Consider the following 57671-nt stretch of genomic DNA (forward strand, 5'->3'; position numbering starts at 1 on the left):
AGCACTTCCACGCGTGAGGTGGCGGCGTTAAAGCTGCGCGGCAACACGGTTTTCAGACCGTTGGTCATCACTGAGCCGTCACGGTTTGCGCCGAAGCCACGGCGGACAAACGCATCCTGTGTGCCACCTAATGTGTTGGTTTGCACAACGTTACTGACGTTATACAGCGCTTCATCCAGCGTCGTGACATGCTGATCTTCCAGAACTTTATCGCTGACAGTGTTCACCACTTGTGGAATATCCAACAATGGCATGGATGTTAGCGTCGCGGTGGACGAGCTCAGCGGTTGGTAACCCGATGTTACGGCCTGATCGGCAGACGACGCATCTGCCCGAACGGTGATGGTATCTTCCCCTTTAGGCGGAGTCGTCTCTTTCTCCGCTGCGAATACCGTAGGTGTTGTTGTCATGCCCAGAAAGAGAGCAGAGCACAATGCCCGCCCTTTCATCCCCGAAAAGTAAGTCGTTAACTCAGCCATTATTTTATTTATTCCGCAAAAGACCCTGCCAAAAATGGGCAGGGAAACAGGTTGATTCAATTCATTGCCCGGCTTGCCAGCCCTGCATTTATCCATCTGTAAGCCGGCGTTACTGGCGTCAGATGTGTAATTGAGAATCATTCAATCATGAGCGTTTGTAGTAGTAAACGTAAAAATGAAAAAGAAACTACAGGCGATTCACCGCAATTTAACCGTCATTTTTTTAAGGGTATTTAATTTTTAATATATTGAGAAATAATGATTTTTATTGATTTTTCAGCGTTTTTTATTTGTGCTTTAGTTGTTGGCGACAGGTGGTGTAACTACAGGGTGTAATTGCTTGACTACTACAGTGCAAGCCAGCAAGATCACAAAGAGAATGAGTTTTATTTTTATTTAGAGAGTTACGCATGCAGGCTTTGCCATGCGGCGGCGCAGGAGTGAACATGCCACAGCATGTGGAAAATACCGCCCACAGAACGGGCATTGAACTACAACAGCTTTCTGCGGGTTATCGCCATAACACAATCGTCCATGATATCTGTCTCACTATCCCGCAAGGCAAAATGACGGTGCTGGTGGGGGCGAACGGCTCGGGTAAATCAACGTTGTTAAGCACGATCGCCCGTATGTTGAAACTGCACGGTGGCAGCGTATTGCTGGATGGCAAAGCCATTCACCAACAGCCCACCAAAGCGGTTTCACGCCAACTCGGCATCCTGCCGCAATCCCCATTGGTGCCCGAAGGTCTCACCGTTTTCGAACTGGTATCGCGCGGGCGTTTTCCCTGGCAGAACATGCTTTCACAATGGACGGACGATGACGAACGCGCCGTGGAGCAGGCACTCCAGTTGACCGGAACTGCTGATTTTGCGCATTTACCGGTAGAGAGCCTTTCCGGTGGGCAACGTCAGCGCTGCTGGATTGCGATGGCGCTGGCACAGCAAACGCCGGTCATCTTGTTGGATGAGCCGACTACATTTCTCGATCTACGCTATCAGGTGGAGATCCTCGAACTGCTGCATTCACTGACTCGCCATCATGGCCGTACAGTGGTTGTGGTCCTGCATGACCTGAATTTTGCCGTGAATTACGGGGACATGCTGGTGTTCCTTAAACAGGGGACGCTGCAGGGCGTCGTGCATGATGGCGAAAACTGCACGCCCGAGTTGATTAAGCACGTATTTGACGTCGACGTGCAGATGTCGGTGAATCCTCTCACCGGCAAACCGTTCTTTATGCCGTTCCGCGCGCCGGGCGGGCAAGCGCAATGACGGTCATGGCAAGCACACTGGCTCGTCGCCGTGGCCGGTTTATGCTGGCGCTCCCCGTGTTAACGCTGCTGTTGTGTGTTCTGGCGGTGGTGCATCTGGGGGTTGGCGCACGCACTATCAGCCCGCAGACCGTCGTGCAGGCGCTGTTCCACTTTGACGCGAAAAATTTCGACCACCGGATTATTGTCTCCTTACGTCTGCTGCGCATGACGGCGGCGATGCTGGTCGGCGCGGCGTTAGGTGTTGCGGGCGTGCTGTTGCAGGCGTTGATTCGTAATCCGCTGGGAGAGCCGCATATTCTGGGGCTGAATGCCGGTGCGGCGTTTGTCGTTGTGTTGTGCGCCGCGCTTGGCGTGACGGGGGTAAGCCAGCCATTGCTGGCGGCAGGCGGTGCTGCGGCACTCTTTTCGTTGGTGATGGCGATTTCATCTGCCGGGCGTGGTGGCTTAACGCCGCTGAAGGTCACGTTGTGCGGCGTGGCGCTGTCGGCCATGGTGTCATCGCTGACTGCGGCGATCCTGATTCTGGATGAACAAACCCTGTTGGCAATGCGCACCTGGCTGGTGGGTGATCTCGCGGGTCTGCATTGGGAAAGTCTCAAAAGCGCCGTTCCCCCGTCGCTTGCCGGTATGGTACTGGCGCTCGCTATCGCGCCGGGCCTGAATATTCTGGCCCTCGGCGACCGTATGGCCTGTGGATTAGGGGTGAACATTCTGCGCATACGCGTGCTGGCGATGATCGCCATTGCGCTGCTGTGCGGTGCGGCAGTCTCCGTCGTGGGGCCGCTGGGGTTTATCGGCCTGTTAGTGCCTAACGTTATCCGCCGTCTGGTAACAGACGATATTCGTCAGATGCTTCCGATGTCGGCATTGCTGGGTGCGGCGCTGCTGCTGCTGGCCGATATTGCCGCCCGCACGGTGCTGGCTCCGCAGGAGCTGGCTACAGGGATCATGACCGCCCTGGTGGGCGCACCGGCGTTTATTTTCATTGCGTCGAGGTTTTTGAAATGAACGATCTGCTGCAGCGTGCGGGGCTTCGTGCATGGCGGGTGGGGAGATTTTCTCGTGTCATTCGTCCCAAAACCGTGCTGTACAGCCTCGGCCTGACGGTGCTGGCAATCGCATTACTGCTGTTCGGTGTGATGCAGGGGTCGCTCCCGGTTCCGGCTTCCGCTATCGGACGGGCGGTGTTTGACCCTCAGGCGTTGACGGCTCAGCAACAGTATGTCGTGTGGGATGTACGACTGCCGCGACTGCTGATGGCGCTTCTGTGCGGGGCGATGCTCGGATTGGCCGGGGCGGCAATGCAATCTATCACCCGCAACGGGTTGGCCGATCCCGGGCTTATCGGTGTTAAAGAAGGGAGTTGCGTGGTGGTGCTGGCCCTGGTGCTGCTTTTCCCGTCCGCAAGTCTGGTCTGGCGGCCCCTGGCGGGAATGGCCGGCGGCGCACTGGTCGCCACACTGGTGATGCTGCTGGCCCGTGATTTCTCCCGGCCTCGCTTCGTGTTGATAGGCATTGGTGTGTCATGGTTCTTTGCGGCGGGAATGGGCGTATTTATGACCACCGCCGATGTCCGTGACGTACAGACTGCGCTGGTCTGGCTGGCGGGCAGCCTTCATGCCGCCACCTGGCCACTGCTGCTGGTGGCGCTGGTCTGGACCTTGCCTGCGGCCATCATCTTATTTGCCACGGCGCGAGCTTCGGATGTGGCGCTGCTTGGCAATGCGGCGGCAACGGGGCTGGGGGTACGTTTACCCCGACTGGCGTTGTTGCGTTTTCTCGCGCCGGTTGTACTCACCGCCGCCAGTGTTGCCTGCGTGGGTAGCCTTGGTTTTGTCGGGTTGATGGCGCCACACATGGCACGATTCTGGCTGCGTGGCGGACAAACAGCCCTGCTGTGGGGAAGTGCGTTGATCGGTGCGTTGCTGGTGCTGGTTACCGATACCGTGGGTCGTCTGGCGTTTGCACCACTGCAAATTCCGGCCGGGATCGTCATTGCCCTGGTCGGTGGACCGTTCTTTTTACTGTTGCTCTGGCGTCGCCGGGATCGTTTGTAATTGCTAAGAGGGTATATGCGTTTAATCTTTTCATTGCTGCTGCTGGTCGGCTGCACAGTCCAGGCGGCGGTGCCTGTTCAGTCATTTACTGACGATCTCGGGCGGGTGGTGAACGTGCCGCTACATCCGCAGCGCATTGTGTCATTGCACGATCTCGACATCACTATTCCGCTGATCGAACTGGGCGTGCCTCCGGTGGCCAGCCACGGCCGAACGCGCCCGGATGGCAGCCATTTTTTACGCTCCGGCGTGCTGCTGACCGGCGTGGATTTTGATAATTCGACCATGACGTATATCGGTACGGCAGACATTGATATTGAAGCCATTGTCGCTGCGAAACCGGATTTAATTATCACCGAACCCAGCCGTAACACGCCGATTGAGCAACTGGAAAAAATAGCGCCGACGGTCAGTATCGATCATCTCGATGGCGGTGCGCCGGAGATCTACCGCAAGCTGGCGCAGCTGACAGGTACGCAGCACCGGCTGGCATTGCTGGAACGGCGCTACCGTGAAGAAATTGCCCAGCTCAAGCGGACGGTCGATACGCAGCACATCTCTGTGGCGGTAATACAGGCCAATCAGGGTAAAATCAATGCGTTGCACACTTATCATTCCCTGGGGCGAGTGTTACGCGATGCTGGCTTCACCTTTCCGAAGCTTATCGACAGCATTCCGCCGGGTGGGCGCATTGATGTCAGTGCGGAACGTCTGCCTGAACTGGATGCCGATTTTGTCTTCGCGACCTGGCGTGGCGATACCGGCGGTAAACCGCAGGATGAAATCGCGGCGATGGATGCGGTGATGCCGGGCTGGTGTGAGTTCCTGACGGCCTGCCAGCGCGGACATTACGTTTTACTCTCCCGTGAAGAGGCGATATCCAATTCCTATGCCTCGCTCAGCCTGATGGTGGCGCAGGTGCAAACGCATATCGCCGGTCGCTGGCTACCGGAGGCGAAATAACCATGCTGACGGCGAAAAAAGCCAAAAATCGTATTGATGTCTATGGTGACCGTTTTCGCGCCAGGGCGCATTTACTCTCGCCACGTATGCAGGCCGTGGCGCGTTATATCAACGAAAACCGCGAAGTGGTGCTGGAGTTTACGGCGATCGAAATCGCTGCCGCCACTCAAACCTCTGACGCGACGGTGGTCAGGGCAATTCAGGCGCTGGGGTTTGCCGGGTTGCGCGATTTAAAGCAGACCATTGAACACTGGTTTGGCCCTGGCGTGACCTCAGAAGAGAAGATGACCACCACGGTGAATACGCTCTCTTGCGATGTGAACTCCAGCATTGATTTTGTCTTGCAGGGGCATCAGCGCACCTGTGAAGCCCTTTCCACTCCGCAAAACCGCTATGCAATCGCGCAGGCGGTGGCGCTATTGGTAGAAGCCCGTCAGGTGGGGATTTTTGGCATTGGCGCATCCGGCGTATTGGCGGATTATACCGCGCGTCTGCTTAGCCGTATTGGCCTGCCTGCGGTAGCGTTTAATCGCACCGGGATTAACCTCGCGGAGCAACTGATCGCATTGCAGCGGGGAGATGTGCTGATCATGATGGCGCAGAAATCACCGCACCGGGAAGGGCTGACGACCATTCGCGAGGCCAGGCGGTTGGGGGTCCCGGTTATTTTACTGACGAACGCGCTGGACTCCCGTTTTAGTAAAGAAGCGGATGTGGTGATTAACGTGCCACGCGGCGGCGAGAATGGGAAAATGCCGCTCCACGGTACGGTACTGGTGTGCCTGGAAATGATTGTGCTGTCTGTCGCGTCTACCGCGCCGCAGCGATCCATTAAATCCGTGAAGCGGATTAACGAACTGTACCGGGGCATTGGTAAATCCGGGGCGAAGAAATAAACCGGTGATACCCGACATGCACGCCGGGTAGGGTGTCGTCACTACTCGGCATAAAGGCAGACAGATCAAACCATTAATGGCCGATCATTCTGGCCTTCGGGATCAACTGGAAATACATATGATCCGGCACCGGCGTCTGCCAGACGTTGGCATACACCGCATAGCCTACGGCGGCAAACAGAATACCGAGCAGCAGTAGCGTCATTGTCCACCCTGATAACCTACCTTGTCGCCACCATGATTTCGGCGCTGTGCTGTGCCCTGATTGTGCGCCAGGCGGTGTCTTCAGTGACAGGGTTAGCGTTGAGGCTACCGGACAGGATTCCACACAGGTCATACATCCCGTGCACTCAACGGTGCGTACCTGAATTAAGCGATCGACCGGAATATTCGACGGGCAGTTCTTTGCGCATTTGCCGCAATCGATACAGCTGTCGGCATTGCGGCGGATCTTAAACGGCGAAAGCAAAGAGAACAGACCAAGCAGTGCGCCATAAGGGCACAGATAACGGCACCACGCATTGCGAATAAACAGGCTCATGATGCTGATAACCGCCACCACGATGAGCGTCGTCGTGCCGATATTACGAAAGAAATCGAGCATCTTAACGTCGATAATCATGCCGTAGGCTGACATCAGAAAATACTGAATCCCCTGTGCTGGCATCGACAGGGCGATATACAGAAAGAAGCTCAGCAGCAAATATTTCAGGCTCAGCAAGGGGAGATCCAGCCAGCGCGGCAGGGTAAAGTTGCGACCCACTATTTTTTTGCCCAGATTACCTATCAGCTCAGACAGCGTACCCACCGGGCACAACCACGAGCAGAACGCTTTTTTTAACAGCAGACTCATCAGGATAAAGGCAACCAGCAGCAGCATGGAAGCGGCGTGAATGGGGGGAAGAAAGCCGGTTTCCAGTGTGTATCTGATATTCATCAGACCGGCAATGGGAAGCCATCCCTCAATACCGCCGGGCCTTGGGATATAAACGCTGGTACCGGCTGTTTCGAAATAGCGAACCCAATACCAGAACGTCACGCCAATATAGATATTGATGGCCAACAGGAGAAACTGGGTGGCTTTTCTCCAGCTACTGGCATTGCGCCAGTCATTCCACGGCAGTTTCCCTCCGACGGTACCAGGGCGGCGCTGCCAGCGCGTTTTTTTCTTCCCATTCATGATCTTTTATTATCCCTCATATTTCCCCCTGCATTCAGGAAGACTCATCACCGGGATATGCTACCGCTATAAAGATATAGTGTATTTGATTTGCATCTTATTAATCGGCTGCCATTTTTATCACGCTAATGGGCATGTATAAAAATAACAGCACGATATTTATCACAGGTCAGATAAATACCCTGAACGGGGTATTTATTTATCTGTGGGGGGCGACAGTCATTCCCGGTACGTTTCTACGCGGTTACGGCCATGGCTTTTCGCCAGATAGAGCGCGCGATCGGCTTTATCAACCAGTTGTTTGTAGTCGGGGTGATAGTCATATTCGGCAACGCCGATACTGACGGTAATAGAGAAGGATTCAGTCACGGACGCGGCGATACGCAGCTCGGCAATTTTCTTGCGCAGTGTTTCCAGAATAATCGAGGCCTGCGATTCGTCTGATTCGACCAGCAGGATCATAAACTCTTCACCACCATAGCGGAATACGTAATCGCTGCTGCGGATGTGCTCATAAATAACGGCTGCGACGTTTTTCAGTGTCATATCGCCAGTATTATGTCCGTAGCGGTCATTGATCTGCTTAAAATAATCAATGTCCAGCATTGCCAGGGTAAAGGGTTTTCGTGAATGTAACGCCAGCGAGATTTCACGGCGCATAATCGTTGGAATAAAGCGGCGATTAAGCAGCTGGGTCAGCGAATCTTTGCCATTTTCCTGTTTGACCAGCGCTTCAAACATTGAGGCGAGGAGAAAATGGATTTTGGCCGAGAGCTGTCGGACATCCTGCAATAAGCTCATCCGTTCGGCTTCGCCAGGCTGATGCTGATTCGAGAGCGTCTGTGTCAGACGGTTATCGATTTCAGCGATCACGGATTCCATTTCTGCCAGCAGATTACCGCTGCCAAGAATGTGTTTTCCCTTATGGGAGAACCACATACCAAAATCAGAGTCTGCCAGGAACACCAGATCACCGGACGGTAATCCGGTCGCGATGTTGTAGATAAACTGATTTTCCCAATCGGTAAACGAACGGATTTGCCGTTCGCGCTCGACGTTGACGTCGTCGTAAATGGTCTGCAGCCGATACTGCTCCTGCGTGTGCAGCGAGTTTTGATAGCTCGGAGAGTAGGAAACAGTCATGGCCTCCAGCGCGGTATCCATCGCCAGACTGCTGAAACAGATAGCATCGCTCAACAGGCTGACAGAGTAGTCAGCCTTACTTTTCAGCAACTGATACAGCTCTTCTTTTAGCTTACGCGCCCCGCGGTTAACCAGATCAATAGGCAGGCCGATACGGGCGTGTACCACACCAATTTCACGCTGTTTTGCCAGCAAGAGCGGGAGGTCTTCATATGCGCTGCCGAGCACGCTGCGTAGCCAGTCAAACATACTGCCGCTCAGGCGCGTACTGACCTGCTCGGTATTCAGAAACAACGCGCTCTCCGCGTGAGAGAGCATGTAGTCATAAAAAACGGTCACTAAATGGCGGATCTCATCGTCGCTTAACCCTGTGAGGATCGTATGAACGTCAGGGGATGTCTGGCGTATTAGCGCCCGCCATTCTGTAAGGAGTAATGTGTCGTTTACGGGATCAACCTGTTCCATCTCACAGCCACTCAAATGTGATTGAAAAATTCAGGCGGTATTACGGACAATTACGTCACGATGGTCAAGTGAAACTCTCTTTACGCATTAACGATGGCGAATACCTTCATAAATCAGCCTTAAGGCGAAGACGCCGATGATGGCGCCAATCACTCGGCTGGCAACGCGCTGAATGCGTCCATACGCACGACGCACCGCAGGAAGAGAAAACGCCTGGCTGAGAAAAATACGCCAGATAACAGAAGAAAGTACAATACCTGCCCATGCCATCAGCCTGGCCCAGGTCGGGGTTTCTGCGCTTAAGGTGACCGAGAAAATACTTATAAAAAACAGTACGGTTTGCGGATTGGATAAATCCGTTAACAGCCCGCGACGAAAGAATACGTACCAGGGGGCGGAGATCGGCTGCTGTAACGTGGGCATTTGCGGTGTGGCCTGATGGCGTATGCTGTTCCAGGCAAACCACAGTAAGTAGGCACCGCCGACGATTTTTATCAGTGAGAATATCTCTTCACATTGGGTGATAAGCGTCGCCATACCAAAAAGGCCAAGCCCGGAGTAGAACGCATCGCCTAAGGCAACGCCCAGACCGGTCATCACACCCGCGCGTCGTCCCGACGCCAGGCTGGTTTGCACCACCACGAACAGGTTTGCGCCGGGGTTGAAAAAGGTTAACACAAACAGGCTAACGGTGAGCACGACGGCGTGCAGAGGTTCCATAGACAACGATTCCATCAGTGAGAAAATGAATGTTTACCCGCAGGTCATTTACGAATCTGCACCTACTATAGTTTTAGCGCAATCAATATTCTGAGTATTCACTCACAGTGCGCCATCAAACGCAGTTAATTTCTCAATGTCAGCATTAACGCTATTTGTGGCACCGAATTCGTCGGATAACGCGGCAGCGCTGGATCGCCTGTTGTGGCGATAGCGCAAGATTTCTTTATATTTCCGTTGACTCTGGATCTTTTAATCAGGCTGAACTACTTATTAATCATCCTTGACTCGCACGATGGATGTTCAGGGGGCGATGATGGCATATATAACAAAACCTGGAGCTTTGATATGAAAACTGGATATAAAGTACTTATTGGTGCGTTAGCTTTAGTTTTTTCCAACGCCTATGCTGCGGAATTTATGACAAAACTTGAGTTTGAAAAGGTTGAGTCGCAGTACACAAAAATCGGTGATATTTCAACGAGTAATGAAGTTTCTGTTGCAGATGCTAAAGAAGAGCTGCTGAAGAAAGCTGAAGAGAAAGGCGCTGATGTGGTGGTATTAACCTCCGGCCAAACGGATAACAAAATCCATGGAACAGCTAATATTTACAAGAAAAAATAACGCGCTGCATTGAAAGATAAAATACCCGCCAGCCTCTGTACTGGCGGGTTATTCTTTTAATCTGCGCCAAAACGTGGTTCGGCTGATACCGAGATATCGTGCCGCTGCGGTTTTATCACCGTTGAATTGCGCCAGCACCTGTTGTGGCGTCAGAGATGATGATATCTGGGGTATTTCGGCGACAATCGCCAGCTCTGGCAATAATTGCTGCAAGAAATGGACGTTAAGTTCTGGTTGTGGCTCAACGCTTAAAAATAATGCCAGACGCTCCATCATATTGCGCAGCTCACGAATATTCCCCGGCCAGCCGTAATTCAGCAGCATATGTTGGCTGAGCCCCAGCCCTTTACGCACCGGCTCAGAAAACGGTACATCTAATTCCGCCAGTGACTGTTTTAAAAAGCCTTCCGCCAGCGGTAAAATATCGGGTAGCCGTTCGCGTAGCGGAGGGAGTTTGAGGCGCAGAATGCTCAGGCGATAAAACAGATCGGTACGAAACTCGCCTTGTTTCATCTCTTGTTCCAGGTTGCAGTGCGTGGCGCTAATCACCCGTACCTCTACCGGAATGGGTTGATGTCCGCCTACCCGGGTGACCTCTTTTTCTTCCAGTACGCGCAGCAGCCGGGTTTGTAGCGGCAACGGCATTTCACCTATCTCATCAAGAAACAGCGTTCCGCCGTGGGCGATTTCAAACAGACCCGCGCGTCCGCCCCGCCGTGAGCCGGTAAAAGCACCATCCTCATAGCCGAACAACTCCGCTTCCAGTAAGGATTCGGTGATTGCCCCGCAGTTGACGGCAACAAACGGTGGTGAGGGTTTACCGCGTCGATTCTCCTGACGGGTGAAATATTCACGATGAATGGCCTGCGCCGCCAGCTCTTTCCCCGTCCCCGTTTCGCCCTGAATCAACACCGGTGCGCGGGAACGGGCGTAGAGCATTATGGTGTGCCGCACCTGTTCCATCTGAGCAGAATGACCGCGCATATCTCCCAGTGCATAGCGGGTGCGCAGCGTATCGCCAGAAGCGTATTGACCGTTTCGCCGCAGCGTCAGGCGCGTCATATCCAGCGCATCGACAAAGGCCTGGCGCACGGTAGCCGCTGAATAGATAAAGATGCCGGTCATACCGGCTTCTTCCGCCAGATCGGTAATGAGTCCCGCCCCGACCACTGCCTGCGTGCCGTTGGCCTTCAGCTCGTTGATTTGTCCTCGGGCATCTTCTTCGGTGATATAGCTACGCTGTTCAAGCTGTAAATTGAAGGTCTTTTGAAAGGCGAGAAGCGCAGGAATGGTTTCCTGATAGGTAATGACGCCAATCGATGATGTGAGTTTTCCCGCTTTCGCTAATGCTTGTAGCACATCGAAGCCGCTGGGTTTAATCAGGATCACCGGAATTGATAAGCGGCTTTTCAGATAGGCACCGTTGGAGCCCGCCGCAATGATCGCATCACAACGCTCGCTCGCCAGCTTCTTGCGGATATAGGTGACCGCTTTTTCAAAACCGAGCTGGATAGGGGTGATGGTCGCCAGGTGGTCGAACTCGAGGCTGATGTCGCGGAACAGTTCAAACAGACGCGTAACGGAGACCGTCCAGATAACCGGTTTGTCGTCATTCACCCGCGGCGGAAGATGCGTATCAGCCATAAGCAACCCAAAAAGTAAGGAACCGAATATTGGGTTTAGTTGTGTTTCATAAATGTTGCAATGAAACGTTCATCTCGGTTTCATGAAACGATAGCTGACACGCTTTTGTACATAAAAAATGCAGGTGTTAAATGTAATTCTTTGTTTTAAAAATAAAAAATAGAATTTTAGCCAAAGTTCAGGTCTTTGGCATACCCCTTGCTTTAGGTTAATCAACGAACGATAACAAGTTGATAACAAGAGGATGGGATATGTCTCTACACTCCCCAGGGCAGGCGTTCCGCGCTGCGCTCACCAAAGAAAATCCATTACAAATCGTGGGCACCATTAACGCCAACCATGCGCTCCTGGCCCAACGCGCCGGATACCAGGCCATTTACCTGTCAGGCGGCGGCGTGGCGGCCGGCTCATTGGGATTGCCCGATCTCGGTATCTCTACGCTGGATGATGTGCTGACCGATATCCGCCGTATCACCGACGTTTGCCCGCTGCCGCTGCTGGTGGACGCCGATATCGGGTTTGGATCGTCGGCATTTAACGTGGCGCGAACCGTGAAGTCGATTGCCAAAGCCGGTGCTGCTGCGCTGCACATTGAAGATCAGATCGGCGCTAAGCGCTGCGGTCATCGTCCGAACAAGGCGATCGTCTCGAAAGAAGAGATGGTCGACAGGATCCGCGCCGCCGTGGATGCGCGCACCGATCCCAACTTTGTCATCATGGCGCGTACCGATGCGCTGGCGGTGGAAGGGTTAGAGGCGGCTATCGATCGGGCGCAGGCGTATGTCGAAGCGGGCGCTGACATGCTGTTCCCGGAAGCGATCACCGAGCTGTCTATGTACCGTCAGTTTGCTGACGCGGTGCAGGTGCCGATCCTCGCTAACATTACCGAATTTGGTGCGACACCGCTGTTCACCACCGATGAGCTGCGCAGTGCAAATGTGGCGATGGCGCTCTATCCGCTGTCTGCCTTCCGTGCCATGAACCGCGCCGCTGAACGGGTATACAACGTGCTGCGTCAGGAAGGTACGCAAAAGAGCGTGATCGACATTATGCAGACGCGCAACGAGCTGTACGAAAGCATCAACTACTACCAGTTCGAAGAGAAACTCGACGCGCTGTACACCACGAAGCCGTAGGCCTGATAAGGCGCAGCCGCCATCAGGCAATGCCGGATGGCACTACGTTTATCCGGCCTACAACGTACTACGCGATGCATACCCTCAATACCCTATATATAAAAAATAACGAGGACAACATGAGCGACACAACGATCCTGCAAAACAGTACCCATGTCATTAAGCCGAAAAAATCCGTCGCGCTGTCCGGCGTCCCCGCCGGAAATACGGCGTTGTGTACCGTAGGTAAAAGCGGTAACGATTTACACTATCGTGGCTACGATATTCTCGACCTGGCGCAGCAGTGTGAATTTGAAGAGGTTGCGCACCTGCTGATCCACGGAAAATTGCCTACCCGCGATGAGCTCAACGCCTACAAGAGCAAATTAAAAGCGCTGCGTGGCTTACCCGCTAACGTGCGTACCGTGCTGGAAGCGCTGCCGGCAGCATCACACCCGATGGACGTCATGCGCACCGGCGTCTCCGCGTTAGGTTGTACGTTACCGGAAAAAGAGGGGCATACCGTTTCCGGCGCGCGCGATATTGCCGACAAGCTGCTGGCGTCGCTCAGTTCAATCCTTTTGTATTGGTATCACTACAGCCACAACGGCGAGCGCATTCAGCCGGAAACTGACGATGATTCGATTGGCGGCCACTTCCTGCATCTGCTGCATGGCGAAAAGCCGTCGCAAAGTTGGGAAAAGGCGATGCATATTTCGCTGGTGCTGTACGCCGAGCACGAATTTAACGCCTCCACCTTTACCGGCAGAGTGATCGCCGGTACTGGCTCAGACATGTATTCCGCGATTATCGGGGCGATTGGCGCACTGCGCGGCCCGAAACACGGCGGAGCCAACGAGGTATCGCTGGAAATCCAGCAGCGCTATGAAACGCCGGATGAAGCCGAAGCGGATATCCGCAAACGTGTGGAAAACAAAGAAGTGGTGATTGGCTTTGGACATCCGGTGTACACCATTGCCGACCCGCGCCATCAGGTGATTAAGCGCGTGGCGAAACAGCTCTCTCAGGAAGGCGGTTCGCTGAAAATGTACAACATCGCCGACCGTCTGGAAGCCGTAATGTGGGATACCAAAAAGATGTTCCCGAATCTCGACTGGTTCTCGGCGGTCTCCTACAACATGATGGGCGTCCCCACCGAAATGTTCACCCCGTTGTTTGTCATCGCCCGCGTTACTGGCTGGGCGGCGCACATTATCGAACAGCGTCAGGACAACAAAATTATCCGTCCTTCCGCCAATTATGTTGGCCCGGAAGATCGCGAATTCGTTGCAATTGAAAAACGTTGCTAATGCCAAACCGCTAAAGATAAAAAAACAGGAAATGTACCCTATGTCTGCACATATTTCGAACGTCCGCCCTGAATTTGACCGTGAAATTGTTGATATCGTTGACTACGTTATGAATTACGAGATCACCTCAAAGGTGGCGTATGACACTGCACATTATTGCCTGCTTGATACCCTCGGCTGTGGCCTGGAAGCGCTGGAATATCCGGCCTGTAAAAAACTGCTGGGGCCGGTCGTACCGGGTACGGTGGTGCCGAACGGCGTTCGTGTGCCGGGCACCCAGTTCCAGCTCGATCCCGTTCAGGCGGCATTTAACATCGGCGCGATGATCCGTTGGCTGGACTTCAACGACACCTGGCTGGCCGCTGAATGGGGCCATCCTTCCGATAACCTCGGCGGTATTCTGGCGACGGCTGACTGGTTGTCACGCAATGCGGTGGCGGCGGGAAAAGCGCCGTTAACCATGAAAAAAGTGCTGACCGGCATGATTAAAGCCCACGAAATTCAGGGCTGTATCGCGCTGGAAAACTCCTTTAACCGCGTTGGACTCGACCACGTCCTGCTGGTGAAAGTCGCCTCGACCGCCGTTGTTGCCGAAATGCTCGGATTGACCCGCGATGAGATCCTTAATGCGGTATCGCTGGCGTGGGTCGACGGACAGTCGCTGCGCACCTATCGCCATGCCCCGAATACCGGCACACGTAAATCCTGGGCTGCTGGCGATGCCACTTCACGCGCAGTGCGTCTGGCTCTGATGGCGAAAACCGGCGAGATGGGCTACCCGTCTGCGCTGACGGCAAAAACCTGGGGCTTTTATGACGTCTCCTTCAAAGGGGAATCGTTCCGCTTCCAGCGCCCGTACGGCTCATACGTGATGGAAAACGTGTTGTTTAAAATCTCCTTCCCGGCCGAGTTCCACTCACAAACAGCGGTTGAAGCGGCGATGACGTTGTATGAACAACTGCAGGCGACGGGTAAAACGGCGGCGGATATCGAAAAAGTGACCATTCGTACACACGAAGCCTGTATTCGTATCATCGATAAAAAAGGTCCACTTAATAACCCGGCGGATCGTGACCACTGCATTCAGTACATGGTGGCTATCCCACTGCTGTTCGGACGCTTAACCGCAGCGGATTACGAAGACGGCGTGGCGCAGGATAAACGCATTGACGCCCTGCGTGAAAAGATTAGCTGCTTCGAAGATCCGGCCTTTACTGCCGATTACCACGACCCGGAAAAACGCGCCATCGCGAATGCCATCACGCTGGAATTCACCGACGGCTCACGCTTTGAAGAAGTGGTAGTGGAATACCCCATCGGCCATGCGCGTCGTCGTCATGACGGGATGCCGAAACTGGTCGAAAAATTCAAAATCAACCTGGCGCGTCAGTTCCCGACCCGTCAGCAGCAGCGCATTCTGGATGTCTCCCTGAACAGAGCAAGCCTGGAGCAGATGCCAGTCAACGAATACCTTGATTTGTTCGTTATCTAAACCTGCGTGCGGCAAGGCGTAAGTTCAACAGGAGAGCATTATGTCTTATAGCGATTTTTATCAACGTTCGATTACGCAGCCGGAGTCGTTCTGGGCCGAGCAGGCCCAGCGTATTGACTGGCAGCAGCCGTTTGCTCAGGTACTGGATCATCGTCATCCACCGTTTGCTCGCTGGTTTTGTGGCGGGACGACGAATCTGTGCCATAACGCCATCGACCGCTGGCTGGAGAAACAGCCTGACGCGCTGGCGCTGATCGCGGTTTCATCGGAAACCGAAGAAGAGCGCACATTTACCTTTCGTCAGTTGTATGACGAGGTAAACGTCGCGGCGGCGATGTTGTTGTCGCTGGGCGTACAGCGCGGCGACAGGGTGCTGGTCTATATGCCGATGATCGCCGAGGCGCACATTACGCTGCTGGCCTGTGCGCGGATTGGGGCGATCCATTCCGTGGTATTTGGCGGATTTGCCTCGCATAGCGTGGCGGCGCGCATTGACGATGCCCAGCCAAAGGTCATCGTATCGGCGGATGCCGGGGCGCGCGGCGGCAAGATCCTGCCGTATAAAAAGCTGCTCGATGATGCGATTGCGCAGGCTCAGCATCAACCGCGCCATGTGGTACTGGTTGATCGTGGCCTGGCGAAAATGGCGTGGGCTGAAGGACGCGACCTCGACTTTGCCGCGCTGCGCCAACAGCATCTCGGCGCACGCGTGCCGGTGGTCTGGCTGGAATCGAATGAAACCTCCTGCATTCTCTATACGTCCGGTACAACCGGTAAACCCAAGGGCGTGCAGCGTGATGTGGGCGGTTATGCGGTAGCGCTGGCCACCTCGATGGACACCATTTTTGGTGGCAAAGCGGGCGGAGTTTTCTTCTGCGCGTCGGATATCGGCTGGGTGGTGGGACACTCGTACATCGTCTATGCCCCGTTGCTGGCGGGGATGGCGACAGTGGTATACGAAGGGTTGCCAACCTGGCCGGACTGCGGCGTGTGGTGGAAAATCGTTGAAAAGTATCAGGTCAGCCGGATGTTCTCGGCACCGACCGCCATCCGTGTGCTGAAGAAATTTCCGACCGCGCAGATCCGTAATCACGATCTCTCCTCGCTGGAAGTGCTGTATCTGGCCGGCGAGCCGCTGGATGAACCGACGGCAAGCTGGGTAACCCAAACGCTGGGTGTTCCGGTTATCGACAACTACTGGCAGACCGAATCTGGCTGGCCGATTATGGCGATTGCCCGCGGGCTGGACGACCGACCGTCGCGCCTGGGCAGTCCTGGCGTGCCGATGTACGGCTACAACGTGCAACTGCTCAATGAAGTGACTGGCGAACCTTGTGCTGCAAATGAGAAGGGGATGCTGGTGATTGAAGGGCCGCTGCCGCCGGGTTGTATTCAGACCATCTGGGGCGATGACGAACGCTTTGTGAATACCTACTGGTCGCTGTTCTCCCGCCAGGTATACGCCACCTTTGACTGGGGCATTCGTGACGACGACGGGTACTACTTCATTCTGGGACGTACGGATGACGTGATCAACGTCGCCGGACACCGGCTGGGCACGCGTGAGATAGAAGAGAGTATCTCCAGCTATCCGAACGTTGCTGAGGTAGCGGTAGTGGGGGTGAAAGATGCGCTAAAAGGGCAGGTGGCCGTCGCGTTTGTCATTCCAAAGCAGAGTGACAGTCTGGAAGACCGCGACATTGCGCATTCTGAAGAGAAGGCGATCATGGCGCTGGTGGACAGCCAGATTGGTAACTTTGGCCGCCCGGCACATGTCTGGTTTGTGTCACAACTGCCGAAAACACGCTCCGGAAAAATGCTCAGGCGTACGATCCAGGCGATCTGCGAAGGCCGCGATCCTGGCGATCTGACCACCATTGACGATCCGACATCGTTACAGCAAATCCGCCAGGCGATCGAGGAGTAAGGCGTTGCCGGATGGCGGCTTCGCCTTATCCGGCCTACGAAACCGCGCACCGTAGGCCGGATAAGCACCGCGCCATCCGGCGCAGAGTTAGCGCCAACTCAGCTGATAATGATATCGCCCTGCGCTCAACTGAAATTCCGGCGACACTGAAGGGCTCCACGAATCATCCCCGCCGACGCCCATATGGAAACCGTCAATGTTGAGCCATGTTCCGGCTTCAGGTTGCAGCAGATGACGATGGCTGGTTTCCATCAGTTGCTTCTGGCTGTAACGGCTGATGTTGAACTGGAAATCACCACGCCACAGATGCTCCCCGTAGCGTAATTCGCGTGTCCCGCAGCGCAGGCCGTTTTCACTCGGGAAGACGTACGGCGTATACATCTCACCCAGCGTCAGATCCCAACGATCAAAACAGGCAGCGCTCAGGCGATCCGGGTAGTTCTCGTGCGGCCCAAGGCCTAACCAGTTCACCCGCTCAGCCACCTGTGCCAGCTGGCAGCTCAGGCCGATACGCGCCGGGTGCGGCGTACCGCTGGCTACATCGACATCCACGGTAATCTGCATCTCGCCGTGGCCGTCGAGATGATACGACTTACGGCTGACAAACAGCGTTTCGCCCTGATACTGCCAGGCATGCGCGGTGGTGATAAGGATGCTGTTCGACAGCGCTTCGGCCTCGCATTGCAATAGTTGTGGCTCAGCATGGTAATGGCCCGCGGCCTTCCAGCGTTCGACCCAGGCATTAGGATCGATACGCGTGACTTCGCTGATGCCGATGTCGTTATCCAGCGGTGCGCGGGTAAACTGATCGATTAACGGTGCTAACAGCTGTGCTTCTTCGGCCAGCCAGTATTGCGTCAGTAAACCTGTCCGGCGGCAGAATTCCCAGCGTTTATCGCTGACGATTACTGTAAACGTGTCATCGCGGGTCGTCAGCTGTGGCGCTGTGCTGGCGCGAGGTTTAAGCGCCAGACTGAGCTTTTCTTCCAGCTTCCACTGCTGCCAGGCGCTGATATGCCCGGCGTCTGACCACGCAGTCGCCTCGGGTTGTTCCACGCGAACCGTCAGCCACAGCTGGCCTGCGGTTTCCGGCATCGGGATGGCTGGCAGGGTGATCAGCTGGCGGCCCTGTGGGGCGATATTCAGAGCGATTTCTCCGGCGGCCAGTGGATTGCCGTCCTGGGCGATGGACCAGTGCAGGATTTCGTTATCGCTGCGGCGGAACAGGTATTCGCTGCGCACTTCAATCTGGCGTTGGGGGCCAGGCAATAGCGTAAACTGGAAAAACTGCTGCGCGTGTTTGGCCTCATACAGCGACGGATGCGGCGTGCGGTCGGCAAATACCAGCCCGTCCATGCAGAACTGGCGGTCGTTCGGTGTGTCACCAAAATCCCCGCCGTAGGCTGACCACGGATTACCGTTGTCGTCATATTTAATGAGCGACTGATCGACCCAGTCCCAGACGAATCCTCCTTGCAGACGCGGATACTGGCGGAATGCCTGCCAGTATTTGGCGTAGCCGCCGAGGCTGTTACCCATCGCGTGAGCATATTCGCAGAGGATCAGCGGGCGCTGCTCGCCGGGCATCGACAGCCATTTTTTGATTGACCATTTGGGTACCGCCGGGAAGGGCTGATCCTGGTCTACGCGGGCGTACATCGGGCAAATAATGTCGGTGGCTACGGTATCCGCGCCGCCGCCTTCGTACTGCACCGGGCGAGAGGGATCTTCCGATTTCAGCCAACGATACAGCGCGTCGTGGTTCGCGCCGTGACCGGACTCATTGCCCAATGACCAGATGATGATACTTGGATGATTGCGGTCACGCTGTACCATGCGCGTGACGCGCTGGCTCATGGCAGGAAGCCATGTTGGGTCGTCGCTCAGGCGATTCATGGGCACCATACCGTGGGTTTCGATATTGGCTTCATCCACCACATACAGGCCGTAGCGGTCGCACAGGGTGTACCATAGCGGGTGATTTGGGTAATGCGAGCAACGCACGGCGTTAAAGTTGTTCTGTTTCATCAGGATGATGTCCTGCACCATCGTCGCTTCGTCCATCACCTGACCGTTTTGCGGGTGATGTTCGTGGCGGTTAGCACCACGAATCAGCAGCGGTTGACCGTTAAGCAATAGCAGGCCGTTTTCGATGCGGACCTCGCGGAAGCCGACGTCACAGGCCTCGGCTTCAATCAGCGTACCGTCAGCAGTATGAAGCTGCACCACGGCGCGGTACAGATGAGGCGTTTCGGCACTCCACAACGCCGGGTGTTGAACGTTGAGACGCAGCGTAGTGCGATCGTGATAAGCGCCGCGTTCATCAACAATCTCGCTGCCGGGCGGTGAGGTGAGCTCGCCAACCAACGTTTCGCCGTTCCACAATTGCAGGGTCACGCGTACATCTTCACGCTCGTCGCCTGCTATCCGGACTTCTGCTTCCAGCACCGCACGGCTGAAATCATCATTAAAGCGGGTGTTGATGCGTAGGTCACGGATCTGCGTTGCGGGTTTATGCAGCAAAGAAACGTCGCGAAAGATGCCGCTCATGCGCCACATGTCCTGATCTTCCAGATAGCTGCCATCGCTCCAGCGCAGCACCATGACGGCCAGGCGGTTTTCGCCGCGCAGCAGATAATCGCGAAGATCAAATTCAGACGGCAGGCGGCTGTCCTGACCGTAGCCGACCCAGCGACCGTTGCACCACAGATGAAACGCAGAGTTCACGCCGTCAAAAATAATGCGCGTCTGACCCTCATCTAACCATGCGTCTTCGATATGAAATGTGAGCGAGTAACAACCAGTAGGGTTCTGCGTCGGAACAGAGGGTGGATTGACCGGGAATGGATAGGTGATATTGGAGTAGATTGGCGCATCATAACCGCTCATCTGCCAATTAGACGGCACGCAGAGGGTATCGGCCTGCGGTAAATCATGCTCAGGCCAGCTTTCTGGCACGGCCTCTGGTGCGGCAAACCAGGCGAACTGCCACTCGCCGTTTAACGAAATCCGTTGGGATGAAGGCCGGTTGTTACGGACATCATCCACGCAGCGCCAGCTACAAAACGGGGGATGTGCCTCCAGACGGTTTATCTGCGTGACGCCGGGATTTTCCCAGTCACGGCGCGCCAGTACGGCGGCGAGTGAGTCCGAGCTCAGAGTCATAGCGGTATCTCATGTTTGTTATTCGCTCACAATTTAATAAACATAAGGCGTGCGCTGAGACGCTGTAAAGCCGGGCGGGGTTAATGGGTGAACTGACTCACAGTAATTAGCGTTCGCCGGATGGCAGCAGAGAGACCTGACGCGCCAGTTGCATCAACGACTCCGCCAGCATCTGTGGCGTGGCGGTTTGTGTGTCAGGCGGCAGTACGGTTTTCCGTTCGACCAGCGTGACCGGCAGCAGCAGATTGCCGGGGGTGGACATGCCCTGCGTAAGCTGCAACAGCCTGTCGACGCTGGTCTGTCCGAGCGTGGGGAAATCCTGCCTGATGGTGGTCAGCGGCGGGATGTAGCAGGCGCTGTCTTCGGTGTCGTCGTAGCCGATCACGGAGATGTCCGCTGCAACTCGCAGGCCAGACTCGCTGATTGCCCGCATTGCGCCCAGCGCCATTTGATCGTTGGCGACCAGCATGGCAGTTGGAATGATACCGTCGTTAAGCATATGCATGGTTTGATGAAAGCCGGACAGGGCGCTCCAGTCACCTTCACGTTCCGCAATGGGACGTAGCTGATAGTGAGCCAGATATTTATGCCACCCGCGATGCCTTAACCTGGCGGAGACCGATGAGTGCGGCCCGGCCAGCAGGGCAATGCGCTGATGTCCGTGTTGAATCAGATGTTCAACGCCGAGTCGCGCGCCGTCATCATGGGAGAAAACGACGCTATTAATCGGCGCCTGCTCAGAGACATCAAGAAACAATACGGGCACCGTACCGCAGCTGGCGGCGACCATCATGGCGTCTTCTTCATCCAGCGGATAGTTGATGATAAGCCCGGTTACGCGTTGAGAAAGCAGGTTGTGTACCGCGGCTTTACACGCCTCAACGCCACTACGCTCGACCATGGCGATCACCACGCTGGCGCCGGACTGGTCGGCGCGGCTTTTTATGGCGGCCACAATTTGCGAGGGGGCATGCAGAGCAAGATTCGATGTGGCGACACCAATTAACGGCGTCTGTTTGCCTGCCAGCTGCTGCGCGACGCGGTTAGGAATGTAATTGAGCTCCGCCATCGCGGCCTCAACTTTTTGCCGGGTTTTTGTGGAAACGTGGCTGGCCTGATTTACGACGCGTGAGACGGTCTGGTAAGAGACGCCTGCATGGTCTGCGACATCGTATAGCGTTACCGGTTTCACATTGTTCACCCTGATCATGACGTTATCCACGCGCTATCATGCCACAGCGCAGACTATTTTTGGCTATTTGTGGTCGGGTTCTGCGAGTTGCATTCCAGGGACATGAATTGGGCGTTGGCAGGTCAACAGCCTTTATGCTTAACATAATGATAGAACAGCAGAAAAGTGAGTACATCGTGAGCGATGCTGCGGCAAACAACATTCTTTCTATCTATCGGCGTCATGCGGAGGCTTTTGCCCGCCAGCGTTCGTGCGCGCTGTTTGAAAAAAACTGGCTGGATAAGTTCATCGCAGTGATGGGCGGGCAGGGCCATATTGTGGATATTGGCTGCGGAAACGGCCAGCCGATTGCCGGTTATTTTATCCAGCAAGGTTTGCAGCTAACGGGGATTGACGGCTCGGCGGCGATGCTGGCGCGTGCCCGGCTCGCCTTTCCCGGGCAGCGCTGGCTGGAGCAGGATATGCGCGAGCTAACGCTTGATGAAACCTTTGACGGTCTGATCGCCTGGGACAGCTTTTTCCATTTAACCCAGTTGGACCAGCAAAAGATGTTCCCCATTTTTGACCGCCTCAGCCATCCCGGCAGCGCGCTGATGTTTACCAGCGGTACGGACAACGGCATCGCCATGGGACAATTTGAGGGCGAGCCGCTGTTTCACGCCAGCCTCGCGCCTGATGAGTACCACGCATTGTTGTCGGCGCACGGCTTTACGGTGATAGAGAGGGTGATGGAAGATCCGCTCTGTACCGGGCACACCATCTGGCTGGCGCAAAAAAGAGGTTAGTCGCCGCGAAAGGTTTTACGCCATTCAGCCGGACTGACGCCGAAGCGGGATTTAAAATGCTGCCGCCAGGTGACGGGAGAGAGAAAACCCACCTGTTCGGCAATGCGTTCAACGGGTAACTGACTGGACTCCAGCAGGATCTGGCTGCGGCGCAGGCGCTCGGTAATCAGCCATTCCGCCACGCTTGACCCGGTGGCCTTCATAAAATGACGGGTCAGCGTGCGACGACTCATCATCACCCGCTGCGCCAGAACGTCGAGATTATGCGGCTCGTGGAGATGCTGGCGCAAATAGTCGAGCAGGGCGTTGATACGTTGATCCTGGGTATTTTTCGCGACCGGCTGTTCGATAAATTGGGCCTGACCGCCCTCACGATGCGGTGGCACAATCATCCGGCGGGCAATCTGATTCGCCACCGTGCTGCCAAAACGCTGGCGGATCACGTACAAACAGCAATCCAGCGCGGCGGCGGTACCTGCTGAGGTAATAATGCCGTCGTCATCCACGTACAGTGCGTTGATATCCAGTCGGGCCGCCGGAAAGCGCGCCTGAAAATCCTGCTCGAACTCCCAGTGCGTAGCTGCCCGTCTACCATCCAGTAACCCCGCATAGCCGAGGACAAACGCGCCCAGGCACAGCCCGACAATTTGCGCGCCGTTTTGTCGCGCACGGTTGAGTGCATCAAGCAGGCTTTGCGGTGGACGATGCGCGGTGGTGCCCCACCAGGGGATCACCACGATGTCGGCAGTCTCTACCGCTTCATAGCCATGGGTTGCGGTAACGGAGAAACCATCCTGCGAGGAGATAATGCCCGGTTTTTCGCCGCACATCTGTACCTCAAAGCGCTTTTTCGCCGCCATTTTGTCACTGAAAATGATGCACGGCACCGAGAAGTGAAACGGGCTGAAATCTTCCACGGCAACAATGGCGACGGTAAGCGGCTGCATACGATTCCTTTGTAGAGATTAAAATGTCAGGGTTTCCCCATCTTCCGGCACGTGGACACATTGCGCAATCTGGTTGTCGCGGGCGTACTCTTTCAGGGCCGCGCGGGTCAACAGACAATGGTTAATCGCCTCCATATGGGGCGCCACAATTTGCGCTTCGGGTAAGGTGAAGTGGGTTTTCAGCACATCTTCCGCGCCCATGATAATTGGGCCAAACCCGATGACGTGGGCAAAACCCGCGTTCAGAACCACCACGCCTGGCTGGAAGGTATGCATGTTGGCTTCCACCTCGTCGCGCCAGACGGTGTCCCCAACCAGATACAATGTTTTTTCCGCCGGATGCATAAAGATAACGCCACAGGCATCACCCAGGCGCTCTGCCATTTGTGGAATGGCATAGGCGCGATCTGAGCCGTGCTGGCCGCCGGTTTTACGCAGAGTGATAGCACCGACCACGGTATTTTGCGTCAGCACGGTGAGTTGTGTGAAACCCTGTTCCCGCAGTACGTGTGCATCATGGTCATTTTGCACATAAATTGGTTTGTCTTTCGGCACGACACGAGCGGCAACCTCGTCCCAGTGATCTTCATGCAGATGGGTTACGATAATCGCATCGACATTCAGCAGGGTATCGATGTCGATGGGTAGGTCGACGGTTGGGTTGCGAATTTCGGCACGTGCGGTTCCGGCAAAACCCGGATATGCGCCTTTCGCTGCCAGCATAGGATCGACCAGAAAAGTCATTCCACCAAAGGTGATGTGCTGTGTGGCATTACGGATTTGCGTGATGTTCATGGTGTGCGCTCTACGTGTTGGGTCAGTGGTGTCATCGTAGAGTGTTGTCCAGAAGATGAATGTGGGCAAATGGGCGACTAACGGTGGGATTGGGCCAATTGCAACGCAATGATGTCGGTAGGAGATGGCGGGGCGTTTATCAGGCCTACGGGACGAATCTTTATTGGCTGTGTTTAATCACCGGGTTATCGTCTGCGTTATTTAATGCGTTGGAAAATGATTAAAGAGAGTTGATTTAAACTAAGTTTATGTTTCTTTTTTATAACACTCGTTAATCCTCCACTATTATACCGGACTGAATAAAAATACAGTCAATCAAGTATGGGCAGGTTTATTAAATGCGAAGTAGTTTCGGAAAATATAACGGATAAATGCAACGTATTACCGTGAATAAAACAGATCGCGAACCATGAAATAACAGTGCTATCATTCACCCCAGACGCGGCAGGCAACTGCTGGCACACGCATTTACCCCGGAGCACCTGATGAACCACGACATTCCGCTAAAATATTATGATATCGCCGATGAGTACGCGACCGAGGCCGCAAAGCCGGTGAGCGATGCCGAACGCGATGCGCTGGCGCACTACTTCCAGCAGTTGATCACCCGTTTGATGAACAACGAGGAGATCAGCGAAGACGCGCAGCAAGAGATGGCAACTGTGGCCGGCGTTGACGCACAGCGTATTGATGATATCGCGGAGTTCCTCAATCGCTGGGGTAACGAGTAGCCAAAGACGGGGTCTGTGTTTTACACTGCGCGCAAATTGAGTAGGTATACTCTACGAGTATTTGGTTTAATCAGGCGGAAACAGCAATGAACGGAACAATCACAACGTGGTTTAAAGATAAAGGCTTTGGATTTATCAAAGATGAAAACGGCGACAACCGCTATTTTCATGTGATTAAGGTTGCTAATCCTGAGCTGATCAAGAAAGACGCGGCGGTGACTTTTGAACCCACCACCAACAACAAAGGCCTGTCTGCCTATGCGGTGAAAGTCATTCCCGACAGCAAGTACATCTATATCGCGGGCGAGCGCCTGAAGCTCACGGCGATCAAGTCTTACCTGGTGTACAGCGAAGAAGTGCCGGTAGAAACCCGTATCGACAAAGAAAACGCGGTGCTGTCTGTCGGCGTGCTGATGAACAGCATCCGACCGAAATCAGACGTGAAGCCAGGCGAAATGCGCACGCTGAAAAAGCTGGCGATCACAACCTTCCAGGGCACGACGCTGATCTTCTCGGAAGATGAAATCGACATCGACGAGACGGTGAAACTGCTGAAAGTCTGACGTCACTTCAGAGTGAATGAATGCCGAAACGCTGCTCTTTTCAAAAGCAGGGTTTCGGTTTTTTTTTTGCATTCAGTCAGACCGGGTAGGTATGTGGGCGCATAAGCTGTTTTGTGTCAGAAGCAAATGTGAACGTTTTATATAAAAAGTGAACGCGGGACTTTGCCAGGGGTATTACTTTTGATTCTCTTGTCTTATCTATTATTGCTGCGGTTCCAGTGTTAAGAATAAAAAAAGAAGAATCAGAAGACTGATTTGTTGTAACTTATCCATAATGTTAATTATTAATGAAATTAAAGTAACACTCCGTAAAATTTGGATGTTTTTATTTCTCATAGACGAGAATTTACATATGATGATATAATATGGCGGGAAAAACAGGCAGCTTATTAAGCTGCCTGTCATGTAAATAAATTTTCGAGGAGACTATTCCAGTGGGACGTAAATGGGCCAATATTGTTGGTAAAAAAACGGCTAAAGACGGTGCAACGTCTAAAATATATTCCAAATTCGGTGTGGAAATCTATGCTGCGGCTAAACAAGGTGAACCAGACCCAGAATTAAACACAGCTTTAAAATTCGTTATTGAACGTGCGAAACAAGCCCAGGTTCCAAAGCACGTTATTGATAAAGCTATTGATAAAGCCAAAGGTGGCGGCGACGAAACGTTCATGCAAGGGCGTTATGAAGGCTTTGGTCCAAGTGGTTCCATGATTATCGCTGAAACCCTGACTTCAAACGTTAACCGCACGATTGCTAATATCCGCTCAATCTTCAATAAAAAAGGCGGGAATATCGGCGCGGCAGGTTCTGTCAGCTACATGTTTGACAATACTGGTGTGATCGTATTTAAAGGCACTGACCCTGACCATATCTTTGAAATTTTGCTTGAAGCTGAAGTTGATGTTCGTGATGTCACCGAAGAAGAAGGCAACATCATTATTTATACTGAATCTACAGACCTTCATAAAGGAATTGCAGCCCTCAAAGCCGCTGGAATTACTGAATTCTCAACCACAGAATTAGAAATGATAGCTCAATCAGAAATTGAACTTTCACCAGAAGATTTAGAAATCTTTGAAGGACTTGTTGATGCCCTTGAAGATGATGATGATGTTCAAAAAGTATATCATAACGTTGCAAATCTCTAATTATAAAATAAAGAAATCTGTCATTATGGCAGATTTTATAAATTGTAATTCTGTTATAATCAACATGTCTAATAAGATGTGTTGATTATAAAAACAGATAAAAGTACTATTGCTAAAAGAAACGTGTTAATTGAAATTCAAGACCTTAGCTATCTGAAAATAGATGGAAAAGGAGCGCCTGCAAATTCAGGTTTCAATACTGAGCCGTATTATCTTGAGTAAGGACAGTGCTGGTATGAATATTATTGAAAGTGGTATTCGTGACGTAAAACAAGGTAAAAATGTCAAAGTAGTCATGCCTGTAAATCTTTATGAATGCGAGCTGGGCCATGATGTGTTTGTCGGACCATTTGTTGAGATACAAAAGGGATGCGTCATAGGCGACAGAACTAAAGTGCAGTCCCATACTTTCATCTGTGAGAACGTTACCTTAGGCGAAGACTGCTTTATAGGGCATGGCGTGACCTTTGCTAACGATCTTTTCAAGAGCGGAAGTCCTGACGCTTCTGCACAAAGCTGGATTAATATTGTATTAGGCAATGCAGTAACGGTGGGTAGTGGAGCCACAATTTTAACAACGGAAATTTGCAGTGGTGCGGTCATTGGTGCCGGTAGTGTGGTGACAAAGCCCGTGCTGGTTAAAGGCGTGTATGCTGGCAATCCGGCCAGACTGTTGCGAAAGCTCTAAGTATTACTTTTGCCATCGCGAACCCCAATTTATGTTGTTCCCAGACCGTTCATGTCGATCCCTCTTGTTCGCAGACACGGCGACTATTCTTGCTGCTCAGGCATCTAAAGAAACGTCTGCTGCATCAGACGTTGCGTTCCTCTGAACGGTGCCGTAGGCCATGGCTCATTTCCTGTAGTTCATTGATTAGTCTTGCTAAATGGAAGCCATCGCACACGGAGTGATGTACCTGAACGGCGAGAGGTAACACTACTTTCCCATCCTGTTCATAGTATTTTCCAAGTGTGAACATGGGGGCAAAAAAGTTCTGCATGTTCGCAATGTTGATATTAAAACTGGTAAAACTTACCTAAGGAATAGCCGATACGAAAAATACATTTTCCGGAGACTCTCCTTTTGGCCAATAAGAGAGATTATGACAATAGCGTGCAACGTCTTCTGAATAAGTGTTTTGGAAGTGATGAATATTGCCATCGTAGCGGCTCCATAATGATGAAAAAGTCTCAGTTTCATTATGGAAAATGGTATAGCTGGGATGAACTTCATTCCATATGACAAGCTCATTGTTCTTTATGGCCATACGGAATTCAGTATGCTTGTTGACAACGTTAGCAAGGAGGGAAATCATCGTAGGGTAAAATTTCCAGCCAACTTCTTTTATATGTTTTAGTACCGCGGTAATGTCTAACAGAACAGTTTGGTTAATGGTACTTTGAGCAAAAGACTGAAATACCTCAAAATGCTCTTTCCTTGCCCAACGAGATAAGTCAACAGTCGTATATTCAGGAGTCGTCTTTTTCACTTTTTATCCTTTGATTTGCAATCAAATATCATATTTCAGCCTAAGTCTTTCCGTGGCTTAATCAAGCTGTATGTCCCGAAGCATGTTACCGGCGAACGCCTGTGCGAGAGTAGCGTATCCTTATACAGGAGGAACGATTAAAGCCTCTTCACAAGAGACTTTGCGCCCCTGGATTTACGACGTCATTCATCAATATGTAACGTGCTTCTTTGCGCGTGTATTGATCGATTAACGGCACAAGTCGTCTGAAGTGCTCACTCGCGCAATGTTCATCGAGCGCCGCGTGGTTTGGCCATTCTTCGATAAAAATAAAATGCCCGGGATCTTTTTCATCAATATAGAGGTCATAAGCAAGACAGAGCGGTTCTTTCTTCGTGGCGGATATGAGTTCACGATACAAAGGGAGAACGGTTTCAATATATTCAGGTTTTATAAAATCTTCAGCAATGACCTTTAACATGTCGCCTCCTGGCAGAAAATGAATGCACACTCTGCAATGAAGATATCATTTAAGCAAGATGGCACCGCGTGATATCGGCTGATGAATGAATTATTCCAGCTATCAATCAGATGATGCGTATAACTGTGATCCACCTCACCTCCCGGCAACCAAAATCTCCTGCGATTCGACGCCATCCTCTATCTGTTGCGCCACCTTTTGTAAGGCCGGAAGATGTTTTTCCGCAGCCTGTTCGATGGTCATCGCGCTGGCCATATACACCAGGTTCAGACAGCCGATCACCCGCTGTTCGCTGCGAATGGGGACGGCGATGGAGGCGATTTTTTCCTCCTGATCCCAGCCACGATAGTTCTGGCCAAAGCCGTCTTTCCGTGCGCGGCTCAGGATGGCATGGAGCTTCAGCGGCTCACGCGCCAACTGGAATTCCTCTCCGGGTCGCGAGGCCAGCATTTCGATCAGTTCCTGACGTTCATTCTCCGGGCAAAATGCCAGCCAGGTCAGACCGGAGGCGGTTTTTAATAGCGGTAAGCGACGTCCTACCATCGCGCGGTGAAACGATAAGCGGCTGAAGCGGTGGGTGGTTTCACGTACCACCATCGCGTCCACATCCAGCGTGGAAACGTCGGTCGGCCAGATGACCTCGCGCAGCAAATCCCCCAACAGCGGGGCGGCAAGCGCAGAAATCCACTGCTCGTCACGAAATCCCTCACTGAGCTGGCGGACTTTAATGGTTAAACGAAAGCTGTCATCGGAAAGGCTGCGCCGGACGTAACCCTCATCCTGCAACGTTTCCAGTAGCCGCCTGACCGTAGTGCGGTGCAGGCCGCTCAGCTCAGCCAGCAGGCCAACGCTGGCCCCACCGTCGAGTCGGTTTAACATATTTAATAACATTAATCCGCGCGTTAATCCGCGTACGGTTTTGTATTCGGTACCGTCATCACTTTTCATATTTATTGACAAATCTACAGGTAAAACAACGTGGTGCACTTGGTGCACATCCAGGCATGTTTTGATTGTAGCGCAAAAACTCACTCCTATACTGACCGCACAATAAAAAATTACTTACATCTTTTTAACAAAATGAATTGCGCCTCGCCAGGGTCTGCAATTGCGTTTTGTCCGAGTAGTGAGGTTCTGAAATGACAACGATAAACCCGGATATCCAGCCTGCTGTACAGCACACCGTGCAGGTGGCGATTGCTGGTGCCGGCCCGGTAGGGCTGATGATGGCCAACTACCTTGGCCAGATGGACATTGAGGTACTGGTGGTGGAGAAACTCGATAAACTGATCGACTATCCTCGTGCCATCGGCATTGACGATGAAGCGCTGCGCACCATGCAATCCGTTGGCCTGGTCGAAAACGTTCTGCCGCATACCACGCCGTGGCACGCGATGCGCTTTCTTACGCCGAAAGGCCGCTGCTTTGCCGATATCCAGCCGATGACCGATGAATTTGGCTGGTCGCGCCGCAACGCATTCATTCAGCCACAAGTGGACGCGGTGATGCTGGAAGGGCTGTCGCGTTTTCCCAATGTGCGCTGCCTGTTCTCCCGCGAACTGGAAGCCTTCAGCCAACAAAACGGCGAAGTGACGCTGAACCTGAAAACGCCAGACGGTCAGCGCGAAACAGTGAAGGCGCAGTGGCTGGTGGCCTGTGACGGCGGCGGCAGTAATGTCAGACGTTCGTTGAATGTGCCGTTTGAAGGCAAAACCGCTCCAAATCAATGGATTGTGGTGGATATCGCCAACGATCCGCTCAGCACGCCGCATGTCTATCTGTGCTGCGATCCGGTGCGTCCGTATGTCTCTGCCGCACTGCCGCATGCGGTGCGTCGCTTTGAATTTATGGTGATGCCGGGGGAAACCGAAGCGCAGCTTAGCGAGCCGCAGAATATGCGCCAGCTGTTGAGCAAAGTGCTGCCGAACCCGGATAACGTCGAACTGATCCGCCAACGCGTATATACCCATAACGCCCGTCTGGCCGAACGTTTTCGCATTGACCGCGTACTGCTGGCGGGCGACGCGGCGCACATTATGCCGGTCTGGCAGGGGCAGGGGTACAACAGCGGCATGCGCGATGCCTTCAACCTGGCGTGGAAACTGGCGTTGGTGATCGAGGGCAAAGCCGGTGATGCGCTGCTGGATACCTACCAGCAGGAACGCCGTGACCACGCCAAAGCGATGATTGATTTGTCCGTTACCGCAGGCAACGTGCTGGCTCCGCCGAAACGCTGGCACGGCGCGGTGCGCGACGGAGTCTCCTGGTTGTTGAACTACCTTCCGCCAGTCAAACGCTACTTCTTGGAAATGCGCTTTAAACCGATGCCGCAGTACCACGTCGGGGCGCTGGTACGTGAAGGCGAGGCGAAAACGTCACCGGTCGGCAAAATGTTTATCCAGCCGAAGGTGATGCTAGAAACGGGCGAGGTGACGCTGCTCGACAACGTTATCGGGGCGAATTTCGCGGTCATTGGCTGGGGCTGTAATCCGCTGTGGGGCATGAGCGAGGCACAGACCCAGCAGTGGCAGGCGCTGGGCACTCGGTTTATTCAGGTGGTGCCGGATACGCAGATTGCCACCGATCAGGATAACCATGACGGCGTTATCCGCATTGGTGATACGCAGAACCGTTTGCGTGCGTGGTTTGCTCAGCATAACGCCGCGCTGGTTGTGATGCGCCCGGATCGCTTTGTTGCTGCCGTTGCCATTCCGCAAACCCTGGGCAATACCCTGAATAAACTGGCGTCGGTGATGACGCTGACTCGCGTCAATGCCGATCTTCTTGTTGAAAAGGTAGCCTGATATGCACGCTTATCTTCACTGTCTTTCCCACTCACCGCTGGTGGGCTATGTCGACCCGGCGCAGGCTGTGCTCGATGAAGTCAACGGCGTGATCGCCAGCGCACGCGCACGCATTGCGGCGTTCGATCCTGAACTGGTGGTGTTGTTTGCCCCCGATCATTACAACGGTTTTTTCTACGACGTGATGCCACCGTTCTGTTTAGGCGTAGGTGCCACGGCGATTGGTGATTTCGGCAGCGCGGCGGGGGAACTGCCGGTGCCGACAGATCTCGCAGAAGCTTGCGCCCACGCGGTGATGAAAAGCGGTATCGATCTCGCCGTTTCCTACAACATGCAGGTCGATCACGGCTTCGCGCAGCCGCTGGAGTTTCTGCTCGGCGGCCTGGCTAAGGTGCCGGTGTTGCCGGTGTTTATTAATGGTGTCGCCACGCCGCTACCGGGCTTCCAGCGTACCCGCATGCTCGGCGAAGCGATTGGTCTTTTCGCCAGTTCGCTGAATAAGCGCGTGCTGTTTTTAGGCTCCGGCGGCCTGTCGCATCAGCCGCCGGTACCGGAGCTGGCAAAGGCTGACGCGCATATGCGTGACCGTCTGCTCGGCAGCGGCAAACAGCTACCCGAAAACGAGCGAGAACTGCGCCAGCAGCGGGTGATCAGCGCCGCCGAGAAGTTCGTGGTCGATCAAAACACGCTACACCCGCTTAATCCCGTCTGGGATAACCGCTTTATGACCCTGCTTGAGCAGGGGCGTTTGCAGGAGCTGGATACGGTCAGTAATGAAGAGTTGTCCGCGATGGCGGGTAAATCAACACACGAAGTTAAAACCTGGGTTGCCGCCTTCGCCGCCATTTCTGCCTTTGGCAACTGGCGCAGTGAAGGCCGTTATTACCGCCCGATCCCGGAGTGGATCGCCGGGTTTGGCTCCCTGAGTGCCACTACACAGAACTGAAACAGAACTGAATATGCAGGAGAACATGATGACTTACCAACCGCAAACCGAAGCCGCCACCAGCCGTTTTCTGGAGGTACAGGAAGCAGGTGAAACCCTGCGTGTGCATTTTAATGACTGTGGGCAGGGCGAAGAAACCGTCGTGCTGTTACATGGTTCGGGACCGGGCGCGACGGGCTGGGCGAACTTCAGCCGCAATATCGATCCGCTGGTGGAGGCGGGTTACCGGGTGATCCTGCTGGATTGTCCTGGCTGGGGAAAAAGCGATGGGATCGTTAACCGTGGGTCGCGATCCGATCTCAATGCCCGCATCCTGAAAAGTGTGGTTGATCAACTGGATATTCAGAAAATTCATCTGCTGGGTAACTCGATGGGGGGCCACAGCTCAGTGGCATTTACCCTGAGCTGGCCGGAACGCGTGGGCAAACTGGTGCTGATGGGCGGCGGGACGGGCGGCATGAGCCTGTTTACCCCGATGCCGACCGAAGGAATCAAGCGCCTGAATCAGCTGTATCGCGAACCGACCATCGAAAACCTGAAACTGATGATGGAAATCTTCGTTTTCGATACCAGTGATTTGACCGAAGCGCTGTTTGAGGCACGTCTGAACAACATGCTGTCGCGCCGCGACCACCTGGAAAATTTTGTTCAGAGTCTGGAAGCTAACCCGAAACAATTCCCGGATTTCGGTCCACGTCTGGCGGAAATCAAAGCTCAGACCCTGATCGTCTGGGGGCGCAACGACCGCTTTGTGCCGATGGATGCGGGCCTGCGTCTGCTTTCCGGCATTGCTGGCTCTGAGCTGCACATTTACCGCGATTGCGGGCACTGGGCGCAGTGGGAACATGCGGAAGCCTTTAATCAGTTGGTGCTGAACTTCCTCGCACGCCCTTAAGGAATGGATATGACGAATCTTAATCTTGAGCAGTTAGCCGCCGATTTACGTCAGGCGGCGGAAAAGGGCGAAGCGATAGGGCCATTGCGTGAACTGATTGGCATGGACAACGCCGAGGCGGCTTACGCTATTCAGCACATCAACGTGCAGTACGACGTGGCGCGTGGGCGTCGTGTGGTCGGACGTAAAGTGGGGCTGACGCATCCGAAAGTGCAGCAACAGCTAGGCGTCGATCAACCGGACTTCGGCACGCTGTTTGCCGACATGTGCTACGGCGATAACGAAACCATCCCGTTTTCCCGCGTGCTGCAACCGCGTATTGAAGCCGAAATTGCGCTGGTACTGAACCGCGATTTGCCTGATGCCGACACCACCTTTGATGAGCTGGTCAACGCCATTGAGTGGGTATTACCGGCGCTGGAAGTGGTCGGTAGCCGTATTCGCGACTGGTCAATTCAGTTTGTCGATACCGTGGCGGATAACGCCTCCTGCGGCGTGTATGTGGTCGGTGGTCCGGCGCAACGTCCGGCGGGATTAGATCTGAAAAACTGCGCGATGACAATGACGCGCAATAACGAAGAAGTCTCCAGCGGACGCGGCAGCGAATGTCTGGGGCATCCGATCAACGCCGCTGTCTGGCTGGCGCGCAAAATGGCCAGCCTCGGCGAGCCGTTGCGTGCCGGAGACATCATTCTCACCGGGGCGTTAGGTCCGATGGTGGCGGTGAATGCGGGCGATCGTTTTGAAGCCCATATCGACGGTATTGGTTCAGTTGCCGCCACCTTTTCTGCGGCGGTTACAAAAGGAAGTCAGTCATGAGTAAGCGTAAAGTCGCCATTATCGGCTCCGGCAACATCGGCACCGATTTGATGATTAAAATTCTGCGTCACGGCACGCATCTGGAGATGGCGGTGATGGTCGGTATCGATCCGGAGTCCGATGGTCTGGCACGCGCCCGGCGCATGGGCGTCGCCACCACGCACGAAGGGGTGATGGGGCTGATAGCGATGCCGGAGTTTGCCGATATTGACATCGTCTTTGATGCCACCAGCGCGGGGGCGCACGTGAAAAACGATGCCGCCTTACGGGCGGTGAAACCAGGCATTCGCCTGATCGATCTCACCCCCGCGGCCATTGGCCCATACTGCGTACCGGTGGTGAATCTGGAAGCCAACGTTGATCGGCAGAACGTCAATATGGTGACTTGCGGCGGGCAGGCGACGATCCCAATGGTGGCGGCGGTGTCTCGTGTGGCACGTGTCTATTACGCCGAGATTATTGCTTCAATTGCCAGTAAGTCGGCGGGGCCGGGCACCCGCGCCAATATTGATGAGTTTACTGAAACCACGTCGAAGGCGATTGAAGTGGTGGGTGGCGCGGAAAAAGGTAAAGCCATTATTGTGCTTAATCCTGCCGAGCCGCCGCTAATGATGCGCGATACGGTGTATGTGCTGAGTGAAGCGGCCTCGCAGGTGGAAATTGAGGCGTCGATTAATGAAATGGCGGCGGCGGTACAGGCGTATGTGCCGGGCTATCGTCTGAAGCAACGCGTGCAGTTTGACGTCATCCCGCAGGATAAACCAGTGAATCTGCCGGGTATCGGCCAGTTCTCCGGACTGAAAACCGCGGTCTATCTGGAAGTGGAAGGTGCGGCGCATTACCTGCCAGCCTACGCCGGCAACCTCGATATTATGACCTCCAGTGCGCTGGCGACCGCAGAGAAGATGGCGCAGTCACTCACTCGTCAGGCAGGAGAAGCAGCATGAACGGTAAGAAACTCTATATCTCTGACGTGACCCTGCGCGATGGCATGCACGCCATTCGTCACCAGTATTCACTGGATAACGTACGCCAGATTGCTAAAGCGCTGGACGACGCACGGGTTGATTCCATTGAAGTGGCGCACGGCGACGGTTTACAGGGCTCCAGCTTTAACTATGGCTTTGGTGCACACAGCGATCTGGAGTGGATTGAAGCGGCGGCGGAGGTGGTGAAACACGCCAAAATCGCCACGTTGTTACTGCCGGGTATCGGCACCATTCACGATCTGAAAAATGCGTATCAGGCCGGTGCGCGGGTCGTGCGCGTGGCGACCCACTGTACCGAAGCAGACGTGTCGGCCCAGCATATTCAGTATGCGCGCGAGCTGGGGATGGATACCGTCGGTTTTCTGATGATGAGCCACATGACCACGCCAGAGAACCTGGCGCAGCAGGCGAAGTTGATGGAAAACTACGGCGCGACCTGTATTTATGTGGTTGATTCCGGCGGCGCAATGAACATGAGCGATATTCGCGCCCGCTTCCGCGCACTGAAAGCCGTACTGAAGCCGGAGACGGAAACCGGAATGCACGCCCACCATAACCTGAGCCTCGGCGTGGCGAACTCCATTGCCGCGGTGGAAGAGGGCTGCGACCGTATCGATGCCAGTCTGGCGGGGATGGGCGCAGGCGCAGGTAATGCGCCGCTGGAGGTGTTTATCGCCGCAGCGGATAAGCTCGGCTGGCAGCACGGCACCGATCTGTATGCGTTGATGGACGCCGCCGACGATCTGGTGCGCCCACTGCAGGATCGCCCGGTGCGGGTGGATCGTGAAACACTGGCGCTGGGCTATGCCGGGGTGTACTCCAGCTTCCTGCGCCATTGCGAAGTGGCGGCAGCGCGTTACGGTCTGAGCGCGGTCGATATTTTGGTTGAACTGGGCAAACGCCGAATGGTCGGCGGCCAGGAAGATATGATCGTTGATGTGGCGCTGGACCTGCGCAACAGCAAGTAAAAATGATTACGCGGCTGGCAATGTATCAGCCGCGATTCACCTGCATCGTGACCTCTGAGGGACATCTTATGACGACCCGTACCCCCGCCTCCTCTTCGCGCCTGACGCTGACCGTCGGGCTTTGCTTTTTAGTCGCCCTGATGGAAGGGCTGGATCTACAAGCCGCCGGTATCGCTGCCGTTGGTATCGCTCAAGCCTTTGCATTGGATAAAATGCAAATGGGCTGGATTTTCAGCGCCGGGATTTTGGGATTACTGCCCGGCGCGTTGGTGGGCGGCATACTGGCCGACCGTTATGGGCGCAAGCGCATTCTCATTGGCTCCGTGGCGCTGTTTGGCCTGTTCTCCCTGGCAACGGCGCTGTCGTGGGACTTTTCAACGTTAGTCATCGCCCGCCTGATGACCGGCGTCGGACTGGGAGCCGCATTGCCGAACCTGATTGCCTTAACCTCCGAAGCAGCGGGCCCGCGTTTTCGTGGTACGGCGGTGAGCCTGATGTACTGCGGTGTACCAATTGGCGCGGCGTTGGCGGCGGCGCTCGGGTTTAGCGGTCTGGCGTCTGCCTGGCAAACGGTATTCTGGGTGGGCGGGGTGATCCCGCTGCTGCTGGTGCCGCTGTTGATGCGCTGGCTGCCGGAATCACAGGTTTATACCCAGCAAACACAGGTGGCTGCCGCGCCGCTGCGCGCGCTGTTCGCACCCGCGACCGCGACCGCCACGTTGCTGCTGTGGCTGTGCTATTTCTTCACCCTGCTGGTGGTATACATGCTGATCAACTGGCTGCCGATGCTGCTGGTCGAGCAGGGCTTTAGCCCATCGCAGGCGGCAGGCGTGATGTTTGCCCTGCAAATCGGTGCGGCCAGCGGCACGTTAATCCTTGGGGCGTTGATGGATAAGCTGCGCCCGGTGGTGATGTCATTACTGATTTACACCGGGATGCTGGCCTCGTTGCTGGCGTTGGGGACGGTTTCGTCATGGAGCGGCATGCTGATGGCCGGCTTTGTCGCGGGCATGTTTGCTACCGGCGGACAAAGCGTGCTGTATGCGCTGGCGCCTCTGTTTTATAACACGTCAATCCGCGCCACCGGCGTAGGCACTGCGGTGGCGGTTGGGCGTTTGGGCGCAATGAGCGGCCCGCTGCTGGCGGGGAAAATGCTGGCGCTGGGCACCGGAACGGTGGGGGTGATGGCGGCTTCTGCGCCGGGCATTCTGCTGGCCGGTCTGGCGGTATTTATCCTGATGAGCCGTAAATCGCAGATGACGGTCCAGGCCAGCGGTTCCTGAGGGTCATCCGGTTGCATGAACGGGAACACTCGCTTCCTACTTCCGGGTGAACGCAAGTCGGCGGCTCTGTTGCCAGAGTTTACATACAGTCTGGCAACGGAGGCGTTATGAGCTGGCGGCCCTTTTTATATCTCATTATTAACCCTCATCCAGTGTTGAGCGCCCGACGCGGGCATCTGCATCTGGTGCAGGGTTGACTTTGCATTCTGTCAACAAACACGGTATAACAAACCTTCTTTGGATGTTTAGATGTCCATACGTTTAGAAGGTTATATGCAAACAACACAACAAAATGCGCCACTGAAGCGCACGATGAAAACACGTCACCTGATTATGCTCTCCTTAGGCGGCGTGATTGGCACAGGATTATTCTTCAATACCGGGTACATCATCTCCACCACCGGAGCGGCGGGAACGCTGCTGGCCTATCTGATTGGTGCGCTGGTGGTCTGGCTGGTTATGCAGTGTCTGGGCGAGCTGTCGGTCGCGATGCCGGAGACCGGGGCGTTTCACGTTTATGCCGCACGCTATCTTGGTCCGGCAACGGGGTATACCGTGGCCTGGCTCTACTGGCTGACCTGGACCGTGGCGCTGGGTTCGAGCTTTACCGCTGCCGGATTCTGTATGCAGTACTGGTTTCCTCAGGTGCCGGTATGGGTCTGGTGTGTGGTGTTCTGCGCGATTATTTTTGCCCTCAACGTTATCTCTACACGCTTTTTTGCCGAAGGGGAGTTCTGGTTTTCGCTGGTGAAAGTGATCACCATCATCGCGTTTATTCTCCTCGGCGGAGCGGCTATTTTCGGCTTTATCCCGATGCAGGATGGTTCACCCGCGCCGGGGCTGAGCAACATCACGGCGGAAGGCTGGTTCCCGCACGGCGGCCTGCCGATCCTGATGACCATGGTCGCGGTGAACTTTGCCTTTTCGGGGACTGAGCTTATCGGTATTGCCGCTGGTGAAACGGAAAATCCGCGCAAAGTTATCCCGGTGGCGATTCGTACTACCATCGCGCGACTGATTATTTTCTTTATTGGTACCGTGTTTGTATTGGCGGCGTTGATCCCGATGCAGCAGGCGGGTGTGGAGAAGAGCCCGTTTGTGTTGGTATTCGAGAAGGTGGGCATTCCGTACGCCGCTGATATTTTTAACTTCGTGATCCTGACCGCCATTCTTTCTGCTGCGAACTCCGGACTGTATGCCTCCGGGCGCATGCTGTGGTCGCTGTCGAATGAACGTACGCTGCCTGCCTGTTTTGCGCGAGTAACGAAAAACGGTGTGCCGCTGACGGCGCTGTCGGTCAGTATGCTCGGCGGTGTGCTGGCGCTGTTTTCCAGCGTCGTGGCCCCGGATACGGTGTTTGTCGCATTGTCGGCTATTTCCGGATTTGCGGTAGTGGCGGTGTGGCTGAGTATCTGCGCCTCGCATTTTGTGTTTCGCCGCCGCCATCTGCAGCAGGGTAACGCATTGAGTGAATTGCATTATCGCGCCCCGTGGTATCCGCTGGTGCCGGTACTGGGTTTTGTGCTGTGCCTGGTGGCCTGTGTGGGGCTGGCATTCGATCCGGCGCAGAGAATTGCGTTGTGGTGCGGGTTACCGTTTGTCGCGTTGTGTTATGGTGCTTATTTCCTTACTCAACCCCGTAACGCAAAACAGGAGCCAGAACATGTCGCAGAATAATCCGTTACGCGCCCTCCTCGATAAACAGGATTTCCTGTTGCTGGATGGTGCTCTGGCGACGGAGCTGGAAGCGCGAGGGTGTAACTTAGCCGACAGCCTGTGGTCTGCCAGGGTGCTGGTAGAAAACCCGGCACTTATCCGCGAAGTTCACCTGGATTACTTCCGGGCAGGGGCACAGTGCGCAATCACCGCCAGCTATCAGGCAACTCCCGCGGGTTTTGCCACGCTCGGCCTGGATGAGGCGCAGTCGAAAGCGCTGATTGGCAAAAGCGTGGAGCTGGCGCGTAAAGCGCGTGAGGCGTATCTGGCGGAAAATCCGCAGGCCGGGACGTTACTGGTGGCGGGTTCCGTCGGACCTTACGGCGCGTACCTGGCCGATGGCTCTGAGTACCGTGGCGATTACGCGTTAAGCAATGAAGCGTTACAGGCGTTTCATCGTCCGCGTGTTGAAGCGTTGCTGGATGCCGGGGCCGATCTGCTGGCCTGTGAAACCCTGCCAAATTTTGCCGAAATTCGCGCGCTGGCTGAGTTGTTGACCGCGTATCCGCGTGCGCGGGCATGGTTCTCGTTTACCCTGCGTGATAGCGCACATCTGAGCGACGGTACGCCGCTGCGCGACGTGGTCGCTTTCCTTGCGCAATATCCGCAGGTGGTGGCGTTAGGCATTAACTGCATTGCGCTGGAAAACACCACCGCTGCGTTGCAGCATCTGCATGGCTTAACGGCGCTGCCGCTGGTGGTGTATCCCAATTCTGGCGAGCAGTACGATGCGGTAAGCAAAACCTGGCATCATCACGGTGATCATTGCGCGCAGCTGGCGGATTATCTGCCGCAGTGGCAGGCCGCTGGCGCCCGGTTGATTGGCGGGTGCTGTCGCACCACGCCGAAGGATATTGCCGCGCTAAAAGCGCGAAGCTGAGCGTTTATCGAGTCTACATCGTTCACTGTAGGCCTGATAAGCGCATCAGGCATTGCTGGATGGCGGCACAAGCGCCTTAGCGGCTCTACAGTGAATGATGTGACGATACGGCTATTGTGATTTTAGGTAATAGACCGCACTCACTCGTAGCAGGCCTTAAAGCAAATCCAAACGTTTTTGTGAGTGGGTTATTACCTGTTGCTTCTTACGACCGGATTGTTGACCAGATATAGGGTGCATTGAAGTAAAATTAAAGAAGGGACTCCAATGGAGTCCCTTTATTCAAAATGCAATAAACATACTTAGCAACACAGGAATAGATAAAATCCATAGCATTGCTTCAATTTTAAATCCTAGTGTTAATTTGCAAGGCAAGCCTCTTATTAAATTATAACCCTCTATGCTCATACCATAATTAGAAATTTTATTATATTTGAAAATTAAAGTCTCCATAATAAACGCGACTTTAGTGAGATATAATCCTGGTGTGGTAAATAGACTTGCATTTTTACATATTATTGCTGTAACAGGCAATGGTCCGATTTCCTTTTCATATATGTCAACAATTTTTTTATATGCTATCTTGTTGTAAAAATAAAAGATCATTATTAATAATTCATTAAGCATTAAAGCAAAGCTAATAATAATTTTTATATTATCTTCATTTTGAATGAAAAAAGTTTTCATAGATAATATGATCTCCTACATAATTACCTAATTTTTCACCAGCGTCCTCGCCATATTTTTCTGCAATCTTACCTGCCGCAATAGTAACACCAACCCCTGTAACAAAACACAGAGTAGCACCGATTCCGCCTGCTTCTATAGTAGAAATCCCTAATACCCACGTACAAAGCGCAGTTGCAGCACGCCCGGCAGTACCTCCTACCAGTAAACTACTCCCCTGTTTTAATCCAAACTTACTATACTCTGTTATCGCCGCTTTTTTGCATGCACTTTCACGGCCTTTTGCACAGGCATCATAAATATTTGATGTATATCCGGCAAAATCTAAACCTATGCCAACAAAACCAACGGTTTTCATCAGTTTAACTAATTTTGCCGAATTTTCAATATATGTAGCATAGCCCTCTATATTATCCACTCCAGTTTTATCCCATTTATGCATAATTGAGCTTGTTGATAAACCTAAAGCTTTTTTAATACTATTATATTCTTCCAGATTAAGATGGGTTTTGGAGAATTTATTTAAGATAACATTTAATTTTTCAAACAGTCTTGCTCGTTGACCAAAAAATTCCTCCCCAGATATGATTCCTTTGTTATGGGTGTACGTATCTTTATATAACTCCTGAATTTCAATTAATATTTGTTTTATTTCTTCGTAATAACTTTTACCTATCTCACTAATATATCCAAAACCATCCCCAGCATTTCCTAAATAATTACCGAAAAGTTGATATGAAAATGCATCCACGGCTCCTCTGTTATCATGCAATAACTTTGCATCCTGCAAGGTAAGTGGGGCCAGAGCTTTATCAATTCGATCTCGTGCTTTTTGTAATGCTTCAATCTGATGCTGATCTTGTTTTTCAGGATCTACAACAATCAGAATTGAACCAGGCTGTTTTTTTATATCAGGATTCAGTTTGTGATATAGCTCTCTCGTACCATCGGGGGGATTAACAAAAATATACGATTCATATGTTGATGGTTTAGCCTCATAGGGTAATACACAAAATCCCGCATCTACAGCCTCACGAGGCGGTTTATCCTCTTCAGCTTCAGCCGGACAATATGGCCTATGTGCCATCGTGAGCGGTTTTGGTGCGTTCTGCGGCGTTACAGAGATCACTCTGTTTGTGACTGGTTTAGGTGTGGAGAGAACTTCACTCTCATAGAAATAACTGACATTTGAAATTGAGTTAATAAATCGGCATTTGCAAGGGCATGTGCCAACGCTATGTGCTGTTCCGGCAGCCTGAACACCATGTATAAAATAACCTGGTTGCCCTCCTGCTATGTGGTAGAGTTTTTTATCTTTACCACAGGTATAGCTATCGCCATGTCGTGCCGTTGGCTGTCCGTCGAGTATATGATTAGTACAACCTGTTAAAATAGTACCACCGCAGGTTGTTTTATCTCCCACTCTTAAAAAATAGGCAATTCCCATACAAGTCTCATTTTAATAAAGTTAAATTTTCCGGATTACAAAAAATCCAGTCATTTTCCCATGTTGCCATATAAACACAATCTTCGATTTTATTGGATTCTTTGAATTGCATATTATTATAAGCTATTAAACTTTGTTCTTTTAAATAGTCATTATGATAATTGCATTGTGATTGAGTATGATTTAGAAAATCAGAGAATCTTTTCTTCCACATTTGATGAAATCTATCTGTAACTTTTTCGGGTATTTTTAGGGTGGGGAGTCTTTCATTTTCACTGAAACTGCTAAAAGTATATTTGACGGGGATTGTAACTTGAGCCAAATGATAACCATGATATATAATATTGCATTGTTTATCGGCCCAAAACCCCGCACTCAACAGCAGATAATAATCATCGCTATTTTTGGTGATCTTATTATTTTTTATCATTTCCTCAATATTAAAATCATCCAGTGCATATACGCTCCACTTTTCATTAAATTTTTTCTCTAAGTAAGTGGAGTAAATTGATGCTTCCATCTTTGAATAAAAAATTAGAATGCCTTCTATACTTCGATCGTACCGCCTCCACAATGGCTCTAACATTTCTTCTTTTTTATGCGTTGTTTTGTTGTATATTCCACTGACACGACCCAATACCCATAATTCGTGCTCGCTTATATATTGGGTATCCTGATTTTCTTCCCGGTAAAAATACATTTTCTGACTCTCTCTCATCCGTTGAAAGCATGATGACAAACTATTTCCTCTATAAAAGCTGTGCTGCTGATCGCATAAGGAACAAAAAAGCCTGAATCCAGTTCGTGATGATTCAGGCTTGAAATAATTAAAATCACATGCATTCACTTAATAAATATATTATGGTGATCTTTCCTTTTTTATAATCAAATTAATATCATCCGGTCCGTTGTTTGATAGTAGAATCTGTAACCGATGGTATACAATCTGCATAACAGCGGGTGATGTTATGGATGTTTTTACTGTAAAACCGTGTGTGCGTATTTGATATTTCAAAATTGTTAAATCAATCGTAACGTCATAGCATTACGATTGATTTGCGATTAAATTATAGTCAATGGTTTTGAACGATGTAGGCCTTATCCGGCCTACAAAGCTACAAAACCTTATGCCGCATCCGCCAGGATAAACATACCGTACGGGTGGATTTCGAGGTAATACTGTTCGCCAACGTCCGGCTGCAGACGCGTGGCGTTAACCTGCAATAGAATCTCCTGTCCGTGCCACTCTACCGTGACCTCATACTGCGGCCCCATATAGGCCACGTGGCGGATCACGCAGCGCTGACTCTCTTCGCCGCGATCGCTAAGCGTGATGGCCTCCGGGCGCACGCCGACCATACCTTCCCCCTGCGTGCCAAAGTGCGGCGGGCGCGGCAGATGGTAGCCGTAGATATCAACGTAGTTGTCGCTGAAGGTCGCCGGAAACAGGTTGGCATCGCCCATAAAGCTCGCCATAAAGCGGGAGGCGGGCTGGCGGTAAAGATCCTGCGGTGAGCCGATCTGCATGATGTGTCCTTTGTTCATCACCAGCACGGTATCGGAAACCGCAAAGGCTTCGCTCTGATCGTGGGTGACGTACAGCGAGGTGATATCAAACTGTTTTTGCAGCTCGCGGATCTTATCGCGCATGCTACGGCGCAGGTTGGCATCGAGGTTACTCAGCGGCTCATCAAACAGCAGTACCTTCGGTTTGAGGATCAGCGCGCGCGCCAGCGCTACGCGCTGCTGCTGCCCCCCGGAGATCTGATCGACATAGCGCTCTTCGAATCCTTCCAGATCCACCATCGCCAGCGCCTCTTTGACACGGGCTTTCAGCTCTGCGCGCGGTACGCCAAGCATTTTCAGGCCATAGCCGACGTTTTCCCCCAGCGACATATGCGGGAACAGGGCGTAGGACTGAAATACCATACAGATATCGCGCTGTTGAATAGAGCGGTGGGTGACGTCTTCGCCATCAATAAAAATCTGTCCTTCGCTCGGTTTTTCCAGTCCGGCAACCAGGCGCAAAATGGTGGTTTTGCCACAACCGGACGGGCCGAGCAGCGTCACCATTTGCCCCTGCGGGATGGTGAGGTTGATATTGTCGATAACCGTGTTGCTGCCAAATCGTTTGGTGACGTTGCGCAGTTCAACGAAATTTTTCTGAGTCATAGTGCACTCCATTACGCCTGGTTTTTGGCTTTTGAACGGGAGGTACGTGATTCACCGATCAGCCAGTCAAAGATAAAAATAATCGCCAGCATTACCACGATCAGAATGGAACCGTAGGCAATCGCCACGCCGTATTCGCCGTCTTCCACGCGGTTGAGGATGTAGGCCGTCGCCACGCGGGTATCCGGCGTGACGAGGAACACAATGGCGCTGACGGTGGTAATGGCGCGGACAAAGCTGTAGATCAGCGCTGAGAGGATTGCCGGGCGCAGCAGCGGCAGCAGGATGTGCGTAATAGTACGCAGCGAACCGGCGCGCAGACTGAGTGAGGCTTCATCCAGTGATTTATCGATCTGGCCTAAGCCCGCGATACCTGCCCGGATACCGACCGGGACGTTACGCATCACCATCGAGATAATCACGATGGCTGCGGTACCGGTGAGGTACACCGGGGCGCTGTTAAAGGCCAGAATATATGACACACCTGCGACGGTGCCCGGTACGGCAAAGCACAACATGGTGGTGAACTCGATGGTCTTCTTACCTTTGAACTGCTGACGCACCACAATCCATGCGATAAGCAGACCGAAGATGGCGGTAATCGGTGCGGCAATCCCGGCGTAGAGCAGGGTATCGAGCAGCGAAGGCCATGCACCGTCGCTCATTCCCTGGCCGAACAATTTAGTAAAGTTCGCCAGCGTCAGGGTGTAGTCCACGCCCCAGTTGACGGTGAAGCTGCCGTAGAAAATGCTGCCGTACAGCAGGGCGTTGAAGGCAATCCACACCGCCAGCAGGGCAACCACGCTCCACACCAGCGTCACCGGTAGCGGCTGTACGTCGCCCCGGTAGGATTTACCGGAAACGGTGACATACGAGCGTTTACCGATCCACATGTACTGCACGCAGAACACCAGCAGCGAGAACAGCAGCAGGAAAGCGCCCAGCGTACTGGCGGCCTGGTAGTCGAGCTGTGAGCCGGTGATATAGAAGTAAATTTGCGTTGCCAGCACGTCGAAGTTACCGCCGAGCACCAGTGGGTTACTGAAGTCGGCCAGCGACTGCACCACCACGATCAAAAAGGCGTTCGCCAGCGCCGGTTTCAGCAGCGGGACAAATACGCCGTTAAAGGTCTGCCAGCGGCTGGCTCGTAGGGTGTATGACGCCTCTTCCAGCGAGGGATGAATGGTTTTGATCGCGCCGTCGAGGATCATAAACGCCATCGGGGTAAAGGCCAGTACCTGCGCCAGCCAGATGCCGGTAAAGCCGTACAGCCAGTTGGTGTTGGTTAAGCCAAACCAGTCGACCATAAATTCGGTGATGTAGCCGGAGCGTCCCATCATCAGGGTGACACCCAGGCCAACGACAAACGGCGGGGTGACGATCGGCAGAATCGAGAAAATACGCCCGATAATGGCGCTGCGTTTAGCGATGCGGGTGGTGTAGATCGCCAGCACCAGACCAAAGAAGGTACAGCCAATACCAACGGCAATCGACAACATAATCGAGTTGAGGATCACCTGAATGATATGCGCCTGGGACAGCACATTCATAAACGCCAGCGGGGCAAATTCCCCGGTGTCGTTAGTGAACATCGGAATGAAAATCGCGATGCTCGGCCAGACGATAAAAATACCGATCAGCGCGACGATCGCGGTGAGCGAACCGATGACAAAACGGTCACCACCCAGCAATTCCAGACGAGTAAGCGCCAGGGTCATGATTGCGCCAAGCGCCACAAACAGTACGATGGTGGCATAGCCTAAACCGCGTCCTTCAAGGGTGGCGCTGGCAACGATAAAGGCCATACAGAAGAATGCCCAGCCCGCGTCAAGATAATGGCGACTGCGCTGTTCGCGTCGGGCTTCATTAAACGGACGCACCAGCAGCAGGCTCGGCAGTAGATACCAGAGCCAGCTAATGTTGAAATGTGACCAGCTGTAGGCGTCGAGAATTTCGTCGCGCGTGGACTCCAGCAGGCCATAGTCCAGGCTCCAGCTTGGCAGCAGGGCAAACGCCAGCCAGCCGAGCAAAACCCAAAGAAATATCGCATCCCGTTTTTTCACGGGATGGAGTGCAAGTGTGTGTGACATAGCGTTTCCGGTAATGTAGGCCGGGTAAGGCGTTTACGCCGCACCCGGCAAATGAACGCAACGTGGGCTTATTTACCCATCTTCACTTCGCTAACCCACTTATTGATCAACGCCTTACGTACGTCAGTCGAGCCGTACTTATCCATGTCGTAATTGATAAGCTTCAGGTCGTCGAGTTTCAGCGAGTTAGGAGAGGTCTCGGCGGTGGTGTTGGTTAGGATCTGATAGGACTTACCTTTCTTCCATGCCAGCTCCTGAGCCTCTTTTGACAGTACCCAGTCAACGAACAGTTTGGCGTTGTCGAGGTTACGCGCACCTTTCAGAATGCTGACGCCGCCAATTTCATAGCCGGTACCTTCGCATGGGGAGATGAGCTCCAGCGGGGCGCCCTGTTCTTTTTCCAGCGAGTAGTCGTGCAGGAAGCCAATGCCAATCGCCGTTTCGCCACGGGCGGCGTTACGCGCCGGAGCAATACCGGATTTGGTGTATTGCGAGACGTTGGCATTGAGCTGTTTCAGGTAGTCAAAGGCCTGATCTTCACCCCACAGTTGGGCAAAGGTCGCCAGCGCGGTGTAGGCGGTACCGGAGCTTTGCGGGTCGGCAATTTGGATTTCGCCTTTGTATTCCGGTTTGGTCAGATCCTTCCAGCATTGTGGCACCGGCAGGTTTTTCTCTTTCAGACGCTGAGTATTGACGCCAAAGCCCAGGATACCGACATAAACCGCGGAGGAGAGGTTGCCTTTTACCTTTGCCGGATCGCGGAATTTCTCCATGATCTGCTCGAGGTTCGGTGATTTATACGGTTGCAGCAGACCCATTTCACCCGCCTGAGACTGCGGGTCCAGCGTACCGCCGTACCACACATCCGCCTGTGGATTTTTCTTCTCGGCATCGACTTTCGCCAGCGTACTGCCCGAACCGTTGCGAATGAATGAGGTTTTCACATCATATTTTTCACCAAAGGCTTTGGTTTCGGTTTCACACATCTCGTTCGTGGCGCTGCAATAGACCACCAGACGACCTTGTGCTTGTGCCGCACTGCTGAAGGCAGCCAGCGCCAGAGTAGAGGCAATCAGGGTAGAGGTAAGCGTCAGTTTCATTGTTTTATCCTTTGACTGAGAGAAGGGGCGATACCCGCGATGAGCAGCGGCATTAGCAATAAACCCATAAAGACAGCGGCAACCGAGAGCAAACTGAACATCCCCGACCAGCCGTAATGTTCTATGACCAACGACAGCGGCCAACCCGCCAACGCGGCCCCCAGATAGGCGAACAGCCCGAGAAAACCGGTGATTGAACCTGCCGCCGCTTTGTGTCCGCATTCGACGGCCGCCAGACCAATCAACATCTGCGGGCCAAAAACGAAAAAGCCCACGGTAAAGAAACAGACAGCCAGCAGCGCGTAGTGGTGAACCGGCGCCAGCCACAGCGCGGCGACGGAAACCATCAGCCCCAGCGTGAACAGCAAAATCATCGGGGCGCGCTGGCCGCTGAACAGCAGATCCGATCCCCATCCGGCAAACAGCGCACCCAGCAAGCCGCCGACCTCAAACAGCATCACCGTGGCATTGGCGCTGAGCAGATTCACGCCGTGGCTTTCCGTCAGCCAAATGTTGCCCCAGTCGTTGAGCGCGATGCGGATCAAATACACCAGCACATACGACACCCCCAGCAGCCAGATCATCGGATTCTTCAGCATGGTGGTGCGTAACATTTGCCACAGCCCCATCGGCGGGCTTTGCTGCTCCTGACGCAGCTCCAGCGGGTCATGCCGCCATTCTCCAACGGTAGGGAGACCCTCTTCGCGGGGCGTACCTTTCAGTTGCAGCGTCAGCCAGATACCTAATGCCATGCTGATGATCCCAGGTGTCAGCATCGCTGCCTGCCATCCCCACCAGTGGGCGGCAAAGGCGCTAATCAGTGGGATGATGGCCCCACCGATGTTGATTGACATATTCCAGCAGCCCCACCAGAAGCCGCGTTCGTTACGCGAATACCAGTGGGTCAGCAGGCGGGCGCAGGGCGGCCAGCCCCAGCCCTGAAAAAATCCGTTCAGCGTCCAGACCGCCAGCAGCAGCGTCAGCGATTCACCAAAGGCGAACAGCACGTTTAAAACGCCGGTGGCAAACAGGCCAATGCCCATAAATGTGCGCTGCCCATGGCTGTCGTGCCAGAGTCCCGCGGTAAACTTCGACAAACCATAGGTCAGGTAAAACAGCGATCCCAACAGACCGATATCACTTTTATCCAGTCCGAGATCCATTTGCAGCGCCGGGAGGACGTAGTTAACGCTTTTGCGCGTCAGGTAAAACGCCGCGTACCCGATGACCATGCACATCAGCAGCTGTGGACGCAGCGTCCGGTATTGTTGGTTGATGTCGGTACGCATAGCCGTCTCCGTTTTGCTGACTATAAGAAAGTGAAAGCGAAAGGGGATGAGAGAAAGTCCGCAGTGACTAAGACTTTTTCCTGGTTAAGGGGCGGTTTGTTGCAAATTTGTGGGCAGGTTAACAATTACCCGCGTGCCGTGGTTAGATTCGAGCGTCAGCTCACCGCCGAGCGCGCTGACCCTCTCACGCATTCCCTGGATACCAAAGCCGGGAATTTTTTCAGGCAGAATGCCCACGCCGTTGTCCGTAACTTCCAGCAACAGGCAGTGATCCCGTTGGTACAGCGCAATCGACACCTCGCTGGCATCGGCATGTTTACAGACGTTATTGAGCAATTCCTGCAACAGACGGTACAGCGTAAAGCGTACCGTTTCATTTTCTGGCGTATTTGCCAGTCGGTAATCAAACCGGCAGTGAATACCCCGTTCGGCAAAGGCAAATTCATTGACCAGATGGTGCAGCGCATCTTTAAAAGACAGCTCGTCAAGCGCGGGTGGGCGGAGCTGGCGCAGTAGCTGGCGGGTCGAGTGGTGGATTCGCCGGGCAAGATCGTTGATCTGGTTCGCCGCGTCGAGCGTTTGCTCAGGGCCCTGCGAACGTTTAACCAACTGAGATTGAATTTGAATGGCGGTAATGTTCTGGCCAATTTCATCATGCAGTTCCCGCGCCAGGCTTTTGCGCGTGTTTTCTTCCGTGCGGATCAGCTGTTCGGTCAGCGCGCGGCGCGCCGCCAGTTCGCTTTCCAGACGCTGGCGATAATGGTGCAGGTTTTGCGCCAGATGCTGCTGGCGGCTGATGGCGATTCCCAGCCCGATGCCCAGCAGCGCCTGGGTGGCGAGGAAAATTTCCAGCTCCAGTAAGTTACTGAACCCGACGCCGATTTGCCGGGCGATGGTGATCATCATACTGCCGAGCAATCCGGACAACACGCCGCCCTGCCAGCCAAATTTCCACGCCATCACCACGTTGGGCAGGAACACGACAATCAGTAACAGGCGTTCGATGTCTGGCGAGAGCACCATCTGCGTGCCGATACCAATAATAAAGAACAGGCTGCACCAGATGATAAGCGAGGTGCGCAGCGGGGGATTGGTGGTATCCAGCCCGAGCAAATGATAGCGGTGCTGCTGGCGCAAAAATTCATAGATCAGATAGACAAACGGGGTGAGCAGCACACCACCGGTAAACGACGCCAGACCGATTAACGTCGCCGGGCTTTGAATAAATGGTGAAAGCAGGGCGGTATTGAGTAATGAAGTGATCGTCACCGCGGCCAGCAGCAGCGTTAAGCGTTGCCAGTACAGGGGAAAGCGGTGCCAGTATGACTGGCCGATGCTCGCCGGAACCAGGCTAATTAACGGCGCAGCCAGCAGGATATAGCCATTCAATAATTGCTCGCTGTGCAGCCAGAACAACATCAGTAGGGGTGGCAGTATCAGCGCGGGCCAGTAACGGCGCGATAGCAGGATTAGCAGCGCGAGATAGACGCCGTGCGGCAGGAATAGCGCCGCCTGCTGGCCGTTGTGGGTCAGGTAAAACCCCAGCGTCCACAGCATCAGCCAGCCCGATCCCCAGGCCAGCAGAATAAACAGCGAAATAACCCAATGCCGAAGGTTACGCGACATTAATGCCCCGTTAATAGCTGGTGGTCGAGGGCAAAATGCACCAAATCGATGGTGCTGTGGCATTGCAGCTTGCCCAGTACATTCGCACGGTGGACGTGGACCGTTTTATGACTGAGGTCGAGCTTAAAGGCGATCTCTTTCACACTGTCACCTTTGACCAGCAGATCAAACACTTCGCGTTCGCGTGGGGTTAATACCTCCAGCACCTGTGCAGATTGCTCACCTCCACGTAACGCCCGCAGCGCGTCGGCGCACAGGTAATGGCCTCCCATACCGACTGAGCGCACCGCCTGTACTAACTCTTCCGGTCCACAGCGTTTGGTCAGATAGCCGCTGGCCCCGGCATCCAGCGCGCTTTGTACAAACGTCGGCGCGTCATAAATACTGAGAATAATGGCGCGAAAGCCGGGTTTTTGCGCCCGCAGCCGTTTTAGCAGACTCAGACCATTTTCATCCGGCATGGCGATATCCATGACCGCGACATTGACGTCCTCGCGCAGTAATGCCGGCCAGGCCTCTGCCGCACTGCTGTACTGGCCGATAACGGCGAGATCCTCTTCAAGACCGAGTAATTGCGCAAAGCCGGAACGCACCACCACATGGTCATCCACCAGCACAACATGAATCATGATATTGCTCTCTTGCCTGACAAGGATATCTATGATGCCTGCCAGCGCCACGCTGGCAATCATCGTGGTGCAGTTATGTAACGAATGTAACAAAATCGCAATAATTTGCCGGGTGTTGTAGCGAGTGTAGGCCTGATAAGCGCAGCGCATCAGGCATGGATTGCCGGATGGCGGCGCAAGCGCCTTATCCGGCCTACGTTCTGTAATGAGCGAAATAGCTAACTATTGCCGCTTTTTTTCTAAAAACGCTTTGTTCTTAGCCAGAATTTTTAATTCCTTTATCAAATTGTGCCGCAACGAAATACTGCCTCCATAACAAGACAGGGGAGCAGACAATCATGGTTATTTCATCGCGTAACACACTTCTTGCCGCTCTGGCATTCATCGCATTTCAGGCGCAGGCGGTAAACGTCACAGTCGCCTATCAGACCTCCGCCGAACCGGCCAAAGTGGCGCAGGCGGATAACACCTTTGCTAAAGAGAGCGGGGCCACCGTTGATTGGCGAAAATTCGACAGCGGGGCGAGCATCGTGCGTGCACTGGCTTCCGGCGATGTGCAGATTGGCAATCTCGGCTCCAGCCCGCTGGCCGTCGCTGCCAGTCAGCAGGTACCTATTGAAGTTTTCCTGCTGGCGTCAAAACTGGGTAGCTCTGAAGCGCTGGTAGTGAAGAAAAATATCAGTAAGCCGGAGGATTTGATCGGCAAACGCATTGCCGTGCCGTTTATTTCCACCACCCATTACAGCCTGCTGGCTGCGCTGAAACACTGGGGTATCAAACCCGGTCAGGTGGAGATTGTGAACCTGCAGCCGCCGGCAATTATTGCCGCCTGGCAGCGTGGCGATATTGATGGTGCTTACGTTTGGGCGCCGGCCGTCAATGCGCTGGAAAAAGAGGGCAAGGTATTAACCGATTCTGAAAAGGTTGGCGAGTGGGGCGCGCCGACGCTGGACGTGTGGGTGGTGCGCAAAGATTTTGCCGAGCAGCATCCCGAGGTGGTGAAAGCCTTTGTCAAAAGCGCGATTGATGCGCAGCAACCCTATATTGCTAACCCCAATGAATGGCTGAAACAGCCGGAGAATATCAGCAAGCTGTCGCGTTTAAGCGGCGTGCCGGAGGCGGATGTGCCGGGGCTGGTGAAAGGGAATACCTACCTGACTGCGCAACAGCAAACCGCCGAGCTTACCGGGCCGGTAAACAAAGCGATTGTCGATACTGCGCAGTTCCTCAAAGAGCAGGGCAAAGTGCCTGCTGTCGCGACGGATTACAGCCAGTACGTTACCGATCGCTTCGTGCAATAAAAGGAGGGGCTGATGCTGCAAATCTCTCATCTCGCAGCCAGCTACGGTGGAAAACCGGTGCTGGACGATATCAACCTGACGCTTGATAGCGGCGAACTGCTGGTGGTACTCGGGCCTTCCGGCTGCGGCAAAACCACGCTGCTAAATCTGATTGCCGGGTTCGTGCCGTATCAGCACGGCAGCATTACGTTATCAGGTAAGAAGGTGGAAGGTCCGGGCGCGGAACGCGGGGTGGTATTCCAGAACGAAGGTCTGCTGCCCTGGCGTAACGTGCAGGATAATGTGGCCTTTGGTCTGCAACTGGCAGGAGTAGATAAAGTGCAGCGTCAGCATATCGCCCAGGAGATGTTGCAGAAAGTGGGGCTGGACGATGCCGGAAAACGTTTTATCTGGCAGCTCTCTGGCGGCCAGCGTCAGCGTGTTGGCATTGCCCGGGCGCTGGCGGCCAATCCACAGCTCCTGCTGCTCGATGAACCGTTTGGTGCGCTCGACGCGTTTACCCGTGAGCAGATGCAAACCCTGCTGCTGAAGCTCTGGCATGAGACCGGCAAACAGGTGTTGTTAATTACGCACGATATTGAAGAAGCGGTATTTATGGCCACCGAGCTGGTGCTGCTCTCATCCGGCCCTGGTCGGGTGATGGAGCGTCTGCCGCTTAACTTTGCCCGGCGCTTTGTGGCCGGGGAAGCGAGCCGCAGTATTAAGTCCGATCCGCAGTTTATTGCCATGCGCGAGTACGTGTTAAGTCGCGTCTTTGCGCAACGGGAGGCGTTCTCATGAGCGTAGTGATTAATGATAAACCGCGACAGCGCACGCTGAACTGGCGCTGGCCGTTTTCACGTCAGATAACGTTAAGCCTTGGTACGCTGGTCGTTATTCTGGCGGTGTGGTGGACGGTGGCAGCGCTGCAATTAATCAGCCCGCTGTTTTTGCCAGCGCCCGGTCAGGTACTGCAAAAGTTGATCACCATCGCCGGGCCACAAGGATTTATGGATGCCACGCTGTGGCAACATTTGGCCGCGAGCCTGGCGCGAATTGTCATCGCCCTGCTGGCCGCCGTGCTGCTGGGCGTTCCGGTCGGGATCGCGATGGGCCTGAGCCCGACAATTCGCGGCATTCTCGATCCGATCATTGAATTGTACCGCCCGGTTCCGCCGCTGGCCTATTTACCGCTGATGGTGATCTGGTTTGGTATCGGTGAAACCTCCAAGATCTTATTGATCTACCTGGCGATTTTCGCGCCTGTTGCGATGTCGGCGCTGGCCGGTGTCCGCAGCGCGCAGCAGGTAAGAGTACGCGCCGCGCAATCACTGGGGGCCAGCCGTGCGCAGGTGTTGTGGTTTGTTATTTTACCCGGCGCATTACCTGAAATTCTGACCGGGCTGCGCATCGGGCTGGGTGTCGGCTGGTCAACGCTGGTGGCTGCGGAGTTGATTGCCGCCACGCGAGGTTTGGGTTTTATGGTCCAGTCCGCCGGTGAATTTCTGGCAACGGATGTGGTGCTGGCGGGGATCGCGGTCATTGCCGTTATCGCCTTTATTTTAGAACTGGGTTTGCGCGCGCTTCAGCGTCGTCTGACGCCCTGGCATGGAGAAGTACAATGAGTGAACGTCTGAGCATTACCCCGCTGGGGCCGTATATTGGCGCACAAATTTCCGGTGCGGATCTGACGCGTCCGCTAAGCGATAACCAGTTTGAGCAGCTTTATCATGCGGTGCTGCGCCATCAGGTGGTGTTCCTGCGTGAGCAGGTGATTACGCCGCAGCAGCAGAGAGCGCTGGCGCTGCGTTTTGGCGATCTGCATATTCATCCGGTCTACCCGCATGCCGAAGACGTGGAGGAGATTATCGTGCTGGATACTCACAACGATAATCCGCCAGATAACGATAACTGGCACACCGATGTGACCTTTATCGACACGCCGCCAGCCGGGGCCATTCTGGCAGCAAAAACGCTGCCTTCGACCGGAGGCGATACGCTGTGGACCAGCGGGATTGCCGCTTATGAGGCGCTCTCTGAGCCGTTTCGCCAGTTGCTGAGCGGCCTGCGGGCAGAGCATGATTTTCGTAAATCATTCCAGGAGTACAAATACCGTAAGACGGAAGAAGAGCACCAGCGCTGGCTGGAGGCGGTGGCGAAGCATCCACCCCTGCTGCATCCGGTGGTGCGCACGCATCCGGTGAGCGGGAAGCAGGCGCTGTTCGTGAATGAAGGATTTACCACGCGAATTGTCGATGTGACGGAAAAAGAGAGCGAGGCGTTACTGAGCTTTTTATTCGCGCATATCACTAAACCAGAGTTTCAGGTGCGCTGGCGCTGGCAGCCTGACGATGTGGCGATTTGGGATAACCGCGTGACGCAGCATTACGCCAATGCGGATTATCTGCCGCAGCGGCGCATTATGCATCGGGCCACGATTTTAGGGGATAAGCCGTTCTACCGTGCGTCGTAACAGAGAATTACACCGTTCGGCACGCTGCGGTACCGTGCCGAATGGCGGCGCAAACGTCTTATTCTGCCTGTGAAACCAAATGCGGTTCGATATACCGCTGGTAGCGATTTGCCTTCAGATACGTTAAATCCACCAGCACCAGGCCATCCACGCAGTTGTTAAAGTCCGGGTCGCTGCCAAAGTCGATAAACTGTACGCCACCTGGCTCACACACTTCGGAATATTGCTTGTAGAGTGGTGGAATACCACAACCAAGGTTGCCGAGCAGCGATTTCAGTCGCGTCAGGTCTTCGCTGTAATCTTCCCCGCCAAACTGCGCCAGTGCGTCGGGTAACGAGGCCGGGTACGGTCGACGCGACTCCGCCAGCGGATGCGTTGCCGGAAACCACAGGCGATAAAAGGCAACCAGCAGATCGCGGGCCGAAGGCGGTAGCCCACCAGAAATAGAGACCGGGCCAAACAGGTAGCGATAGTGTGGATGGCGCGCCAGATACGCGCCGATACCGGACCACAGATAGTCCAGCCCGCGGCGTCCCCAGTAGCGTGGCTGAATAAAGCTGCGCCCCAGCTCAATGCCGTGCTGGAGGATATCGTCCATCCGTTCGTCGTAATGAAACAGGCTATAGCTGTAAATGCCGTCCAGCCCGCGCTTTTCCATCTGCAGGGCGGTCGGTATAAACCGGTAGGCACCGACGATCTCCAGATCATCTTCATCCCACAGGATCTGATGCAGGTAGTCATCGTCATAACTGTCGATGTCGCGGCGTTTGCCGCTGCCTTCACCTACCGCGCGGAAGGCGATTTCCCGCAGACGGCCCAGCTCGCGTAGCAACGGAACCTCTTCCTGACCGTTGCGTTGCCAGAGATAGATAACCTTACCGTCTGCTGTACGCCCCAGGCACTCGGCCTGGTGTAGCTCGCGCTTGAGCAGAGCACGGGGTTCCGGGCGAGCGATCGCGCTTTCGGTTTTAAAGACGCCCGGCAGTCCTTTCCCCAGTAGCTGAACGTGTCGGTAGCACTTGTCTGTCATTTCTCGCAGCGTGGTTTGCGGGTTGCACCATGTCGACCACGCAATTTGCTCGCCAATGGTCACCGGCAGGTTGCTGTTCCGGCGGCGGAACATCTGCTGCATTAACAACAGCATCGGCAGGTTCTGCGACACCAGAGTGCTGGCATAAAACAGCGTACTGTTGCGTGCCTCAATCCACGCAGGCAAGAGCGGTGCGCGGTATTTGGCGGCGAGCTTAATAAAGCCGGAGTGCCATTTTTTATCGTGAATGCCGCGCCGGGTTATGCGCGAAACCTCACCGGCCGGGAAGAAGATCAGCACACCGCCGTTTTGTAACTGTCGGTCCATCTGTTGTAGCGCCGCTTTAGCTGTGCGGCCATTAATATTATCCACCGGAATAAACAGCGAGCTGAGCGGTTCAAGATGGGTGAGCATGCGGTTGGTGACGACTTTAACATCGCGGCGAACGCGAGAGACGGCGTACAGCAGGGCCAGGCCGTCGAGTGTGCCGGTAGGGTGGTTGGCGATGATAACCAGCGGCCCTTGTTCGGGAATTCGTTCCAGACTACGGACCGGAATTTGACAGTGAATGTTGAGATGCTCCAGCACCTGTTCGACGGTATCTAACCCTTTCAGATGGCGGTGACGAGCGGCAAACTGTTGGAATTCCTCTTCATGTAACAGTTTTCTCAGTACTTTTTTTTGCCACGGGGCGGGCCTCGCCTCTGGCCACAGGTCGTCGATGACATTGTCGAGACTAAACATAGCGGCTCCTCCTCTGTCCTTTTGTGACAGTAGAAGGGCGATGTGTCGGTTAGATGGCGGTTTGGTGACGTTTTATGATAAAACGCCCCGCAGTGCGGGGCGTTGGAAGGAATTAACGCAGGATTTTTTTCTCAGCTAGATCGCGTGCGAAGTAGCTGAAAATCAGATCCGCGCCAGCGCGCTTGATCGAGCCTAAGCTTTCCAGCACCACTTTCTCTTCATCTATAGCACCCGCCATCGCCGCGAATTTGATCATCGCGTATTCACCGCTGACCTGATAAGCGCCAATCGGCAGCTCGGTGCGCTCGCGGATATCGCGCAGGATATCGAGGTATGCGCCAGCCGGTTTGACCATCAGGCAGTCTGCACCCTGAGCTTCATCCAGCAATGATTCGCGGATCGCTTCACGGCGGTTCATCGGGTTCATCTGATAGGTTTTACGATCGCCTTTCAGCGCGGTGCCGGCGGCTTCACGGAACGGGCCGTAGAACGAAGAGGCAAACTTGGTGGAATAGGACATGATCGCGGTATCGGTGAAGCCTGCGGCGTCCAGCGCCTGGCGAATCGCCTGCACCTGGCCGTCCATCGCGGCGGAAGGCGCGATGAAGTCAGCACCCGCTGCGGCGGCAACCACCGCCTGCTTGCCAAGATTGGCCAGGGTTAAATCGTTATCAACGCCGTGCTCGCATAATACGCCGCAGTGGCCGTGCGAAGTGTATTCACAGAAGCAGGTGTCGGACATGACGATCATTTCCGGTACGGTCTGCTTACAGATACGCGACATGCGCGCCACCAGACCGTCTTCTTTCCAGGCGTCGCTGCCGGTGTCATCGGTGTGGTGGGAGATACCGAAGGTCATCACCGAGCGGATTCCGGCGTTGGCAATGCGTTCAATCTCGCGTGCCAGATGTTTTTCTGGAATGCGCATCACGCCTGGCATGGCCTCGATGGCTTTGTAATCGTCGAGTTCTTCTTCAACAAAGATCGGCAACACCAGGTCATTTAAGCTCAGTGTTGTCTCTTCAAACATAGCGCGCAGCGCAGGGGATTTGCGCAGGCGGCGAGGGCGTTGGATTAGGTCTGTCATGGTATGCCTGATGTTTGTGAAATCGAAGGCCGTAGTATACCCGAACCTGAGGGCGAGTGGTTTACGAAAGTTGGCGTTATGCGAGTGAGGTTCCACGCTTAATAGCCTCTCCTAAATATATACTATTTATATTTTTGTGGTGTTTAT

Annotated in this window: 50 protein-coding genes and 2 pseudogenes (1 of these 52 running past the window's edge); 29 read left to right on the forward strand and 23 right to left on the reverse strand. The window is 53.9% G+C overall.

Translation table 11 applies throughout. From position 1 onward, the window contains the following. Nucleotides 1-479, reverse strand: partial view of a TonB-dependent siderophore receptor gene (locus RYZ59_RS03470; RefSeq protein ID WP_318045007.1) — the beginning only. The gene continues 1684 nt to the left of window position 1, outside the view; only the first 479 of its 2163 coding nucleotides appear in the window; its start codon is at nt 477-479; its stop codon lies beyond the left edge, outside the window. 446 nt (nt 480-925) lie between these two features. Between RYZ59_RS03470 and RYZ59_RS03475 the strand changes: the two genes are divergently transcribed. The 5 genes from RYZ59_RS03475 to RYZ59_RS03495 are packed head-to-tail and all read left to right on the forward strand — an operon-like array spanning nt 926 to nt 5671. Further along, on the forward strand, nt 926-1753 hold the full coding sequence (locus tag RYZ59_RS03475; RefSeq protein ID WP_271441873.1) for an ABC transporter ATP-binding protein: 828 nt from the start codon (nt 926-928) through the stop codon (nt 1751-1753). Further along, nucleotides 1750-2763, forward strand: a complete 1014-nt coding sequence (locus tag RYZ59_RS03480; protein ID WP_318045003.1) for an iron ABC transporter permease — start codon at nt 1750-1752, stop codon at nt 2761-2763. Before RYZ59_RS03475 ends, RYZ59_RS03480 begins: the two co-directional genes overlap by 4 nt. Further along, complete coding sequence (locus RYZ59_RS03485) at nt 2760-3812, forward strand: iron ABC transporter permease (RefSeq protein ID WP_318045000.1); 1053 nt, start codon at nt 2760-2762, stop codon at nt 3810-3812. The genes RYZ59_RS03480 and RYZ59_RS03485 overlap by 4 nt, the downstream gene beginning before the upstream one ends. 15 nt (nt 3813-3827) lie before the next feature. Next, nucleotides 3828-4775, forward strand: coding sequence for an ABC transporter substrate-binding protein (locus RYZ59_RS03490; RefSeq protein ID WP_137384455.1), 948 nt, complete (start codon nt 3828-3830; stop codon nt 4773-4775). Between the two features lie 2 nt (nt 4776-4777). Then, complete coding sequence (locus RYZ59_RS03495) at nt 4778-5671, forward strand: MurR/RpiR family transcriptional regulator (RefSeq protein WP_005127925.1); 894 nt, start codon at nt 4778-4780, stop codon at nt 5669-5671. 73 nt (nt 5672-5744) lie between these two features. Here RYZ59_RS03495 and RYZ59_RS03500 read toward each other — a convergent pair whose 3' ends face one another. The 3 genes from RYZ59_RS03500 to RYZ59_RS03510 form a co-directional block, all read right to left on the reverse strand. Beyond that, complete coding sequence (locus RYZ59_RS03500) at nt 5745-6851, reverse strand: 4Fe-4S binding protein (RefSeq protein WP_318044996.1); 1107 nt, start codon at nt 6849-6851, stop codon at nt 5745-5747. A gap of 219 nt (nt 6852-7070) precedes the next feature. Next, nucleotides 7071-8459, reverse strand: coding sequence for a diguanylate cyclase (locus RYZ59_RS03505; protein ID WP_318044994.1), 1389 nt, complete (start codon nt 8457-8459; stop codon nt 7071-7073). Between the two features lie 87 nt (nt 8460-8546). Further along, nucleotides 8547-9179 carry a LysE family transporter gene (locus RYZ59_RS03510; protein ID WP_137384458.1) on the reverse strand — a complete coding sequence of 211 codons (633 nt, stop codon included), beginning with the start codon at nt 9177-9179 and terminating at the stop codon, nt 8547-8549. A 348-nt stretch (nt 9180-9527) separates the two neighbouring features. On the opposite strand from RYZ59_RS03510, the gene yahO reads away from it, so the two are divergent. Then, nucleotides 9528-9803 (forward strand): DUF1471 family periplasmic protein YahO, encoded by a 276-nt coding sequence (gene yahO / locus RYZ59_RS03515; RefSeq protein ID WP_003830901.1) that lies wholly within the window; start codon nt 9528-9530, stop codon nt 9801-9803. Between the two features lie 48 nt (nt 9804-9851). Here the strand turns inward: yahO and prpR are convergent, their stop codons facing one another. Continuing rightward, nucleotides 9852-11447, reverse strand: coding sequence for a propionate catabolism operon regulatory protein PrpR (gene prpR, locus RYZ59_RS03520; protein WP_318044991.1), 1596 nt, complete (start codon nt 11445-11447; stop codon nt 9852-9854). A 251-nt stretch (nt 11448-11698) separates the two neighbouring features. Here prpR and prpB point away from each other — a divergent pair, with 251 nt between their 5' ends. From prpB to prpE, 4 genes are all read left to right on the forward strand, one after another. Further along, entirely contained in the window at nt 11699-12583 is an 885-nt protein-coding gene (gene prpB / locus RYZ59_RS03525) for a methylisocitrate lyase (RefSeq protein ID WP_137384459.1), read from the forward strand. Nucleotides 12584-12702: 119 nt separating this feature from the next. Continuing rightward, the gene (gene prpC, locus RYZ59_RS03530; RefSeq protein WP_202039366.1) at nt 12703-13872 is read left to right on the forward strand and encodes a 2-methylcitrate synthase; all 1170 of its coding nucleotides are present in this window, start codon (nt 12703-12705) and stop codon (nt 13870-13872) included. A 40-nt stretch (nt 13873-13912) separates the two neighbouring features. Next, complete coding sequence (locus RYZ59_RS03535; RefSeq protein WP_318044988.1) at nt 13913-15364, forward strand: bifunctional 2-methylcitrate dehydratase/aconitate hydratase; 1452 nt, start codon at nt 13913-13915, stop codon at nt 15362-15364. Between the two features lie 40 nt (nt 15365-15404). Then, nucleotides 15405-17291 (forward strand): propionate--CoA ligase, encoded by a 1887-nt coding sequence (gene prpE / locus RYZ59_RS03540; protein WP_318044986.1) that lies wholly within the window; start codon nt 15405-15407, stop codon nt 17289-17291. 87 nt (nt 17292-17378) lie between these two features. Here prpE and RYZ59_RS03545 read toward each other — a convergent pair whose 3' ends face one another. Continuing rightward, nucleotides 17379-20456 (reverse strand): beta-galactosidase, encoded by a 3078-nt coding sequence (locus tag RYZ59_RS03545; protein ID WP_318044984.1) that lies wholly within the window; start codon nt 20454-20456, stop codon nt 17379-17381. A 106-nt stretch (nt 20457-20562) separates the two neighbouring features. Then, nucleotides 20563-21657 carry a LacI family DNA-binding transcriptional regulator gene (locus RYZ59_RS03550; protein WP_318045215.1) on the reverse strand — a complete coding sequence of 365 codons (1095 nt, stop codon included), beginning with the start codon at nt 21655-21657 and terminating at the stop codon, nt 20563-20565. 125 nt (nt 21658-21782) lie between these two features. On the opposite strand from RYZ59_RS03550, the gene RYZ59_RS03555 reads away from it, so the two are divergent. Further along, entirely contained in the window at nt 21783-22433 is a 651-nt protein-coding gene (locus RYZ59_RS03555) for a class I SAM-dependent methyltransferase (protein ID WP_318044982.1), read from the forward strand. On the opposite strand, the gene RYZ59_RS03560 is transcribed toward RYZ59_RS03555, so the two are convergent. Continuing rightward, entirely contained in the window at nt 22430-23380 is a 951-nt protein-coding gene (locus tag RYZ59_RS03560) for a GlxA family transcriptional regulator (RefSeq protein WP_318044980.1), read from the reverse strand. The two genes, RYZ59_RS03555 and RYZ59_RS03560, sit on opposite strands and share 4 nt — an antisense overlap. An 18-nt stretch (nt 23381-23398) precedes the next feature. Beyond that, nucleotides 23399-24175: an MBL fold metallo-hydrolase gene (locus RYZ59_RS03565; RefSeq protein ID WP_318044978.1), complete on the reverse strand. Its 777-nt coding sequence runs from the start codon at nt 24173-24175 to the stop codon at nt 23399-23401. A gap of 485 nt (nt 24176-24660) precedes the next feature. On the opposite strand from RYZ59_RS03565, the gene RYZ59_RS03570 reads away from it, so the two are divergent. The 4 genes from RYZ59_RS03570 to RYZ59_RS03585 all read left to right on the forward strand — a co-directional run bounded on the left by RYZ59_RS03570 (nt 24661) and on the right by RYZ59_RS03585 (nt 27308). Next, nucleotides 24661-24906 carry a YmjA family protein gene (locus tag RYZ59_RS03570; RefSeq protein ID WP_121584263.1) on the forward strand — a complete coding sequence of 82 codons (246 nt, stop codon included), beginning with the start codon at nt 24661-24663 and terminating at the stop codon, nt 24904-24906. A gap of 86 nt (nt 24907-24992) precedes the next feature. Next, nucleotides 24993-25469 carry a cold-shock protein gene (locus RYZ59_RS03575; RefSeq protein ID WP_048212495.1) on the forward strand — a complete coding sequence of 159 codons (477 nt, stop codon included), beginning with the start codon at nt 24993-24995 and terminating at the stop codon, nt 25467-25469. Between the two features lie 434 nt (nt 25470-25903). Further along, nucleotides 25904-26620 carry a YebC/PmpR family DNA-binding transcriptional regulator gene (locus RYZ59_RS03580; RefSeq protein WP_137384691.1) on the forward strand — a complete coding sequence of 239 codons (717 nt, stop codon included), beginning with the start codon at nt 25904-25906 and terminating at the stop codon, nt 26618-26620. A 235-nt stretch (nt 26621-26855) separates the two neighbouring features. Further along, the gene (locus RYZ59_RS03585) at nt 26856-27308 is read left to right on the forward strand and encodes an acyltransferase (RefSeq protein ID WP_318045214.1); all 453 of its coding nucleotides are present in this window, start codon (nt 26856-26858) and stop codon (nt 27306-27308) included. A 124-nt stretch (nt 27309-27432) separates the two neighbouring features. Here the strand turns inward: RYZ59_RS03585 and catA are convergent. The 3 genes and pseudogenes from catA to RYZ59_RS03600 form a co-directional block, all read right to left on the reverse strand. Then, a pseudogene (catA, locus tag RYZ59_RS03590) lies at nt 27433-28110 on the reverse strand (type A chloramphenicol O-acetyltransferase). A 148-nt stretch (nt 28111-28258) separates the two neighbouring features. Continuing rightward, nucleotides 28259-28570: a putative quinol monooxygenase gene (locus RYZ59_RS03595; RefSeq protein ID WP_202039355.1), complete on the reverse strand. Its 312-nt coding sequence runs from the start codon at nt 28568-28570 to the stop codon at nt 28259-28261. 135 nt (nt 28571-28705) lie between these two features. After that, nucleotides 28706-29518 (reverse strand): DNA-binding transcriptional regulator, encoded by an 813-nt coding sequence (locus RYZ59_RS03600; RefSeq protein WP_318044970.1) that lies wholly within the window; start codon nt 29516-29518, stop codon nt 28706-28708. A gap of 191 nt (nt 29519-29709) precedes the next feature. Here RYZ59_RS03600 and RYZ59_RS03605 point away from each other — a divergent pair, with 191 nt between their 5' ends. The 10 genes and pseudogenes from RYZ59_RS03605 to RYZ59_RS03650 all read left to right on the forward strand — a co-directional run. Then, on the forward strand, nt 29710-31374 hold the full coding sequence (locus RYZ59_RS03605; RefSeq protein WP_318044968.1) for a bifunctional 3-(3-hydroxy-phenyl)propionate/3-hydroxycinnamic acid hydroxylase: 1665 nt from the start codon (nt 29710-29712) through the stop codon (nt 31372-31374). Nucleotide 31375: 1 nt separating this feature from the next. Further along, nucleotides 31376-32320, forward strand: coding sequence for a 2,3-dihydroxyphenylpropionate/2,3-dihydroxicinnamic acid 1,2-dioxygenase (gene mhpB, locus RYZ59_RS03610; RefSeq protein WP_318044965.1), 945 nt, complete (start codon nt 31376-31378; stop codon nt 32318-32320). A gap of 28 nt (nt 32321-32348) precedes the next feature. Beyond that, nucleotides 32349-33215, forward strand: coding sequence for a 2-hydroxy-6-oxonona-2,4-dienedioate hydrolase (gene mhpC / locus RYZ59_RS03615; RefSeq protein ID WP_271449954.1), 867 nt, complete (start codon nt 32349-32351; stop codon nt 33213-33215). A gap of 9 nt (nt 33216-33224) precedes the next feature. Continuing rightward, nucleotides 33225-34034, forward strand: coding sequence for a 2-keto-4-pentenoate hydratase (mhpD, locus tag RYZ59_RS03620; protein ID WP_318044963.1), 810 nt, complete (start codon nt 33225-33227; stop codon nt 34032-34034). After that, the gene (mhpF, locus tag RYZ59_RS03625; RefSeq protein ID WP_137384683.1) at nt 34031-34981 is read left to right on the forward strand and encodes an acetaldehyde dehydrogenase; all 951 of its coding nucleotides are present in this window, start codon (nt 34031-34033) and stop codon (nt 34979-34981) included. Before mhpD ends, mhpF begins: the two co-directional genes overlap by 4 nt. Continuing rightward, nucleotides 34978-35991, forward strand: a complete 1014-nt coding sequence (mhpE, locus tag RYZ59_RS03630) for a 4-hydroxy-2-oxovalerate aldolase (RefSeq protein ID WP_271455981.1) — start codon at nt 34978-34980, stop codon at nt 35989-35991. Before mhpF ends, mhpE begins: the two co-directional genes overlap by 4 nt. Before the next feature lie 68 nt (nt 35992-36059). After that, nucleotides 36060-37274, forward strand: coding sequence for a 3-(3-hydroxy-phenyl)propionate transporter MhpT (gene mhpT / locus RYZ59_RS03635; RefSeq protein ID WP_318044957.1), 1215 nt, complete (start codon nt 36060-36062; stop codon nt 37272-37274). 273 nt (nt 37275-37547) lie between these two features. Continuing rightward, nucleotides 37548-38951, forward strand: a complete 1404-nt coding sequence (gene mmuP / locus RYZ59_RS03640; RefSeq protein WP_202039348.1) for an S-methylmethionine permease — start codon at nt 37548-37550, stop codon at nt 38949-38951. Continuing rightward, nucleotides 38938-39870, forward strand: coding sequence for a homocysteine S-methyltransferase (mmuM, locus tag RYZ59_RS03645; RefSeq protein ID WP_318044956.1), 933 nt, complete (start codon nt 38938-38940; stop codon nt 39868-39870). The genes mmuP and mmuM overlap by 14 nt, the downstream gene beginning before the upstream one ends. A gap of 110 nt (nt 39871-39980) precedes the next feature. Beyond that, a pseudogene (locus RYZ59_RS03650) lies at nt 39981-40103 on the forward strand (hypothetical protein); the annotation flags it as partial. A gap of 49 nt (nt 40104-40152) precedes the next feature. Here the strand turns inward: RYZ59_RS03650 and RYZ59_RS03655 are convergent. From RYZ59_RS03655 to RYZ59_RS03695, 9 genes are all read right to left on the reverse strand, one after another. Next, nucleotides 40153-40557, reverse strand: a complete 405-nt coding sequence (locus tag RYZ59_RS03655; RefSeq protein WP_194211164.1) for a hypothetical protein — start codon at nt 40555-40557, stop codon at nt 40153-40155. Then, nucleotides 40532-42004 (reverse strand): PAAR domain-containing protein, encoded by a 1473-nt coding sequence (locus RYZ59_RS03660; protein WP_318044951.1) that lies wholly within the window; start codon nt 42002-42004, stop codon nt 40532-40534. The genes RYZ59_RS03655 and RYZ59_RS03660 overlap by 26 nt, the downstream gene beginning before the upstream one ends. Before the next feature lie 7 nt (nt 42005-42011). Continuing rightward, entirely contained in the window at nt 42012-42743 is a 732-nt protein-coding gene (locus RYZ59_RS03665; RefSeq protein WP_318044949.1) for a hypothetical protein, read from the reverse strand. Between the two features lie 386 nt (nt 42744-43129). After that, nucleotides 43130-44176, reverse strand: coding sequence for a ferric ABC transporter ATP-binding protein (fbpC, locus tag RYZ59_RS03670; RefSeq protein WP_318044947.1), 1047 nt, complete (start codon nt 44174-44176; stop codon nt 43130-43132). Nucleotides 44177-44187: 11 nt separating this feature from the next. After that, nucleotides 44188-46266 carry an iron ABC transporter permease gene (locus RYZ59_RS03675; RefSeq protein ID WP_318044945.1) on the reverse strand — a complete coding sequence of 693 codons (2079 nt, stop codon included), beginning with the start codon at nt 46264-46266 and terminating at the stop codon, nt 44188-44190. A 68-nt stretch (nt 46267-46334) separates the two neighbouring features. Next, complete coding sequence (locus RYZ59_RS03680) at nt 46335-47366, reverse strand: ABC transporter substrate-binding protein (protein ID WP_202039344.1); 1032 nt, start codon at nt 47364-47366, stop codon at nt 46335-46337. Beyond that, complete coding sequence (gene uhpC, locus RYZ59_RS03685) at nt 47363-48655, reverse strand: MFS transporter family glucose-6-phosphate receptor UhpC (RefSeq protein WP_318044942.1); 1293 nt, start codon at nt 48653-48655, stop codon at nt 47363-47365. Before uhpC ends, RYZ59_RS03680 begins: the two co-directional genes overlap by 4 nt. Before the next feature lie 84 nt (nt 48656-48739). Continuing rightward, a complete protein-coding gene (locus RYZ59_RS03690; RefSeq protein ID WP_318044940.1) occupies nt 48740-50281 on the reverse strand; it encodes an MASE1 domain-containing protein in 1542 nt (513 codons plus the stop codon). Further along, the gene (locus tag RYZ59_RS03695; RefSeq protein WP_202039734.1) at nt 50281-50910 is read right to left on the reverse strand and encodes a response regulator; all 630 of its coding nucleotides are present in this window, start codon (nt 50908-50910) and stop codon (nt 50281-50283) included. Before RYZ59_RS03695 ends, RYZ59_RS03690 begins: the two co-directional genes overlap by 1 nt. Nucleotides 50911-51248: 338 nt before the next feature. Here RYZ59_RS03695 and tauA point away from each other — a divergent pair, with 338 nt between their 5' ends. Genes tauA through tauD form a run of 4 tightly spaced genes read left to right on the forward strand, consistent with a single transcriptional unit; the run spans nt 51249 to nt 54663 of the window. Further along, nucleotides 51249-52211 (forward strand): taurine ABC transporter substrate-binding protein, encoded by a 963-nt coding sequence (gene tauA, locus RYZ59_RS03700; RefSeq protein ID WP_318044938.1) that lies wholly within the window; start codon nt 51249-51251, stop codon nt 52209-52211. Between the two features lie 12 nt (nt 52212-52223). Continuing rightward, nucleotides 52224-52991, forward strand: coding sequence for a taurine ABC transporter ATP-binding subunit (gene tauB, locus RYZ59_RS03705; RefSeq protein WP_318044936.1), 768 nt, complete (start codon nt 52224-52226; stop codon nt 52989-52991). Next, a complete protein-coding gene (gene tauC, locus RYZ59_RS03710) occupies nt 52988-53815 on the forward strand; it encodes a taurine ABC transporter permease TauC (RefSeq protein ID WP_202039339.1) in 828 nt (275 codons plus the stop codon). Before tauB ends, tauC begins: the two co-directional genes overlap by 4 nt. Beyond that, on the forward strand, nt 53812-54663 hold the full coding sequence (gene tauD / locus RYZ59_RS03715) for a taurine dioxygenase (protein WP_318044933.1): 852 nt from the start codon (nt 53812-53814) through the stop codon (nt 54661-54663). The genes tauC and tauD overlap by 4 nt, the downstream gene beginning before the upstream one ends. A gap of 58 nt (nt 54664-54721) precedes the next feature. On the opposite strand, the gene RYZ59_RS03720 is transcribed toward tauD, so the two are convergent. Both RYZ59_RS03720 and hemB read right to left on the reverse strand, forming a co-directional pair. Continuing rightward, the gene (locus RYZ59_RS03720; RefSeq protein ID WP_318044931.1) at nt 54722-56437 is read right to left on the reverse strand and encodes a lysophospholipid acyltransferase family protein; all 1716 of its coding nucleotides are present in this window, start codon (nt 56435-56437) and stop codon (nt 54722-54724) included. 112 nt (nt 56438-56549) lie between these two features. After that, nucleotides 56550-57524, reverse strand: a complete 975-nt coding sequence (gene hemB, locus RYZ59_RS03725) for a porphobilinogen synthase (protein WP_137384668.1) — start codon at nt 57522-57524, stop codon at nt 56550-56552. Nucleotides 57525-57671: the final 147 nt, after the last annotated feature.

The sequence above is a fragment of the Citrobacter sp. HN-141 genome (genome assembly GCF_033341895.1).
In the GTDB taxonomy this organism is placed as follows: domain Bacteria; phylum Pseudomonadota; class Gammaproteobacteria; order Enterobacterales; family Enterobacteriaceae; genus Citrobacter.

Bases quoted from the DNA above. Each gene is read 5' to 3' on its own strand.
- mhpF (WP_137384683.1), top strand. From the start codon at position 34,031: ATGAGTAAGCGTAAAGTCGCCATTATCGGCTCCGGCAACATCGGCACC.
- yahO (WP_003830901.1), top strand. From the start codon at position 9,528: ATGAAAACTGGATATAAAGTACTTATTGGTGCGTTAGCTTTAGTTTTT.
- RYZ59_RS03480 (WP_318045003.1), top strand. From the start codon at position 1,750: ATGACGGTCATGGCAAGCACACTGGCTCGTCGCCGTGGCCGGTTTATG.
- mhpE (WP_271455981.1), top strand. From the start codon at position 34,978: ATGAACGGTAAGAAACTCTATATCTCTGACGTGACCCTGCGCGATGGC.
- tauC (WP_202039339.1), top strand. From the start codon at position 52,988: ATGAGCGTAGTGATTAATGATAAACCGCGACAGCGCACGCTGAACTGG.
- uhpC (WP_318044942.1), bottom strand. From the start codon at position 48,655: ATGCGTACCGACATCAACCAACAATACCGGACGCTGCGTCCACAGCTG.
- mhpT (WP_318044957.1), top strand. From the start codon at position 36,060: ATGACGACCCGTACCCCCGCCTCCTCTTCGCGCCTGACGCTGACCGTC.
- RYZ59_RS03490 (WP_137384455.1), top strand. From the start codon at position 3,828: ATGCGTTTAATCTTTTCATTGCTGCTGCTGGTCGGCTGCACAGTCCAG.
- mhpB (WP_318044965.1), top strand. From the start codon at position 31,376: ATGCACGCTTATCTTCACTGTCTTTCCCACTCACCGCTGGTGGGCTAT.
- prpB (WP_137384459.1), top strand. From the start codon at position 11,699: ATGTCTCTACACTCCCCAGGGCAGGCGTTCCGCGCTGCGCTCACCAAA.
- RYZ59_RS03555 (WP_318044982.1), top strand. From the start codon at position 21,783: ATGCTTAACATAATGATAGAACAGCAGAAAAGTGAGTACATCGTGAGC.
- fbpC (WP_318044947.1), bottom strand. From the start codon at position 44,176: ATGACTCAGAAAAATTTCGTTGAACTGCGCAACGTCACCAAACGATTT.
- RYZ59_RS03545 (WP_318044984.1), bottom strand. From the start codon at position 20,456: ATGACTCTGAGCTCGGACTCACTCGCCGCCGTACTGGCGCGCCGTGAC.
- RYZ59_RS03695 (WP_202039734.1), bottom strand. From the start codon at position 50,910: ATGATTCATGTTGTGCTGGTGGATGACCATGTGGTGGTGCGTTCCGGC.
- hemB (WP_137384668.1), bottom strand. From the start codon at position 57,524: ATGACAGACCTAATCCAACGCCCTCGCCGCCTGCGCAAATCCCCTGCG.
- RYZ59_RS03570 (WP_121584263.1), top strand. From the start codon at position 24,661: ATGAACCACGACATTCCGCTAAAATATTATGATATCGCCGATGAGTAC.
- RYZ59_RS03500 (WP_318044996.1), bottom strand. From the start codon at position 6,851: ATGAATGGGAAGAAAAAAACGCGCTGGCAGCGCCGCCCTGGTACCGTC.
- RYZ59_RS03510 (WP_137384458.1), bottom strand. From the start codon at position 9,179: ATGGAACCTCTGCACGCCGTCGTGCTCACCGTTAGCCTGTTTGTGTTA.
- prpE (WP_318044986.1), top strand. From the start codon at position 15,405: ATGTCTTATAGCGATTTTTATCAACGTTCGATTACGCAGCCGGAGTCG.
- RYZ59_RS03485 (WP_318045000.1), top strand. From the start codon at position 2,760: ATGAACGATCTGCTGCAGCGTGCGGGGCTTCGTGCATGGCGGGTGGGG.
- RYZ59_RS03475 (WP_271441873.1), top strand. From the start codon at position 926: ATGCCACAGCATGTGGAAAATACCGCCCACAGAACGGGCATTGAACTA.
- RYZ59_RS03605 (WP_318044968.1), top strand. From the start codon at position 29,710: ATGACAACGATAAACCCGGATATCCAGCCTGCTGTACAGCACACCGTG.
- mmuP (WP_202039348.1), top strand. From the start codon at position 37,548: ATGCAAACAACACAACAAAATGCGCCACTGAAGCGCACGATGAAAACA.
- RYZ59_RS03575 (WP_048212495.1), top strand. From the start codon at position 24,993: ATGAACGGAACAATCACAACGTGGTTTAAAGATAAAGGCTTTGGATTT.
- RYZ59_RS03655 (WP_194211164.1), bottom strand. From the start codon at position 40,557: ATGAAAACTTTTTTCATTCAAAATGAAGATAATATAAAAATTATTATT.
- mhpC (WP_271449954.1), top strand. From the start codon at position 32,349: ATGACTTACCAACCGCAAACCGAAGCCGCCACCAGCCGTTTTCTGGAG.
- RYZ59_RS03495 (WP_005127925.1), top strand. From the start codon at position 4,778: ATGCTGACGGCGAAAAAAGCCAAAAATCGTATTGATGTCTATGGTGAC.
- RYZ59_RS03600 (WP_318044970.1), bottom strand. From the start codon at position 29,518: ATGAAAAGTGATGACGGTACCGAATACAAAACCGTACGCGGATTAACG.
- tauA (WP_318044938.1), top strand. From the start codon at position 51,249: ATGGTTATTTCATCGCGTAACACACTTCTTGCCGCTCTGGCATTCATC.
- RYZ59_RS03595 (WP_202039355.1), bottom strand. From the start codon at position 28,570: ATGTTAAAGGTCATTGCTGAAGATTTTATAAAACCTGAATATATTGAA.
- prpR (WP_318044991.1), bottom strand. From the start codon at position 11,447: ATGGCTGATACGCATCTTCCGCCGCGGGTGAATGACGACAAACCGGTT.
- RYZ59_RS03660 (WP_318044951.1), bottom strand. From the start codon at position 42,004: ATGGGAATTGCCTATTTTTTAAGAGTGGGAGATAAAACAACCTGCGGT.
- RYZ59_RS03720 (WP_318044931.1), bottom strand. From the start codon at position 56,437: ATGTTTAGTCTCGACAATGTCATCGACGACCTGTGGCCAGAGGCGAGG.
- RYZ59_RS03690 (WP_318044940.1), bottom strand. From the start codon at position 50,281: ATGTCGCGTAACCTTCGGCATTGGGTTATTTCGCTGTTTATTCTGCTG.
- RYZ59_RS03560 (WP_318044980.1), bottom strand. From the start codon at position 23,380: ATGCAGCCGCTTACCGTCGCCATTGTTGCCGTGGAAGATTTCAGCCCG.
- RYZ59_RS03505 (WP_318044994.1), bottom strand. From the start codon at position 8,459: ATGGAACAGGTTGATCCCGTAAACGACACATTACTCCTTACAGAATGG.
- mhpD (WP_318044963.1), top strand. From the start codon at position 33,225: ATGACGAATCTTAATCTTGAGCAGTTAGCCGCCGATTTACGTCAGGCG.
- RYZ59_RS03585 (WP_318045214.1), top strand. From the start codon at position 26,856: ATGAATATTATTGAAAGTGGTATTCGTGACGTAAAACAAGGTAAAAAT.
- prpC (WP_202039366.1), top strand. From the start codon at position 12,703: ATGAGCGACACAACGATCCTGCAAAACAGTACCCATGTCATTAAGCCG.
- RYZ59_RS03680 (WP_202039344.1), bottom strand. From the start codon at position 47,366: ATGAAACTGACGCTTACCTCTACCCTGATTGCCTCTACTCTGGCGCTG.
- tauD (WP_318044933.1), top strand. From the start codon at position 53,812: ATGAGTGAACGTCTGAGCATTACCCCGCTGGGGCCGTATATTGGCGCA.
- RYZ59_RS03675 (WP_318044945.1), bottom strand. From the start codon at position 46,266: ATGTCACACACACTTGCACTCCATCCCGTGAAAAAACGGGATGCGATA.
- mmuM (WP_318044956.1), top strand. From the start codon at position 38,938: ATGTCGCAGAATAATCCGTTACGCGCCCTCCTCGATAAACAGGATTTC.
- RYZ59_RS03565 (WP_318044978.1), bottom strand. From the start codon at position 24,175: ATGAACATCACGCAAATCCGTAATGCCACACAGCACATCACCTTTGGT.
- RYZ59_RS03535 (WP_318044988.1), top strand. From the start codon at position 13,913: ATGTCTGCACATATTTCGAACGTCCGCCCTGAATTTGACCGTGAAATT.
- tauB (WP_318044936.1), top strand. From the start codon at position 52,224: ATGCTGCAAATCTCTCATCTCGCAGCCAGCTACGGTGGAAAACCGGTG.